58 protein-coding genes and 2 tRNA genes (1 of these 60 cut by a window edge) are annotated in these 55921 nt (G+C 61.5%); 18 read left to right on the plus strand and 42 right to left on the minus strand.

The genetic code is table 11. The features are described 5' to 3' along the window. Positions 1–2: 2 nt before the first annotated feature. The 4 genes from RBA95_RS04410 to RBA95_RS04425 all read right to left on the minus strand — a co-directional run bounded on the left by RBA95_RS04410 (position 3) and on the right by RBA95_RS04425 (position 3252). Positions 3–74 (minus strand) — tRNA-Glu (locus RBA95_RS04410). Between the two features lie 88 nt (positions 75–162). Next, positions 163–1950 (minus strand): single-stranded-DNA-specific exonuclease RecJ, encoded by a 1788-nt coding sequence (gene recJ / locus RBA95_RS04415; RefSeq protein ID WP_306015603.1) that lies wholly within the window; start codon positions 1948–1950, stop codon positions 163–165. Beyond that, positions 1947–2906 (minus strand): class II fructose-bisphosphatase, encoded by a 960-nt coding sequence (gene glpX, locus RBA95_RS04420; protein WP_306015604.1) that lies wholly within the window; start codon positions 2904–2906, stop codon positions 1947–1949. Before glpX ends, recJ begins: the two co-directional genes overlap by 4 nt. A gap of 40 nt (positions 2907–2946) precedes the next feature. Next, entirely contained in the window at positions 2947–3252 is a 306-nt protein-coding gene (locus tag RBA95_RS04425) for a hypothetical protein (RefSeq protein WP_306015605.1), read from the minus strand. Positions 3253–3348: 96 nt separating this feature from the next. Here RBA95_RS04425 and phaC point away from each other — a divergent pair, with 96 nt between their 5' ends. Continuing rightward, positions 3349–5376 (plus strand): class I poly(R)-hydroxyalkanoic acid synthase, encoded by a 2028-nt coding sequence (phaC, locus tag RBA95_RS04430; RefSeq protein ID WP_371933585.1) that lies wholly within the window; start codon positions 3349–3351, stop codon positions 5374–5376. Here phaC and RBA95_RS04435 read toward each other — a convergent pair. Beyond that, positions 5373–5999, minus strand: a complete 627-nt coding sequence (locus RBA95_RS04435) for a class I SAM-dependent methyltransferase (RefSeq protein ID WP_306015607.1) — start codon at positions 5997–5999, stop codon at positions 5373–5375. The two genes, phaC and RBA95_RS04435, sit on opposite strands and share 4 nt — an antisense overlap. A 103-nt stretch (positions 6000–6102) precedes the next feature. On the opposite strand from RBA95_RS04435, the gene RBA95_RS04440 reads away from it, so the two are divergent. Next, entirely contained in the window at positions 6103–7008 is a 906-nt protein-coding gene (locus RBA95_RS04440; RefSeq protein ID WP_306015608.1) for a LysR family transcriptional regulator, read from the plus strand. Positions 7009–7061: 53 nt separating this feature from the next. Further along, positions 7062–8489: an alkaline phosphatase PhoX gene (locus tag RBA95_RS04445; RefSeq protein ID WP_306015609.1), complete on the plus strand. Its 1428-nt coding sequence runs from the start codon at positions 7062–7064 to the stop codon at positions 8487–8489. A 75-nt stretch (positions 8490–8564) separates the two neighbouring features. On the opposite strand, the gene RBA95_RS04450 is transcribed toward RBA95_RS04445, so the two are convergent. The 3 genes from RBA95_RS04450 to rplM form a co-directional block, all read right to left on the minus strand. Continuing rightward, positions 8565–9395 (minus strand): TauD/TfdA family dioxygenase, encoded by an 831-nt coding sequence (locus tag RBA95_RS04450; RefSeq protein ID WP_306015610.1) that lies wholly within the window; start codon positions 9393–9395, stop codon positions 8565–8567. Between the two features lie 129 nt (positions 9396–9524). After that, positions 9525–10028 carry a 30S ribosomal protein S9 gene (gene rpsI / locus RBA95_RS04455; protein ID WP_371933586.1) on the minus strand — a complete coding sequence of 168 codons (504 nt, stop codon included), beginning with the start codon at positions 10026–10028 and terminating at the stop codon, positions 9525–9527. 5 nt (positions 10029–10033) lie between these two features. Next, the gene (gene rplM / locus RBA95_RS04460) at positions 10034–10498 is read right to left on the minus strand and encodes a 50S ribosomal protein L13 (protein ID WP_306015611.1); all 465 of its coding nucleotides are present in this window, start codon (positions 10496–10498) and stop codon (positions 10034–10036) included. Positions 10499–10761: 263 nt separating this feature from the next. Between rplM and RBA95_RS04465 the strand changes: the two genes are divergently transcribed. Next, positions 10762–11787 carry a hypothetical protein gene (locus tag RBA95_RS04465; protein ID WP_306015612.1) on the plus strand — a complete coding sequence of 342 codons (1026 nt, stop codon included), beginning with the start codon at positions 10762–10764 and terminating at the stop codon, positions 11785–11787. On the opposite strand, the gene RBA95_RS04470 is transcribed toward RBA95_RS04465, so the two are convergent. Next, positions 11784–12866: a COX15/CtaA family protein gene (locus RBA95_RS04470; protein WP_306015613.1), complete on the minus strand. Its 1083-nt coding sequence runs from the start codon at positions 12864–12866 to the stop codon at positions 11784–11786. The two genes, RBA95_RS04465 and RBA95_RS04470, sit on opposite strands and share 4 nt — an antisense overlap. 162 nt (positions 12867–13028) lie before the next feature. On the opposite strand from RBA95_RS04470, the gene RBA95_RS04475 reads away from it, so the two are divergent. Both RBA95_RS04475 and RBA95_RS04480 read left to right on the plus strand, forming a co-directional pair. After that, positions 13029–14210, plus strand: coding sequence for an acyl-CoA dehydrogenase family protein (locus RBA95_RS04475; RefSeq protein WP_371933589.1), 1182 nt, complete (start codon positions 13029–13031; stop codon positions 14208–14210). A gap of 29 nt (positions 14211–14239) precedes the next feature. Next, complete coding sequence (locus RBA95_RS04480) at positions 14240–15364, plus strand: acyl-CoA dehydrogenase family protein (protein WP_306015615.1); 1125 nt, start codon at positions 14240–14242, stop codon at positions 15362–15364. Between the two features lie 60 nt (positions 15365–15424). Here RBA95_RS04480 and RBA95_RS04485 read toward each other — a convergent pair whose 3' ends face one another. The 9 genes from RBA95_RS04485 to RBA95_RS04525 form a co-directional block, all read right to left on the minus strand. Further along, complete coding sequence (locus RBA95_RS04485) at positions 15425–15949, minus strand: MarR family winged helix-turn-helix transcriptional regulator (protein ID WP_306015616.1); 525 nt, start codon at positions 15947–15949, stop codon at positions 15425–15427. A 139-nt stretch (positions 15950–16088) separates the two neighbouring features. After that, positions 16089–17147 carry a serine hydrolase gene (locus RBA95_RS04490; protein ID WP_306015617.1) on the minus strand — a complete coding sequence of 353 codons (1059 nt, stop codon included), beginning with the start codon at positions 17145–17147 and terminating at the stop codon, positions 16089–16091. Between the two features lie 351 nt (positions 17148–17498). Further along, positions 17499–18050, minus strand: a complete 552-nt coding sequence (locus RBA95_RS04495) for a hypothetical protein (protein ID WP_306015618.1) — start codon at positions 18048–18050, stop codon at positions 17499–17501. 499 nt (positions 18051–18549) lie between these two features. Continuing rightward, positions 18550–18627 (minus strand) — tRNA-Pro (locus RBA95_RS04500). Positions 18628–18753: 126 nt separating this feature from the next. Next, complete coding sequence (locus RBA95_RS04505) at positions 18754–19251, minus strand: MerR family transcriptional regulator (protein WP_306015619.1); 498 nt, start codon at positions 19249–19251, stop codon at positions 18754–18756. Between the two features lie 9 nt (positions 19252–19260). Beyond that, positions 19261–19563: an integration host factor subunit alpha gene (locus RBA95_RS04510; RefSeq protein WP_022702219.1), complete on the minus strand. Its 303-nt coding sequence runs from the start codon at positions 19561–19563 to the stop codon at positions 19261–19263. A gap of 91 nt (positions 19564–19654) precedes the next feature. After that, complete coding sequence (locus tag RBA95_RS04515; protein WP_306015620.1) at positions 19655–20623, minus strand: beta-ketoacyl-ACP synthase III; 969 nt, start codon at positions 20621–20623, stop codon at positions 19655–19657. Further along, entirely contained in the window at positions 20620–21678 is a 1059-nt protein-coding gene (gene plsX / locus RBA95_RS04520; RefSeq protein ID WP_306015621.1) for a phosphate acyltransferase PlsX, read from the minus strand. The genes RBA95_RS04515 and plsX overlap by 4 nt, the downstream gene beginning before the upstream one ends. 100 nt (positions 21679–21778) lie before the next feature. Next, positions 21779–22312: a ubiquinol-cytochrome C chaperone family protein gene (locus RBA95_RS04525; RefSeq protein WP_306015622.1), complete on the minus strand. Its 534-nt coding sequence runs from the start codon at positions 22310–22312 to the stop codon at positions 21779–21781. 127 nt (positions 22313–22439) lie between these two features. On the opposite strand from RBA95_RS04525, the gene RBA95_RS04530 reads away from it, so the two are divergent. Next, positions 22440–22937, plus strand: coding sequence for an outer membrane protein assembly factor BamE (locus tag RBA95_RS04530; RefSeq protein ID WP_306015623.1), 498 nt, complete (start codon positions 22440–22442; stop codon positions 22935–22937). 74 nt (positions 22938–23011) lie between these two features. On the opposite strand, the gene RBA95_RS04535 is transcribed toward RBA95_RS04530, so the two are convergent. From RBA95_RS04535 to glyA, 10 genes are all read right to left on the minus strand, one after another. Then, complete coding sequence (locus RBA95_RS04535; protein WP_306015624.1) at positions 23012–25162, minus strand: sodium-translocating pyrophosphatase; 2151 nt, start codon at positions 25160–25162, stop codon at positions 23012–23014. A gap of 164 nt (positions 25163–25326) precedes the next feature. Beyond that, entirely contained in the window at positions 25327–25842 is a 516-nt protein-coding gene (locus RBA95_RS04540) for a hypothetical protein (protein ID WP_306015625.1), read from the minus strand. Between the two features lie 23 nt (positions 25843–25865). Then, positions 25866–26861 carry a thiamine-phosphate kinase gene (gene thiL / locus RBA95_RS04545; protein WP_306015626.1) on the minus strand — a complete coding sequence of 332 codons (996 nt, stop codon included), beginning with the start codon at positions 26859–26861 and terminating at the stop codon, positions 25866–25868. A gap of 4 nt (positions 26862–26865) precedes the next feature. Further along, positions 26866–27342 carry a transcription antitermination factor NusB gene (gene nusB / locus RBA95_RS04550; RefSeq protein ID WP_306015627.1) on the minus strand — a complete coding sequence of 159 codons (477 nt, stop codon included), beginning with the start codon at positions 27340–27342 and terminating at the stop codon, positions 26866–26868. Beyond that, a complete protein-coding gene (locus RBA95_RS04555; protein ID WP_306015628.1) occupies positions 27342–27779 on the minus strand; it encodes a 6,7-dimethyl-8-ribityllumazine synthase in 438 nt (145 codons plus the stop codon). Before RBA95_RS04555 ends, nusB begins: the two co-directional genes overlap by 1 nt. 11 nt (positions 27780–27790) lie before the next feature. Then, on the minus strand, positions 27791–28912 hold the full coding sequence (gene ribB / locus RBA95_RS04560) for a 3,4-dihydroxy-2-butanone-4-phosphate synthase (RefSeq protein WP_306015629.1): 1122 nt from the start codon (positions 28910–28912) through the stop codon (positions 27791–27793). Further along, positions 28909–29541: a riboflavin synthase gene (locus RBA95_RS04565; protein ID WP_306015630.1), complete on the minus strand. Its 633-nt coding sequence runs from the start codon at positions 29539–29541 to the stop codon at positions 28909–28911. Before RBA95_RS04565 ends, ribB begins: the two co-directional genes overlap by 4 nt. 5 nt (positions 29542–29546) lie before the next feature. Then, a complete protein-coding gene (locus tag RBA95_RS04570) occupies positions 29547–30197 on the minus strand; it encodes a RibD family protein (RefSeq protein ID WP_306015631.1) in 651 nt (216 codons plus the stop codon). Then, positions 30194–30673: a transcriptional regulator NrdR gene (nrdR, locus tag RBA95_RS04575; RefSeq protein WP_306015632.1), complete on the minus strand. Its 480-nt coding sequence runs from the start codon at positions 30671–30673 to the stop codon at positions 30194–30196. The genes RBA95_RS04570 and nrdR overlap by 4 nt, the downstream gene beginning before the upstream one ends. 9 nt (positions 30674–30682) lie before the next feature. Further along, positions 30683–31987 carry a serine hydroxymethyltransferase gene (glyA, locus tag RBA95_RS04580; RefSeq protein ID WP_306015633.1) on the minus strand — a complete coding sequence of 435 codons (1305 nt, stop codon included), beginning with the start codon at positions 31985–31987 and terminating at the stop codon, positions 30683–30685. A 249-nt stretch (positions 31988–32236) separates the two neighbouring features. On the opposite strand from glyA, the gene RBA95_RS04585 reads away from it, so the two are divergent. Beyond that, positions 32237–32659 carry a MucR family transcriptional regulator gene (locus RBA95_RS04585; protein ID WP_009800793.1) on the plus strand — a complete coding sequence of 141 codons (423 nt, stop codon included), beginning with the start codon at positions 32237–32239 and terminating at the stop codon, positions 32657–32659. Positions 32660–32677: 18 nt separating this feature from the next. Here the strand turns inward: RBA95_RS04585 and RBA95_RS04590 are convergent, their stop codons facing one another. The 5 genes from RBA95_RS04590 to RBA95_RS04610 all read right to left on the minus strand — a co-directional run bounded on the left by RBA95_RS04590 (position 32678) and on the right by RBA95_RS04610 (position 37535). After that, positions 32678–32923 carry a hypothetical protein gene (locus tag RBA95_RS04590; RefSeq protein ID WP_306015634.1) on the minus strand — a complete coding sequence of 82 codons (246 nt, stop codon included), beginning with the start codon at positions 32921–32923 and terminating at the stop codon, positions 32678–32680. Beyond that, on the minus strand, positions 32923–34137 hold the full coding sequence (hemA, locus tag RBA95_RS04595; RefSeq protein ID WP_306015848.1) for a 5-aminolevulinate synthase: 1215 nt from the start codon (positions 34135–34137) through the stop codon (positions 32923–32925). The genes RBA95_RS04590 and hemA overlap by 1 nt, the downstream gene beginning before the upstream one ends. A 159-nt stretch (positions 34138–34296) precedes the next feature. Beyond that, on the minus strand, positions 34297–35190 hold the full coding sequence (gene mmsB / locus RBA95_RS04600; RefSeq protein ID WP_306015635.1) for a 3-hydroxyisobutyrate dehydrogenase: 894 nt from the start codon (positions 35188–35190) through the stop codon (positions 34297–34299). Between the two features lie 56 nt (positions 35191–35246). Further along, positions 35247–36296, minus strand: a complete 1050-nt coding sequence (locus RBA95_RS04605) for an enoyl-CoA hydratase/isomerase family protein (RefSeq protein WP_306015636.1) — start codon at positions 36294–36296, stop codon at positions 35247–35249. Positions 36297–36398: 102 nt separating this feature from the next. After that, entirely contained in the window at positions 36399–37535 is a 1137-nt protein-coding gene (locus RBA95_RS04610) for an isobutyryl-CoA dehydrogenase (RefSeq protein ID WP_306015637.1), read from the minus strand. Between the two features lie 90 nt (positions 37536–37625). On the opposite strand from RBA95_RS04610, the gene hemB reads away from it, so the two are divergent. From hemB to RBA95_RS04625, 3 genes are all read left to right on the plus strand, one after another. After that, complete coding sequence (hemB, locus tag RBA95_RS04615; protein ID WP_306015638.1) at positions 37626–38612, plus strand: porphobilinogen synthase; 987 nt, start codon at positions 37626–37628, stop codon at positions 38610–38612. Then, positions 38605–39741 carry a PLP-dependent aspartate aminotransferase family protein gene (locus RBA95_RS04620; RefSeq protein WP_306015639.1) on the plus strand — a complete coding sequence of 379 codons (1137 nt, stop codon included), beginning with the start codon at positions 38605–38607 and terminating at the stop codon, positions 39739–39741. Before hemB ends, RBA95_RS04620 begins: the two co-directional genes overlap by 8 nt. 149 nt (positions 39742–39890) lie before the next feature. Next, a complete protein-coding gene (locus RBA95_RS04625; protein WP_306015640.1) occupies positions 39891–40061 on the plus strand; it encodes a hypothetical protein in 171 nt (56 codons plus the stop codon). Here the strand turns inward: RBA95_RS04625 and RBA95_RS04630 are convergent. Genes RBA95_RS04630 through RBA95_RS04650 form a run of 5 tightly spaced genes read right to left on the minus strand, consistent with a single transcriptional unit; the run spans position 40058 to position 43442 of the window. Beyond that, positions 40058–40690, minus strand: a complete 633-nt coding sequence (locus RBA95_RS04630; protein ID WP_306015641.1) for a trimeric intracellular cation channel family protein — start codon at positions 40688–40690, stop codon at positions 40058–40060. The genes RBA95_RS04625 and RBA95_RS04630 overlap by 4 nt on opposite strands. Then, the gene (locus RBA95_RS04635) at positions 40687–41694 is read right to left on the minus strand and encodes a TIGR00341 family protein (RefSeq protein WP_306015642.1); all 1008 of its coding nucleotides are present in this window, start codon (positions 41692–41694) and stop codon (positions 40687–40689) included. Before RBA95_RS04635 ends, RBA95_RS04630 begins: the two co-directional genes overlap by 4 nt. A gap of 5 nt (positions 41695–41699) precedes the next feature. Continuing rightward, the gene (locus tag RBA95_RS04640) at positions 41700–42647 is read right to left on the minus strand and encodes an NAD(P)-dependent oxidoreductase (RefSeq protein WP_306015849.1); all 948 of its coding nucleotides are present in this window, start codon (positions 42645–42647) and stop codon (positions 41700–41702) included. Continuing rightward, complete coding sequence (locus RBA95_RS04645) at positions 42571–42960, minus strand: cupin domain-containing protein (protein ID WP_306015643.1); 390 nt, start codon at positions 42958–42960, stop codon at positions 42571–42573. Before RBA95_RS04645 ends, RBA95_RS04640 begins: the two co-directional genes overlap by 77 nt. An 11-nt stretch (positions 42961–42971) precedes the next feature. Continuing rightward, positions 42972–43442, minus strand: coding sequence for a flavin reductase family protein (locus tag RBA95_RS04650; RefSeq protein ID WP_306015644.1), 471 nt, complete (start codon positions 43440–43442; stop codon positions 42972–42974). Between the two features lie 84 nt (positions 43443–43526). On the opposite strand from RBA95_RS04650, the gene RBA95_RS04655 reads away from it, so the two are divergent. The 7 genes from RBA95_RS04655 to RBA95_RS04685 all read left to right on the plus strand — a co-directional run bounded on the left by RBA95_RS04655 (position 43527) and on the right by RBA95_RS04685 (position 51851). After that, positions 43527–44438: a flagellar motor protein MotB gene (locus RBA95_RS04655; protein ID WP_306015645.1), complete on the plus strand. Its 912-nt coding sequence runs from the start codon at positions 43527–43529 to the stop codon at positions 44436–44438. A 105-nt stretch (positions 44439–44543) separates the two neighbouring features. After that, the gene (locus tag RBA95_RS04660) at positions 44544–46376 is read left to right on the plus strand and encodes an SLC13 family permease (RefSeq protein ID WP_306015646.1); all 1833 of its coding nucleotides are present in this window, start codon (positions 44544–44546) and stop codon (positions 46374–46376) included. A 37-nt stretch (positions 46377–46413) separates the two neighbouring features. Beyond that, the gene (locus RBA95_RS04665) at positions 46414–47160 is read left to right on the plus strand and encodes an arginyltransferase (protein ID WP_306015647.1); all 747 of its coding nucleotides are present in this window, start codon (positions 46414–46416) and stop codon (positions 47158–47160) included. 63 nt (positions 47161–47223) lie between these two features. Next, the gene (locus tag RBA95_RS04670) at positions 47224–48345 is read left to right on the plus strand and encodes a TRAP transporter substrate-binding protein (RefSeq protein ID WP_306015648.1); all 1122 of its coding nucleotides are present in this window, start codon (positions 47224–47226) and stop codon (positions 48343–48345) included. A 3-nt stretch (positions 48346–48348) separates the two neighbouring features. Continuing rightward, on the plus strand, positions 48349–49131 hold the full coding sequence (locus tag RBA95_RS04675) for a TRAP transporter small permease subunit (protein WP_306015649.1): 783 nt from the start codon (positions 48349–48351) through the stop codon (positions 49129–49131). 10 nt (positions 49132–49141) lie between these two features. Then, the gene (locus RBA95_RS04680) at positions 49142–50716 is read left to right on the plus strand and encodes a TRAP transporter large permease subunit (RefSeq protein ID WP_306015650.1); all 1575 of its coding nucleotides are present in this window, start codon (positions 49142–49144) and stop codon (positions 50714–50716) included. Then, on the plus strand, positions 50709–51851 hold the full coding sequence (locus RBA95_RS04685) for an AI-2E family transporter (protein WP_306015651.1): 1143 nt from the start codon (positions 50709–50711) through the stop codon (positions 51849–51851). The genes RBA95_RS04680 and RBA95_RS04685 overlap by 8 nt, the downstream gene beginning before the upstream one ends. Before the next feature lie 5 nt (positions 51852–51856). On the opposite strand, the gene RBA95_RS04690 is transcribed toward RBA95_RS04685, so the two are convergent. The 4 genes from RBA95_RS04690 to recO form a co-directional block, all read right to left on the minus strand. Continuing rightward, positions 51857–52867, minus strand: coding sequence for a M48 family metallopeptidase (locus RBA95_RS04690; protein ID WP_306015652.1), 1011 nt, complete (start codon positions 52865–52867; stop codon positions 51857–51859). A gap of 30 nt (positions 52868–52897) precedes the next feature. Continuing rightward, the gene (locus RBA95_RS04695) at positions 52898–53458 is read right to left on the minus strand and encodes a LemA family protein (protein WP_306015653.1); all 561 of its coding nucleotides are present in this window, start codon (positions 53456–53458) and stop codon (positions 52898–52900) included. A gap of 88 nt (positions 53459–53546) precedes the next feature. Further along, positions 53547–55787 carry a DNA topoisomerase IV subunit A gene (gene parC, locus RBA95_RS04700; protein WP_306015654.1) on the minus strand — a complete coding sequence of 747 codons (2241 nt, stop codon included), beginning with the start codon at positions 55785–55787 and terminating at the stop codon, positions 53547–53549. Between the two features lie 109 nt (positions 55788–55896). After that, positions 55897–55921: the final stretch of a DNA repair protein RecO gene (gene recO, locus RBA95_RS04705; protein ID WP_306015655.1), read on the minus strand. The gene runs 704 nt beyond the window's last position; the window shows 25 of its 729 coding nt (coding positions 705–729); its start codon lies off the right edge, out of view; the stop codon is at positions 55897–55899.

A 55921-nucleotide genomic window follows, 5' to 3' on the forward strand; every position in this document is an offset into this window, starting at 1 on the left:
GGCAGGCCCTAGGGGAATCGAACCCCTCTTTCCAGGTTGAAAACCTGGCGTCCTAACCGATAGACGAAGGGCCCGCATCGGTGTGGAGGCGGTGATATATCTGGACAGGCGGAGCGATGCAAGCGGGTCTGCAAAGGTTTTGCAGCATGCACTGCATCAAACTCAGTCCGCCTTGGCCAGGTCTTCCAGGTGAAGCTCCGCCTTGCGGCCATAGCGGTTGTCTTCGGCGCGCAGCTTGCCCGCCACATGCCAGAGCCCGTCTGGCCCGTTCAACAGCGCCTGCCCCAGGGGCTGGTCCGCGCTTCGAAAGCTGATCCCCGTCAACCGGCCGCCGCCTGGGGACTCAAAAGTGAAACGCACATGATCGGTTCCCACCCGTTGGGCGTAGGTCCGCCTGAGGGAAGAAAATGCGAATCGCGGCTCAGGATTGCCCATGCCATAGGGTTCAGCCGCGGACAGCGCTTCACAGAATTCAAACGACACCGCGGACGGACTGACCACGGCGTCCACCTGATAGGTGCGCGCCTCTTCCGCGTCCCGCCAATCATCCCGAAGTCTTGAGCTCAGATAATCGATGAGCTCGGATATGCGATTGGACTCGATCGTCAGGCCGCACGCCATGGCATGGCCGCCGCCGGCGACCAGAAGCCCCTCTTCCCGGGCCGCAGCCACTGCGCCGCCCAGATTGACGCCCGGGCACGAGCGGCCCGAGCCCTTGCCCAGCCCGGTTTCGGGATCAGTGCCGATGACGATTGTAGGCCGGTTGAACCGCTCCTTGATTCGTCCCGCGACAATGCCGATCACCCCAGGGTGCCAGTGCTCGCCCGAAGCGACGAGTATAGGTGTGTCTTCCGTCAGTTCCTGAGCGGCGATCTGCGCCTGCGCCTGATCAAGGACATCGGTCTCAATGGCGCGGCGTTCAGCGTTCAGGGCATCAAGCGTTTGGGCGATATGCGCCGCCTCGGCCGGGTCCTGCGTCATCATCAGGCGGGCGCCCAGGTCCGATTGGCCCACCCGGCCGCCGGCATTGATGCGCGGTCCCAGCAGGAACCCGGCATGGTAAGGCGAAGCTGGTCCTTGCACCCCCGCCGCAGCGGCCAGCGCCGCCATGCCGGGCCGTGACCAGTGGCTCATCACCTTGAGCCCCTGGGCGACAATGGCGCGATTGACCCCGGTCAGGGAGACCACGTCGCAAATCGTGCCGAGGGCGGCGAGGTCGGCGAAATCGAGTACATTCGGTTCCGCACGATCCTTGAAGGCGCTGCGTTTGCGCCCTTCCCGGTTCAACGCCGCCAGCAGCACAAAGGTCACGCCGGCCGCCGCCAGATGTCCGCAGCCGGATTCATCGCCGGGCTGATTGGGGTTGACCAACGCATCGGCGGGCGGGATCTCGCCATCCATCAGGTGGTGATCAATCACCACCACTGGCAGGCCCATCTCGTGCGCCGCGGTCAGCGGTCCGACGGAGGCCGCGCCGCAATCGAGTGTGATGACCAGGCGTGCGCCCTGATCCTTGAGATGTTTCAGCGCAGGAGCGTTCGGGCCATAGCCCTCCTCGATCCGGTCAGGCACGTAGATGATGGGGTCTGCGCCAAGCGCACGCAGCCAGCCGCCCAGCTGGGCGGCGGATGTGGCCCCGTCCACATCGTAATCGGCGAAGAGCGCGATACGGTCACCCGCTTCAACCGCATCCCAGATGCGACGCGCAGCTTCATCCATCCCCTTCAGTGTGGATGGATCGGGAAAACTGTCGCGCAGTTTCGGGGCCAGGAAGGCGGGCGCGGCATCCGCGGTCAGGCCGCGCGCCGCCATGAGACGGGCCAGGGCGTCAGATGTACCCGTCGCCCGGCAAATCGCCTGAACCGCAGCATCGTCCGCAGATTTCAGCCGCCATTGACGTCCGCCGAGTGACTGGCGAACGCCGAAAAGCGGCTCGTCCGCCGCACTCAAGACTGATGCGGACGCCGGGTGGTGATGACGCGGCGCAGCCCTGATGCGGAAGAGAAGACCAGTGACTGGGTCTCGACATAGCCCGGACCGAAGGTGACGCCGGACACCATGTCGCCATTCGTCACGCCCGTAGCGATGAAGAGGCAGTCCTGAGAGGCCAGCTCGGTCAGGGTGTATTTGCGATCAAGATCGGCGATGCCGACCCGCTTGGCGCGTTCGCGCTCGTCATCCGTGCGGAAATGCAGACGCCCCTGCATCTGACCGCCCAGACAACGCAGGGCCGAAGCGCTGAGGACGCCTTCAGGCGCGCCGCCACGGCCGATATAGATGTCGGCTTCGCCATCGGGATCCGCCGCATTGATGCAGCCCGCCACGTCGCCATCGGTGATGAAGTTCACACGCGCGCCCGTGGAGCGGATGGACTCGATGATGTCTTCATGGCGTTCGCGGTCGAGCACGCAGGCCGTCATGTCGGACGGATCAACGCCCTTGGCCTTGGCCATCGCCTTGATGTTGTCCGCCGGGCTGGCGTCCAGATCGATCACGCCTTCAGGATAGCCTGCGCCGATAGCGATCTTGTCCATATAAGTGTCCGGCGCGTGCAACAGGCCGCCGCGCGGCGCCAGCGACAGAACGGCCAGCGCGTTCGCCATGCCCTTTGCGGTCAGGCTGGTGCCTTCAAGCGGGTCCAGCGCGATATCGATCTCCGGCCCCTCGCCCGTGCCGACTTCTTCGCCGATATACAGCATCGGCGCTTCATCGCGCTCGCCTTCACCGATCACGATGCGGCCCTTCATGGGGGTGGCGTTCAGCCCGGTGCGCATGGCGTCAACGGCGGCCTGGTCAGCAGCAATCTTGTCGCCTCGCCCGACAAGGGCGGAAGCGGCGATGGCCGCCTTTTCAGCAGCATTCAGCGCGTCAGTGACAAGGCGATCGAGGGCGAAACCGTCGGACATGGAGCGTCTTCCTTCAGGCAGTCAGGATACAATCAGAGCGTTATTGAGGCCGTTGCGCACGTTCGCGCTGTTCAGCAGCGTATTGTTCGGAATTGGGATCGGGGCCGCGCAAGGCGTCGCCCTCATCCAGTACTTCGCGTCCGGTCGCAACCACCTGAGCTTCCTGCTGACGAAGCGTCTCGCGCTCTTGCTGGGGCAGACGCAGGGTCTGCACATAGACGGGCGCCTCCTGTGGCGGCTGAGCCGCCAAGGCGTCATCTGTCCAGCGCGATTCCTGGCTGGCCGGAGCCATCATGCAGCCCGCCAACAGCAGCGGCGTCACGAACAGAAATGTTTTTTGCAGCATCTTGGCCTTCCAGCGACCTTCTGACCGTTGGACGCGGTCGAGGCTTTCTATACGCTTTGTCCCGTGGCTGTCACCCACTGTAAGGAGTCCGGGCGAATGACGACACGCAAATCCTCTTCTTCGTCTTCGAGCGGTTCATCTAGGACGCCGAAAAAGACCGCGACTCCCAAGGCCGCCAAGCGGAAAACCGCGCCCAAAACCACAGCTTCGAAAGCGAGCGGTCGCAAGCCCTCCAGCCGGGAAACAGCAGACAAGATGGAGACCGCCGCCAAGGCGGATCCGCAAACCCAGGCCGCATCAGGACCTGAGTCGCCCTATGATTTTCCCATGGGCGGCCTGTCTGATGAAAACCTGCAGCATCTCGAGGAGATGTCGCGTCGCGTGCTCCAGGCCTCGATCAAGGGGCAAAAGCTGATGAACGACGCCATGAAGCGTTCGCTCGAGGGCGATCCGTCCATGGCGCCGCAGATTGATCCGCTTCACGCCAATCCGGAAATGCTCCAGGCCTGGGAACACATCCTGTCTGATCCCGAAGCGATCATGCAGGCCCAGGCGGATCTGTATTCGGGCTATCTCGACCTGTGGGCGAACGCCACACGCCGGATGATGAGCGGGGAAAAGCCCAAGCCCGTCATCGAGCCCGATCCGTCCGACAAACGCTGGAAGTCAGACGCCTGGACCGAGCATCCGCTCTTTGACGCCATGAAGCAGTCCTATCTGCTCAATCAGCGTTTCCTGATGGGGCTCGTGGACGGCATCAAAGGCGTTGATGAGGCGACCAAGCACAAGGTCCACTTCCTGACCCAGCAGATGGTGGACGCCCTCGCGCCCACCAATTTTGCTTTGACCAATCCCGATGTGCTCGAGGAAACCTTCAAGACTCGGGGTGAAAACCTCTCTCGCGGCCTGATGCGCCTGGTGGAGGATCTCGAGCGCGGAGATGGCCGTCTTGCCCTGAGCCAGACCGACATGTCCGGCTTTGAAGTGGGCAAGGACATCGCCACCACGCCCGGCGAGGTCATTTACCGCAACCGTGTCATGGAGCTGATCCAGTACGCGCCGGCCACCGAGCAGGTGCGCAAACGTCCGCTGCTGATCGCCCCGCCCTGGATCAACAAGTTCTACATTCTCGACCTGCGCCCTCAGGGCTCGATGATCCGCTGGCTGACCGAGCAGGGCTTCACGGTCTTCCTGATTTCCTGGGTCAATCCCGACGCTTCTCTGAAGGATGCGACGTTCGAGGATTATATCCGGGAGGGTCTGTATGAGGCCCTTGATGTGGTTGAAGAGGTCACCGGCGAGCATCAGGTCGACACGGTCGGTTACTGCATTGGCGGGACCATGCTGGGCTCCGCTCTCGCCCTGATGGCGGCCGAAGACGATGACCGCATCGCGTCCGCCACCTTCTTCGCCGCCCAGCATGACTTCAAGCTGGCGGGCGATCTCCTCGTGTTCGTCGATGAGGAATGGATCGGCGAGATTTCCCGGCTGATGGATTCCCAGGGCGGCGTGCTGGACGGGCGAACCATGTCCGACACCTTCAACATGCTGCGTTCAAACGATCTGGTCTGGTCCTTCGTTATCAAGAACTACCTTCTGGGCAAGGAGCCCCAGGCGTTCGATCTGTTGTACTGGAACGCCGACCAGACCCGGATGCCCAAGACGCTCCACCTGTTCTATCTGAACGCGTTCTACCGCCAGAACCTGTTGTCGGAGGGCAAGATGGAGCTGGGCGGGCATGTGCTGGACATGAAGGATGTGACCATTCCCATCTTCATGCAGGCCAGCCAGAAGGACCACATCGCGCCCGCCGACAGCGTCTATCGCTCCGCCCGACTGTTCGGTGGCCCTGTGGAATACATGATGGCGGGATCGGGCCATATCGCCGGCGTCGTCAACCATCCCGACGCCAACAAGTACCAGCACTGGACCAATGACGCCCTGCCCGAAACCCGGAATGACTGGATGGAGGGGGCGACGGAAAACCCCGGCTCCTGGTGGCCGCACTGGCGCGACTGGCTGATGAGCCTGAGCGATGAAACCGTGCCCGCGCGTCAACCGGGCGGCGGCGTCCGTGAACCGCTCTGCCCGGCGCCCGGCGAATACGTCAAGGTCCGCAGCTAGTCAGACGCCTTGCGCGCAATCAGGAAGACCGTCGGCGATTTGGACGGTTTGAACCGGTATTCGATTATAAAACCGCTGGCGCGCAGCTCCTCGGTGAGGCGCGTCTCCTTGAAAATCTGAAAATCCGGCCAACCCCGGAACAGACGCATGACCGGCTTGATCAGACCGAGAAACGCCATGCCATCGCCCAGACAGGCCGTGCTGGTGACAAACGCGCCGCCCGGTTTGAGCAGATCATGGGACTGCTGAATCGTGCTCTGACGGTCCGGTACGAGATGCAACACGTTCAGACCCAGCACGACATCAAAGCTGCCATTGGGTTCATTCAGGTCCGCCACATCGCAGGCGGCGAAGCGGATATTGTCAACGCCCGCTTCCGCGGCGCGCTCGCGGGCGATCTTGATCATCTCGTCAGACAGATCCGTCGCCACCAGTTCCTTCACGTAAGGGGCGTGCAAGACCGCCGTCGCACCGGTCCCGCATCCGTATTCCAGCACCCGGCTGTCCGGTGTGAAACAGGTCCGGGTCTTTTCTAGCTTGTGCTCATAGCTTGCCTGATCGGCGATCGGATCCTGCGCGTATTTGCGTGCGATGCGATCCCAGAAGGCTTTGTCCTGCGACATGTAAGGTCCTGACCGTCTTGTTTTATTGCTTGTCCCTGATCGATACCCCCTGCCCCGCTCTTTGAATATTGTTGAAATAAGCGCATCTGCTATACGGAAATGCATGAAACTGTCTGCACGCGATCTCGACTGGAATCAGGTCCGCGCCTTCCTCGTCACCGCGCAAGAGGGCTCGTTTTCAGCCGCGTCTCGTGCTCTCGGGCAAACCCAGCCCACTCTCTCAAGACAGGTCAGCGCGCTGGAAACACAGCTGGGCGTAACGTTGTTCGAGCGCGGCACGCGCACCATGGCGCTGACCGAGGCGGGTGAGGCCCTGCTCGCCCCCGCGAAAGCCATGCTCGATGGTGCTCTGGACCTGTCACTGGCCGCGGAAGGGCGTTCAACGTCCATGAAGGGCCAGGTGACCATCACTGCGACCAGCCTGTTCGCCATGAGCTATCTGCCGCCGATAATCGAGGAACTGCGGACCCGCGCGCCCGAGCTCACCCTGGAAGTGATTGCATCCAACTCCTTGCAGGACTTGCGGCGGCGAGAGGCGGATATCGCGATCCGCCATGTGCGACCTTCAGAAGATGAGCTGATTGGCAAATTGATCGGTGAGCATACGGCCGGACTGTACGCCTCGCCCACCTATGTGGCGCGCAAGAGCGCGCCGTCTGGGCCTGAAGATATTCAGTCCCATGATTTTCTCGGCTTTGAGGCTATCGATCAGGCGCTGGCCTTCTATCGCGAGGTGGGGTTGGCGGTGACACCGGACCAGATTCGCGTCATCAGCGGCTATGGCGAAGTACTGGTCGCACTCGTCCATCAGGGCTTGGGCATATGCATCTTGCCCGATGGAGCGTTCTGTGACGGGCTGGAACCGGTTCTCCCCTCGCAGATACGCATCGATTTCCCGGTCTGGTTGGTCACCCATCGCGAGCTGCAGACCAACCCACGCATTCGCCTTGTCTTTGATGTTCTGGCCGAGGCGTTGAAAGCGCGACCGAGTGATAAGCCAATGTCATAATTCTGGCCTAGGATGCTGTAGATGTTACTTCATAACAAGCGTTCGGATATCCCATGACACTCTCCCGTCGCAGCTTTCTGAGCAACGCCGCCGCCATCAGCGCCGCTTTCAGCGCATTGCCGCTTCTGAGCGCGCGCGCACAAGCTCGGAACGCCGGCTATATCAATCAGGTTGAGGGCTATGGCCCGCTTGAAGCCGATCCGGACGCGCTGTTCGACCTGCCTGCCGGCTTTGATTATGTCACCCTGTCAGAAACCGGCGCGCCCATGGATGACGGGCTGATAGTACCGGGCGATCATGACGGCATGGCCTGCTTTCCCGGTCTGGAGGACGGGCAGGTAATCCTGGTGCGCAACCATGAAATGTCGCCGGACGAAACCGAAGCGTCTGCTTTTGGCCCGGATGCGGAAAGGTTGTCGGCAATCGATGCAGGCAAGCTCTATGACCATGCAGATGGCGGGGTGACCCATCTGGGCGGTACGACGACGATCCATGTGGACCTCGCTACGCGTCGTGTCGTGCGCCAATTCCTCTCTCTGGGCGGCACCGAGCGTAATTGCGCGGGCGGACCCACGCCCTGGGGCAGCTGGATCACCTGTGAAGAAAGCCTCACCCAGGCCGGTCCCGGCTATGGCGCTCACGATCATGGCTATGCGTTTGAAGTGCCGTCGCAGGCGACCGAACTCGTCCGCGCCGAGCCTCTGACCGCCATGGGCCGTTTCAATCGCGAGGCCTGCGCCACGGATCCGCGCACTTCGATTGTCTACCAGACCGAAGATGACCGCCCCTCCCTCTTCACCCGCTTCATTCCCAATGCGCCAGGCGAGCTGCGTGCAGGTGGACGCCTACAGGCGCTGAAGGTCATCGGGCAACCGGGCCTGAATACGCATAACTGGGATGCCCACGCACAGACTGTCGGGGTGGGTGAAACCCTGGCGGTGGAGTGGATCGACGTCGTGGATGCTCACAACCCCAACAATGACCTCGCCAGCCGTATGGTGGACGCCGGAGCTGCAAACTTCACCCGCGGTGAAGGCATGTGGTTCGGTGACAATGAAGTCTTCTTCTGCTGCACCGATGGGGGACCTGAGCATATTGGCCAGATCTGGCGTTATCGCCCCTCACCGCTTGAGGGTCAGGACGGTGAAACCGCTCAGCCGGGCGAGCTGACCTTGCTCGTCCAGACGACGGACGAACGCGTGCTGGAAAAGTGCGACAACATCACGGTGGCGCCCTGGGGCGATCTTGTGGTGGTTGAGGATGGCGATAACGAGCAATTCATCCGCGGCGTCACCCCCGATGGCCGCGTCTATACGATCGGCCGCAACGCCGCGTCGGATGACGAGGGTGAGTACAGCGAAATCACAGGTCCCTGTTTCTCGCCGGACGGTTCAACCCTGTTCTTCAATGTGCAGAACGGCCCGGGCCGCACCTTCGCCGTCAAGGGACCGTGGGAGACCCGGTCCCTGACAGACGTTTGAACGGCAGGACGCAGCTCTTTCTGAGCTTTCAAATCGGGTGACGCCGTCATGGCGTCGCCCGTCAGTCTCTGAGCCTCAGTAGAGCGTGATGCGATGCAGCTCGCGGCGATGACCTTCATAGCCGCCGGTCGCCTTGTGAACGACGCTGCGATTGTCCCACATCACCAGCATGTCCTTTTGCCATTTCTGGGCGAAGACAAACTCAGGCCTCGATTGCCATTCGTTGAGCTCCAGGATCAGTTTGATCGCCTCCTGGTCCTCCACGCCCTCAAACCCGATCCAATACCCGATCCCGCTCAGAAATCCGCGTCGGCCGGTCTCGGGGTGCGCAGGCGCGAGCGGGTGCGTGAAGCGCACATGTTCAGCCTCGGCGGATGGGCGGATATCCATCGCGCCGTTCTTGCTGACATCGCCGTAAGCGCCCTTGAGCGAATAGCCCATCACCGGGGAATGGATCGCCTGAAGATCTGCAAACCGGGCGCGCATCTCATCGGGCATGGCCTCGAACGCCAGATGCTGGTTCGAAAACAGGGTGTCACCGCCGATGGGGGGAATATCGAGACCGTAAAGCACCGTGCCCTTGGGGGGATGCTCCAGAAAGCTCCAGTCCGAATGCCAGTGCTCAGCAAAGATCGGGTTGGTGTCTGATGCTTCGCGCTTCACGGCCGCAATATGTGTTCGACCGGGAATGGGATTGAAATACGGATCCTCACCGAACTGGCCGAACTGTTGGGAGAAAGCTTCCAGCTGGTCGTCGTCCAGTTTCTGATGGGGAAAGGCGAGCACGTGATGGTCCAGCCAGGCCGCATTGATCTCGGCAATCTCTCTGTCCGATAGCGGTTTGGACAGGTCCACGCCGCGCACCTCTGCGCCACAGGGCCCGCCGCTGGGCGTCACCTCAATCATGATCATCTCCTCCCTTATGTGTTTTGGGAGATCAGAGCATGGGCGCACCCATCTTGAAAGCGCGGCGCCAACGAAAAAGGGCGGCTCGACTGAGCCGCCCTTTGACGTAATCGGATCGGAAAGATCGTCTTAACGCTTCGAGAACTGGAAGCTACGACGGGCTTTCTTGCGGCCGTATTTCTTACGCTCGACCACACGAGAGTCGCGGGTGAGGAAGCCGCCAGCCTTGAGCACGCCACGCAGGGACGGCTCGAAATAGGTCAGCGCACGGGAGATGCCGTGACGGACCGCGCCGGCCTGGCCGGACAAACCGCCGCCCTTGACGGTGCAGTACACGTCAAACGCATCAACACGCTCGGTGGCTTCAAACGGCTGGGCGATCATCATGCGCAGAACCGGACGAGCGAAATACACTTCCTGGTCGCGACCATTGACGATGATCTTGCCGGAGCCCGGCTTGATCCAGACGCGTGCGGTGGCGTCCTTACGACGACCAGTCGCATAGGCGCGGCCAAACTCGTCGAGTTTCGGCTCAGCCAGAACTTGTTCTTCCGGAGCTTCCGGAACGATTTCAGAGCCTGCGTCCTGCAGTGCGGACTTCAGGTCTTCCAGGGAACGAGCTTCATCAGCCATGTTCATTAGCCCCGCGCGTTCTTGGTGTTCATGGACTTGAAGTCGACGACTTCAGGGTTCTGCGCTTCATGCGGATGCTCCGCGCCAGCATACACGCGCAGTTTGGAGAACTGCGAACGTGCGAGCGGGCTTTCTTTCGGAAGCATGCGCTTGACGGCCATCTCGACCACGCGCTCGGGGAAACGGCCTTCCAGCACTTTGCGCGGAGAGGTTTCCTTGATGCCGCCCGGGTGACCGGTGTGACGATAGTAGCGCTTGTCCTGGTACTTGCGGCCCGTGAACACCACCTTGTCGGCGTTGATGACCACGACGTGGTCGCCCGTGTCGACGTGCGGGGTGTAATCAGGGCGGTGCTTGCCGCGGAGACGCGTGGCGATGTACGCAGCCAGGCGGCCAACAATGGCCCCTTCGGCGTCAATCACGACCCACTTTTTCTCGACGTCCGCGGGCTTGGCGGTAAAGGTCTTCATCGCTCTGCCTTGGTGTCCGTTTTGACGCGTCAGGGCCCATCCCTGCCGCGAAGGTGGGCGGCTTCTACGCGCGCCAGACAGTCACGTCAACACCTGTAGTGAAATTAGCTGTTTTTCAGTGGGTTAGAAATACGGTATCAAGTTACCGCATGCGCTGGAGCATGTTGAAATCGCTAGGCTGCACCCGTTGTGTGACGCCATGGCGGATTACATATAATGTGCGCTGACACGCGTTTTCGCCCTGTTCTGAGCCGAGGCTGACCATGACCGCACGCCGTACCCGTCTTCTTCTTTCCGCTGCGCTTTCCGGCGGCCTGCTCTGGATGGCCGGATGTGAAGCGCCTGCGCCTGAAGGCGAAGATAATGATGTGACGGTTGAAACCCGAAACGCCATGGTCACCGGCGCCTTCCAGACAGCGAGCCGGTCTGAATCCCTTATTTTCCTGCCGGATGAAGAAGCGCCCTGGACAGGCTTGCTGGCCGCCTCGTTGACAGGCGGCGGCTTTGATATCTTCAACATTGACGGTCAGACGATCATCAGCGCGGCAGGCCCGGAACTGCGCGGCCTTGCGGGCGTATCAAATTTCGCTCTGCGCGGTGAAACCTTTCCCCTGCTCTTCGGCGTGGATGACACGGGCCAGCTGCGCGGCTTCGTTGTGGTGAGCGAGACCGAAGAAGTCATCGAGCTGCCGCTTGAAAGCGAAACCGCCCTGCCCGCCTCCGCCGGTGTTTGCCTCTATGATCAGGGCATCGGCTATGTCGAGCTGGCTCTCTTGAGTGAAGAGTCAGAAGCCCGGATCGTCCGGGTGCGCGATGCAGGCGGCTCTGGCCTGACGCTGGAACAGCGCGATGTGCGCGCCCTGCCCTTCCCGGCACGTTCATGTTCAGGCGCGGATGAGGACCTTCTGGTCGCCGGCCCGACCGCGGGACTTGCCCGGATTGCGCCGGATGGCGCCCAGACGGCGTTCGCCGCCGGCCTGTCGGTTGCTGACGTGTCCTATACTGAATTGCTCGGCCGTCCGGTGGCGCTGGTCGCCTCGGCCCAGACCGGACTCGTCTCGGTCTATGATGCGCGCACGCTGGACCTGATTGTGGATGTGCAGTTTGAAGACGGCTTGAACGCCCCCGCCTTTGAACGGCCGACCGCATTGGCGGTCACCGAGGCCAATTACGGCGGCATGGCGTTCTCAAGCGGTATCGTGGCTGTCTATGACGCTGCGGATTCCAGCATCAAGCTGGTCGCTCGCGAAGTCCTGTCGCGCACTGTGGTGAGCGGAGACGAAGCCTAGGCTTCCGTCTCCGGCTTCGGCTCCACGACAACCGCGCCTCGCGCAGTCACCCAGGCCAGCGCGCCGCTGGTCAGGAACAGCACGATGCCACCGGTCTGGTGCATCAGCGACCATGACAGAGGCGCCACCTGGATCAGCGTGATGATCCCCAGGGCCACCTGAACCACCAACGCCGCCCCCACAATGACGCCCAGGCGCTTGAGCTCGATGGCCGGGCTCTTGATGACGCGCCAGCATAGCCACAATCCGCCCACGAAAAGGATGTAGGCGAACCAGCGGTGCTGGAACTGGACGGCCGGGCGGCTTTCAAAGATCGCCTGCCAGAAGGGCATGCCGCTCAGATAGTCATCGGGAACCAGCTGTCCGTAAAACCCTGGCCAGGTGTTGAAGATGCGCCCCGCATCCAGGCCGGCGACGAAAGCGCCAAGCGCGATCTGGAACAGCACAGCGCCCCAGAAGATCGCTGCGGGTCTGAACAATCGGGATCGGGTCAGGGCCTGCGCCTCGCCGTAGCGCAATTCGAGCGCGGTCCAGAGCGTCAGCCCCAAAATCAAGAAGGCCATGCTGAGATGGGTGGCGAGCCGGTACTGGCTGACGTCCAGCCGGTCCACGAGCCCGGAAGACACCATCCACCAGCCGATCGCGCCCTGGAGACCACCCAGGGCGAACAGAACCCACAGCCGAGGCAGCAAGCGCTGCGGGGCCTGCTTGGTGAACAGGAAGAACATGAAAGGCGCGAAATAGACCAGGCCCAGCGTCCGTCCCAGCTGACGGTGCCCCCACTCCCACCAGTAGATGAACTGGAACTCGGCCATGGACATGCCGCGGTTCTGTTCCTGGTATTCGGGGATCTGGCGATACTTCTCGAGCTCGATCTCCCAGCCGGCGTCTGTGAGCGGCGGGATGGCCCCGGTCACGGGACGCCATTCGGTGATGGACAGACCTGAATCGGTCAGACGCGTCGCCCCGCCGACAATGATCATGGCGCAGACGAACAGCCCCACCACGACCAGCCACCAGAACATGCCGCGATGCGTGTCAGCGGCGGTGAAGGGCTTGGGCAGAGCGTGCGCAGTCATCTTGGATCCTGATCGAACAAGGCGTCTGTCTAGCTACATATCGGACGCGCGGCCCGGGGCAAGATGCCGGTGCGGCGTTGCGTCAGTGCTGCAGGCGCAAAACAGGGCTGGCCAGAAACTCCTTAGCGCCTTACCTTTCTGGAAAACGCTAGGGAGGAGCGCATCATGTCGCTTGATAATTTCCGTAAGGAAACAAAAGATTGGCTCGAGGCCAACTGTCCTCAGAGCATGCGTAAGCCGATCCAGTCCGAGGCCGATATCTGCTGGGGCGGACGCAATTGGACCTTCGCCAGTGAAGACCAGAAAATCTGGCTGGAACGCATGGCCGAGCGCGGCTGGACCGTGCCGACCTGGCCCAAGGAATATGGCGGCGGCGGCCTGAGCAAGGATGAAGCCTTTGTCCTCAAAGAGGAAATGAAGGCAATCAATGCCCGCTCACCGCTCGACAGCTTCGGCATCTGGATGCTCGGCCCGGCCTTGCTGAAATACGGCACCCATGAACAGAAACTGGAATTCCTGCCGCCGATCGCACGCGGTGAAATTCGCTGGTGCCAGGGCTATTCCGAACCGGGCGCAGGCTCCGACCTCGTCTCCCTGCGCACCAAGGGCGTGCTGGACGGCGATCACTACACGGTCAACGGCCAGAAGGTCTGGACGTCCTATGCCGACAAGTCCGACTGGATCTTTGCACTGGTTCGCACCGAGCCGGATGCGCCTAAATACAACGGCATCTCCTTCCTGCTCATCGACATGGATCAGCCGGGCGTCAGCACCAAGCCGATCAAGCTGATTTCGGGCAAGTCGCCGTTCTGCGAGACCTTCTTTGATGACGCGAAAGCCAAGGTCAAAGATCGCGTCGGCGATGCCGGTCAAGGCTGGGAGATTGCGAAATACCTGCTGAGCCACGAACGTGCCGGCATCGTGTCCGAAGCCGCCTTTGGCGGACTCAATCCGGTCAGCGCGGCGCACCAGTCCGGCGAAGTCGATGCCGACGGCAAGATGTCCGATCCCATCCTGCGCGGCGACGTGGCGCGCCTGACCATTGATGGTCTGGCGTTCGACGCCACCATGCGTCGGGTAAAGGAAGAGGCAGACCATGGCGAAGGCGTGGGCGCCCGAGCGTCCCTGCTCAAATACATGGGCACCGAGCTGAACAAGCGTCGCAACGAGCTGAACATGTCCGCACTCGGATATGACGGCCTGCTGTGGGAAGGCGAGAAGGAAAGCGATGGCGAGGTCGCCCGCTCTTGGCTGCGCTCGCGCGCCAACTCCATCGAGGGCGGCACCAGCGAGATCAACCTCAATATCGTCGCCAAGCGCGTTCTGAACCTGCCGGGCGCCTAGGCGCACCTTAGAACTCAAGGACTTTATCGATGAGCTTTGTTCTCAACGAAGACGAGCAGATGCTGCGCGATTCCGCGCGCGCCTTCCTCAACGAATCCGCCCCGGTCACCGCTCTGCGCACCTTGCGCGACGAAAAGAGTCCGACCGGCTTCTCATCTGAGCTGTGGTCTTCCTTTGCGGAAATGGGCTGGTCCGGCGTTCTCGTGAGCGAGGACCATGGCGGCGTGGATATGGGCTATGCGGCCGCGGGCCTGGTGCTGGAGGAAATGGGCCGCACCCTCGCCTCCTCGCCCTTCCTGTCCACCTCGGTTCTGGCGGCCACCGCCTTCAATCTGGCGGGCACGGACGCACAGAAATCCAAATGGCTTCCCAAGATCGCCGCTGGCGAGACCGTGATCGCCATTGCGCTCGATGAGAGGGCCCGACACAACCCCGACCATATCGAGACCCGCGCGAAGAAAGACGGCAACGGTTTTGTCCTGTCGGGCAAGAAGCGCTTCGTGAATGAAGGCGCGGGCGCGGATCTTCTGATCGTGGTCGCACGCATGGATGATGACCAGCTCGGCTTCTTCATGGTTGATCCGAAAGCTGATGGCGTTAGCCGTGAAGACCGCCGGACTGTGGACAGTCACGTGCCCGCCGACTTCAGCTTTGATGACGTGAAGCTGGATGGCGACGCCTTCCTGTCTGGCGCGGATGATTCAGACGCCGCCTATCGCCGCCTTCTGGACGCCGGTCGCGCCTGTCAGGCGGCCGAATCCCTCGGCGTGGCGGAACAGGCGTTTGATGACACCATCGCCTATATTTCCGAACGTGAGCAGTTCGGCGTGCCGATCTCGAGCTTCCAGGGGCTGCAGCACCGCGCCGCCCATTTGCTGGGTGAGCTGGAGCTGGCGCGTTCACTGGTGCGTCGTGCGCTGACCACGCTGGACACCCAGCCCAGCCAGGCTCCGCTCTGGTGCGTGGCGGCGAAAGCCAAGGCGACCCAGGTGTCTCGTCTGGCGGCCGCCGAAGGCATCCAGATGCACGGCGGGGTCGGCATGACCGACGAGTACGATATCGGCCTGTATTACAAGCGCGCACAGGCGGCTGGCGAATTCCTGGGCGACGACGCCTTCAACGCCGGCGAAGTGGCGCGCATGAGCGGCTACTAGGCGCGCCTCACAGCTGATTGAAACAGGGCGGGATCGCGATGCGGTCCCGCCCTTTTCTCATCAGCTGGCGTCCTGTTCGCCCTCACCGCCGCCCTCAGGCTGACCATACTCATAAAGATGCTTCATCTCGCCCGCAGCGAGGATTGGTGATGCGTCAATATCCTTGGCGTCCATCAGTTCGGCGACTCGCTGCACCGAAGCGATCAGCATGTGTTGCTCCCAGCTGGGCAGTTCACGAAAGGCGCGCAAGAAGCCGGCCTGGAACAGTTCCGGGGCCGCGCGCGCCTTCTCAAGGCCTAGAGAGGTCAGCCCTACGAGCACGACACGGCGGTCGCTTTCGGACCGGCGCCGCTCGACGAATTTCTGCGCCTCAAGTCGGTCCAGAATGGACGTGACGGTGGCCTGGCTTAGCGAAACCACCCGGGCGATGGCGCTGGGCGCCAGCTCGCCGCGCTGTCGCAACGACTGCAGGACCACCAGCTGCGGCGCGGTCAGGCCGGAGCTCTTAACAAGACGTTTGGAGTGAATATCAATGGCCCGCGTAATACGACGCAGGGCGATCAGAATTTCATCGTAATCAGACATCGAACCCATCATGAGCATGCGCGAACGCGAAAGCACCCAATTGGCTTACCATGAGTTTGATCGAAAAGGGAAATGAGACGGATTAATCCGCAAATCCCTCCTCACTTTGCAGACGCGCCAGACGGCTAAACTTTTTGCGTCAGTTGTCATCGCGCAACTGCGCAATAATCGCGTTTGAAGCGCCATTCAGGTCCGCCTGGGCGGTCGAAGTGACAGAAGGGGTCACCATGAAAATGCCCAATCCCGCTTCGGGATAAATGGAAATCCAAGCGGAGGTCCCGAACGTGCCGCCGCCATGATAAAGCTGACCGACAGTATCGAGATTGAAGGTGTTCCAAATGAAGGCGCGCCCAAGTCCGTCAGGCTCGCCTACCAGCAGTGTGACAGCGTCCCGCGCCAGCGGCTCCCCACTGGTCAAATAATAGCGCATATATCGGCCCATATCTGGAGCCGTGGACTTCAACCCGCCCGCCGCATTGAAATACGTGGATGCATCCGGCGCAGGCTCGCCATTGGATTGCCGCCCGACTTGCCAGCGAGTGTGCTGTTCTGGAGTGAGCGCGCTATAGGTTTGCGTCTGGCCAGTGCGGGGAAAGACCCGTTCGGTCAGGAGCTGACCGTACGATGTCTCGTAGACACGCTCTAGGATCACGCCAAGTAGACGCACAGCTGCATTGGAATATCGGTATTGCTCACCAGGGACTGAGAGAAGCTCCATGGACTGCAAGCGATTCATTAGGTCTGTCTGGTCATGGTCCAGAAAACAGACGAGCAGCGCGTCGGGGGTCAGATCAGGGGCGTCGCACGCGAGATCCTGAGGCATGCCGGAGACATGGGTCGTAAGATGTCGGATCGTGGCGTGCTCGCCGTTCTTCGAGAATAGCCCTGGGTCCAGTTCCGGTACATACTGCGCCACAGGATCATCCAGGGCGAGCAGCCCATCAGAGACAGCCAGCGCCAACAGCAGGCCGGTATGTGTCTTGGTCAGGGAACCGATATCATACAGCGTGTCATCATCGGGATGCGCGCCATTGGACAGCTGTCCGAAGTGATACGTTGCAATGTCGCCCCGCTCAACAATCGCCACGGATACAGAATCAAATCCGGTCTGCGCCATCATGGCCTCGACTTCTTCGCGGACGATCTCGGCCTGATTTTCAGATTGTGCTTCTGTCAGTGAGGCGGTGCTCAGTATCACCAGGAGCGCGAGCGCTATGGCCTGCGTTAGAAATCGCATCCGTCTCTTCCTCTGCCCATCGTTTTGATCCCTGCTCAAACGAGCAGAATTTCAAACGCGGATATCAGAAGACGACGCACTGATCTTCTCACAGTGTCGTCATCTGTTACGTGAACTTGCGGAAGACAAATCAGAAGTCTTTGAAAGGGGAAATGGTCGGAACGGCGAGATTCGAACTCGCGACCCCTGGTCCCCCAGTTCAGGAACAATTCAATAATTACAATAACTTAGCTACAAACCTTTCAGCTTATGTGTCGTTATGTATCAATAGCTTAACGAGACCATGCAAACCGAAAGAGGCTGTCCAACTGCTCAGATAAGCTTCAATGCTCGAAGGCCCAAAAAGATGATACCACTAGCAGTTACAGCTAAGCCCACGATCATAAATCCAATACCCGCAAGAGAAGGTATAACCCCTATGGGAGCTTGTGGTCTGGTAATCAGTGGATAAGAAATCCCATCCTCGCTAGATACACTAACGAGAGGAGCCGATGGGCCTGTGTACATAATGTTTAGAATCGTATAATTTTTTGATTTAATTTTATCAATTTTTATTCGGCAAATACCATCCGACAACAACTCTTCTTTATGTGATACATGAGGAGAAAAGGTATAATTTAGAGGTTTATATTGTAGGTTTATCTCTACATCTTCATAGTTCTTCTTTGATTCATTTAAGACAACGCAAGAGAATACATTAAAAGTATTAATTTGCTCGGGACTGTTTTTGAAATTAAATGTCGCCGTGCTTGTTAGAAATACCTTTAGCTTCAGCCTGTTTTTATATGCATTAACGAGTGCAGTCGCGAGCACCCCGAGGATGATATTGATCACGCTTAGCAAGACAGCTGAAACTAATGACATCGCAAGTCCTCATTCAAGAATCATGATGACAGTAGCTAACAAAAGTTGAGGCACGCAATCTGATTAATGCCAGGTAAAATGAGTCCTCCCCGCGCAGTGCGCCCAGAAAGAGTGTCAGCGTTGCTCATAGCCGTAGAAACGGCTGGGTTTCAGGTGCATTCAGTTGAAATACGCAATGACGGCTCGGTTGCCCTCGTTTTTCAGCCTGAAACAACAGAGCGAGAAGTCGTTCAGCGGGAAAGCGCTGCAGAATATGCCATGCGTCAACGCAGGGCACGAAAAGCACGCGAAGCTAAAGAGAAATGATTCGTTGGCGCTTGTAGTGCACTGGTCACGGTTTGCAGTTTTGACCAGGGCACAAAATTTTAAGTGATTGATTCAATGCAGCAAAAGTAGCCGACAGGCACCAAGGTTCTGGAATCTGCCGCTAAATTGCAAACCGGTTTGCAAATTTCAAGCGAGCATGAAACTGCCAAGGCTTTGTAATAAAAGAAGGAAATGGTCGGAACGGCGAGATTCGAACTCGCGACCCCTGGTCCCCCAGACCAGTGCGCTAACCGGGCTGCGCCACGTTCCGACGTTTCACTCCCTGAACAGGTCCCGGCGTTCAGAGAGGAAAGACGTATAAAAGGCTGTTCGCTGTCAGGCAACCATTCAGAGCCGTGTGTCGCAGCCCGTTTGCAGCCTGAACCACAGTTCGCAATCAGGCGGATTTCTGCAGGACGCCGGTGAGCCGTTCGCGCGCCTGTTCCAGGCGTGTGAGCGCCCGTTTCGCCAGGTCGATCTGGCTCGCGCTAAGCATCGTCGCTGGGGTAGACGTCACCGTCTGAGCGGCCTGAACTTGATCAGGGGGTGCGGTCGAGTCCTGCGGTTCAGATTCGGCTTTTGTCGGCTTGAGATCCTGTGCGGGATCCGGGCTCGGGGTCTGGGCATCCGCGAGGGCGGCGACTACAGCGACGCCATGCTCCCGCAAATATTTCTGCGCGCCTTTGATGGTGTAACCGTCATCGTAAAGAAGGCGACGCAAGCCCTTGAGCAACAGGACATCCTGGCGGCGGTACATGCGTCGGCCGCCAGCCCGTTTGACCGGTTTGAGTTGAGCGAACTTGCTTTCCCAGAATCGCAAGACATGGGGCGGGAGCCCGGCCTCTTCCCCGGCTTCTGATATGGTCCGGTAGGCGTCTGGCGATTTGTCGCTCATGAGGGGGTCCTATTTGGACAGGGCGGCGTCCACCCGATCCTTGAGCACTTGCGAGGGTTTGAACACCAGCACGCGGCGCGGCTCGATCGGCACTTCCTCGCCCGTTTTGGGGTTGCGTCCCACACGACCAGTCTTGTCGCGCAGCAAGAACGATCCGAAGGAAGAGAGTTTGACTGATTCTCCGCCGACAAGCTTGTCGGAGATCATGTCCAGAACGGCTTCAACCAACTCCGCGCTTTCGTGTCGGGACAAGCCGACTTCGCGATGGACGGCATCTGACAAATCGGCGCGCGTGACGGTCTTCGAACCCATATTGGCCCCCGTTTTAATGTCTGCGTTGAAGACGTTACGTCTTAAACGCCGTCATGGTCAACGTTAACCATAGGTCGGACAATGAACGCACTTAATAGCGCGCTAACGCCGCGCCCCAGGTGAAGCCGCCGCCAAGCGCTTCCATCAACACCGTATCGCCGCGTTTGATGCGGCCATCCTGGACCGCCGCGTCGAAGGCCAACGGAATGGAAGCGGCGGACGTATTGCCATGGTCCGCCACGGTGGACACCACCTGATCCACTGAAATACCGAGCTTTTTCGCAACACCGAGCAGGATGCGCTGGTTGGCCTGGTGCGGCACCACCCAGTCAATGTCGGCGATCTCCACGCCCGTCTGCTCGCACAACGTCGTCATGGCGCCGGAAATCTTGGTGACCGCGTGCCGGAACACCTGATTGCCCTGCATGCGCAAATGGCCAACGGTCTTGGTCCGGGACGGCCCGCCATCCACATACAGCAGGTCACAGAACTCACCATCAGATTGCAGATGGGTCTTGAGCACGCCCTTGAACTCTTCAGGGTCGCCCTCCTCGGCCGTCAGCAGCATGGCGCCGGCCCCATCACCGAACAGCACGCAGGTCGTCCGGTCGGTCCAGTCGAGAATGCGCGAGAAGGTTTCCGCGCCGATCACAAGCGCGCATTTGGCCTGGCCGGTGCGGATATAGCTGTCCGCCGTGGCGAGCGCGTAGAGAAAGCCCGAACACACCGCGTGAACATCAAAGGCGAAGCCTTTCTTGATGCCCAACTTGTGCTGAACGATCGTCGCTGTGGCGGGAAAGGTCAGATCCGGCGTCGCGGTGGCGACAATGATCAGGTCCACATCATCCAGCGCCATGCCTGAGTGCTTGACCGCCTTGCGCGCCGCCTCGACCCCAAGATCGGAGGTATATTCGCCGTCCGCCGCTATATGGCGCTTGGTGATGCCGGTGCGCTCGCGAATCCATTCGTCGCTGGTTTCAACAATCGCCTCCATGCCCTTATTGGTTAGGACTTTGTCAGGCAGGTGCGAGCCGATCCCGGCGATGCGTGAATAGGTCAAGCGGTTTCCCCCTCGGAAACATCGTCATACTCGAGCGCCGACAGGCGTTCGAGATTCAGTTCGATCTCTGACAGAAAGCGGCTGTCCGCCATCTCAAGCGCGATTCTGAGCGATGTCGCGAAGCCCTGAGCGTCCGTGCCGCCATGGCTTTTGACGACAACGCCGTTCAGGCCCAGGAACACGCCGCCATTTACATTGCGCGGATCCATCTTGGCGCGCAGCTGCCCCAGAGCGCCCAGGCTGAGAAGGCCCGTCGCCAGCTTGGCGATGAAGGAGCTCGTCAGCGCTTCGCGCAGCCAACCGCCCACAAGACGCGCCGTGCCCTCGGCGGTCTTCAGCGCCACATTGCCAGTGAACCCATCGGTCACGACGACATTGGTGGTGCCGGCGGAAATATCATCGCCCTCAATGAAGCCCTGATAATCAAGGTCCAGCTCGGCTTCGCGGATCAGCGCATCCGCATCGCGAATGGTCTGGTCACCCTTGAGCTCTTCCTGGCCCACATTCAGAAGACCGACAGTGGGATGCTTCACGCCATGAACGGCGCGATGAAAGGCTTCACCCAACACAGCGAATTCAACGAGTTGGGACGGAGAGCAATCCACATTGGCGCCCACATCGAGCACAGTGGAGAACCCCTGCGGCGCAGGCCAGCTGGCGGCGATGGCGGGGCGGTGCACGCCCTTCTTCATGCGCAGGATGACCTTGGAAATGGCCATCAGCGCGCCGGTATTGCCCGCCGAGACCGCCACATGGGCCTCGCCTTCCTTGACCGACAGCACCGCATTCCACATCGACGATCCGCGCGCCCGGCGCACGGCTTCGGACGGCTTGGCGGACATGTCCACTTCACTGTCGGAATGACGAATCTCGCACGCATCCGCCAGCCCGTCATGGGCTTTGACCAGAGGCGCGATCTGCGCCTCATCGCCATGCAGGATCAGCTTCACCGCGCGTTTGCGGCCTTTGAGAAAATGCGCGACGCCGTCAACGACGATCTTCGGCGCATCATCGCCGCCCATGGCGTCGATGGATAGGACCAACGGTGAGGTCATAGACAATCCGTCTTAAATCAACACACGCGCCAGCATGCAGCCAGCGGCGCGCGAACCTTACTCATTGACCTTGTCATTGCAAGCAAAGCCCTCCGCTCCCTCACAGGGGAGCATAGCGGGGCGGTTCGCCCTGAAGAAGAGCCTCGATGGGTTGCGCCTTGAGCATCTCGGCGCTCTTTAGCGCGTAGCGGGCCAGGCGTTCACAGACGCTGGCGCTGAGCGGGCTTTCCTCGAACAGGTTGCGTTCAATGGCTTCAGCCAGCGCCTCCTGATCGCCTTCATTCAGCGGATCCTCGTAGGCCTTGGCGCGGCCATAGAAGGCTTCGCCCATCACCTTGATCTTCTTGCCCACGCTGAGATCGCCGGTCGCCATTTCACGCAGGGCGGCATCCATGTCGTCGAACATGACGTCGAAGACCAGCTGGGACAGGTCCCGTCCCGCCTCATCACCTTCGCGCAGACGACGCATCAGTAGCACGGCGTGCAGAACGATCATGTCAAACCGCCCGTCAACGCTGTCCTCAACGCCTTCAGGCCCGTAAAACTCAGGCGTTCGGGCTGCTCGCACCAGGGAGTCGTAAAGCTGACGCGCAATCTCCTTGCGCGGGTCTTTCTTAAACAGTCGGCTGAACATGTATTAACAGGCTCCCCTCACTGAGCGCTTGCAGCTATGGTTCCATCCGGTTACGTCAGGCAGATAGTCTTGCGCAAGCCGACTGACCACTGACGTTCGCGTCGCCGTTGCCTACCAAGGAGCCCTCATGCGCCTCAGCCGTGCGATTATCACCGCCACCGTCCTGGTCAGCGCCGGACTGGTCTCGGCCTGCAATCCGACCCTGCGCAGCCATGGCTTCCGCTATCCTGACGGGGAAGTGCCCGAGCTGACGGTGGGCGTGGACAGCCAGTCCACGGTTCTGGCGGCACTGGGCAATCCCTCCACCCGCGGCGCGTTCGAACAAGACACCTGGTATTATATCTCGGCGACGCGCGAATATCTCGCCTATCTGCGTCCCGACACCCGTGAGCGCCGCATCATCGCCGTCCGCTTTGACGATGAAGGCCTGGTCAGCGCCGTGGACGAATACGGCATGGAAGATGGTCGCGTCGTCGCCTTTGTCGACCGCGAGACACCGACCCGCGGCCGTGAACTGACCATTCTGGAACAGCTTCTGGGCAATGTGGGCCGCTTGCCCAGCGAACAGTTCGGCGGCGAACAGAATCTGCCCGGCGGCGCTGGCGGTCCGCGCCCCAACGGCTAGACTTCGAACCTTGGCGAACACAAAAAAACCCCCGACGCAATCGCCGGGGGTTTTTCTTTGTCGCTGTGACGGGGCTACATCCCCGCCAGCACCGCCAGCATGAGTAAGGCCACGATATTGGTGATCTTGATCATCGGGTTCACGGCCGGACCGGCCGTGTCCTTGTAGGGATCGCCCACCGTATCGCCGGTGACGGCAGCCTTGTGAGCGTCAGAGCCCTTCCCGCCATGATGGCCGTCCTCGATATACTTCTTGGCGTTGTCCCAGGCCCCGCCGCCGGCGGTCATGGAGATCGCCACATAAAGGCCGGTGACAATCACGCCCAAAAGCATGGCGCCCACGCTGGCCAGCGCTTCGGCCCGGCCCGCAATCAGGTTCACAACACCGAACAGGACAATTGGGCTGAGGACGGGCAACAAGGACGGAATGATCATTTCCCGGATCGCGGCCTTGGTCAGAAGGTCCACAGCCCGGCCATAATCGGGCTTCACCTCGCCCTTCAGGATGCCCGGGCTTTCGCGGAATTGACGACGCACTTCCTCGACCACGGCCTGCGCGGCCCGGCCCACGGCGGTCATGGACATGCCACCGAACAGGAAGGGCAAGAGCCCGCCAAACAACAGCCCGACCACCACATAGGGGTTAGACAGTGAGAAATTCACCGTCAGCCCGGCGAAGAAGGGATAGGTCTCCGGATTGGAGGCGAAATAGGCCAGATCCTCGGTATAGGCGGCGAACAGCACGAGCGCGCCCAGCCCTGCCGAGCCGATGGCGTAGCCCTTCGTGACGGCCTTGGTGGTATTACCCACCGCATCAAGCTGGTCGGTGGTGTCGCGCACCGCGCCTTCCAGCCCCGCCATTTCGGCGATCCCGCCGGCATTGTCGGTGACCGGGCCGAACGCATCGAGCGCAACCACCATCCCCGCGAGCGCCAGCATGGTCGTCACCGCGATGGCGATGCCGAACAAGCCGGCCAGATTGAAGGTCAGCATGATCGCGCCAATAATGACGAGCGCCGGCAAGGCCGTGGCCTCCATGGAGACGGCCAGCCCCTGGATGACATTCGCGCCGTGACCCGACTCAGAGGCCTTCGCCACCGATTTCACCGGCCCGTAGTCGACGCCTGTATAGAACTCGGTGATCCAGACGATCAGGCCGGTGACCACAAGGCCCGTCAGGCCGCAATAGAACAGGGACAAAGCGCTGATCTCACGCCCCATGGCGGTCAGCACCGTGGCGTCGAACCCCAATACGAAGTGCGTCGCGACGGCCAGACCTAGCGCAGACAGGATCGCGGTGGCGAAGAAGCCCTTGTACAGCGCCCCCATCACATTGGTGGAGCCTTTTCCTAGACGTACGAAAAAGGCGCCCAGAATGGATGCGACCATGCAGACCCCGCCGATCGCCAGCGGATAAATCATCATGGAATCGAGCGTGATCGCGCCCATGGCGTCGCGGAAATAGATCGAGGCCAGCACCATGGTGGCCACAATGGTCACGGCGTAAGTTTCAAACAGGTCCGCCGCCATGCCCGCGCAATCGCCGACATTGTCGCCCACATTGTCTGCAATCGTAGCGGCGTTCCGCGGATCATCCTCGGGGATGCCGGCTTCCACCTTGCCGACCATGTCGCCGCCGACATCCGCGCCCTTGGTGAAGATGCCGCCGCCCAGTCGCGCGAAGATCGAGATGAGGGACGCGCCAAATCCGAGCGCCACGAGACCGTCAATGATTTCGCGGGGTTGTTCAGCAGCGTTGAAAGACGCGCCCTGAGTGAGGAAGAGATAGTAACCGGTGACCGCCAACAGCGCCAAACCCGCCACGAGCATGCCTGTGATCGCCCCGGCCCGGAACGCCATCGACAATCCGGCCTGAAGCGAGTCCATCGCCGCCTGCGTCGTACGCACATTCGCGCGCACCGAAACCAGCATGCCGATGAACCCGGCAGCGCCGGACAGGACCGCGCCGATCAGGAAGCCGATGGCCACAACGGGCCCCAGCAAAACGCCCACCAGAATCAAAATCGCCGCCCCTACGGCGGCGATCGTCATATACTGGCGTTTGAGATAGGCGTTCGCGCCTTCCTGGATAGCGCTGGCGATTTCCTGCATGCGCTCCGATCCTGCACTGGCAGACAGAATGGAGCGGATCTGAAAGGCCCCGTAGAGCACCGCCAGGCCGCCACAGGCCAGCGAGATCCAGAGCCAGATAGTCACTGATTGCATGACACCCTCCCCGAGCGTCTAAGTACTGTTTTCACAGCCGCTTCAGAGACATGGGAAAGCCCCAATGACCGGCGGCTTTTGCTTTGACAGCTAAAAGCCTAGTCACGCTTTTCAGAGGGATGCAACAGTAAAGAGAAATGCTGCGGTGCAGCTATATTGCCGGATCAGTTCATGGGCCGGACGTCAGAGCCCAAAAGATCGAGACGCTCGATCTGGGCTGGGTCGACCACATCACCCAGGGCCGCCAGCAAGACTTCGCGAGTATTCTCGCGATCGATCTCGCCCGCTTCATTGATGTGGAACGGATGACGGTGCGCCGAACGCACCATGACATCCACCATGAAGTGCAAGCGTTCGATGAAGCGGGTCTGGCTCACGCCGCGCGCCAGGCAAATCCGTGGCGTCACAAAGGCATAGCCATACAGATAATGGCTCGATTCAATAGGCACCACGATGGACGGCACATCCACATTCCGAGGACAGGTCTCGTCTTCGCCGAACTCGGCCATCAGCGCCTGGGTTGCTTCCTCAACGGAGTTGTAAAGCGGCAGATCGGTGGACGCCACGTCACCGGGCTTAGCGGATCCACCGCCACCTCCACCGCCTCCACCGCCGCCTGCGAAGGCGGGAGCGGACAGGAGCAGTGCGCTGCACAATGCGTATGCGAAAAAGCGAATCATGACTCCTCCCTACAGGAGAAGCCTCAAAAATGCGTAAATCCAAAAGACGACGGCGAGAGCGTGCAATCACCAGCCTGCACCACAAGCGCGCCTTCAGATGCGCCCGACGACTCGACCTTTCCCAGACGGCTGACCGGTACGCCGGTCGCCTGAGCTGATGTGATGAAAGTCGAGACCTGTTCTTCAGGCAGGGTCAGCAGGAGCTCGTAATCATCACCGGAAGACGCCAGTTCCAGCAAAGCCGCAACTCGGTCAGCCTGGTCAGCGAGCCATCGCTCCGCCGCCTGTGATCGGGGCATGTCGTCCAGATCGAGGGTAAGCGTGACGCCGGAGGCCTGTGCAATATGGCGCGCATCCGACAAGAGGCCGTCTGAAATATCGATTGCCGCATGCGCCTGGGAACGCACCAATGGCGCCAGATCGCAACGTGGATCCGGCAAGGTGAAGCGACGCTTCAGATAGGCCTTGTCTTGTGAGTTGGGGGCATACTTCCCCTGATGCATCTTCAGCCCCAGTCCGGCATCCCCGATCGTGCCCGTAACCAGCACGACATCCCCCGGTTGCGCGGCGCTGCGGCGCACCGATTGTCCCTTGGGCAGGGTTCCGAACGCCGTGATCGAAATCATCCAGGGACCGTCTGACGCGGTCGTATCCCCACCCGCCAGATGGACGCCGTACGCGTTCTGATCGAGCGCAAGACCGTCTGCAAAGCCCGCCATGCGCGCCTCACGTCCGGTTTCAGGCCAGACGACACAGGCGAGATAGGCATAAGGGTCCGCGCCCATGGCGGCGAGATCGGACAGATTGACGCGCAACGCCTTACGCGCCGCCAGAGCCGGGTCCTCATCGACGGGAAAGTGACGCCCTTCGATCAGCGTATCGGCCGTTATGGCCCATTCGCATCCGTCCGGAGGCGAAAGCACGGCGCCATCATCAGTCAGGTTCGCCGCACCCGGCAGGCCGGCGCTGAGCGGGACGAGCCGGGAGCGGATATATTCGAACTCGCCCTGCCCGCTCATCAGATCAGGCGTCGCGCACCTGCTTGGCGAGCGCATCCAGCGTCGCGTTCACGAAACCAGGCTCGGAGTCTTCAAAGAAGGCGTGCGCCACATCGACATATTCATTGATGACGACCGCAGGCGGCACGTCCTGACGCGCAATCAGTTCATAACCGCCCGCCCGCAGAATGGCGCGCACGGTCGCGTCCAGGCGTGACAGTTTCCAGCCTTCCTTGAGAACACCGCTGACATGCTTGTCCACATCGGCCTGGATGGAAACGATGCCGGTGACGAGGTCTTCGAAGAATTCCTCATCGGTTTCGACATAGTCGCCGGGTTCTTCCTCATAGCCAAAGCGATGATCGCGGAATTCCTTGACCACGGCTTTCGCGCCCGAGCCTGAGGTCTCCATCTGATAGAGCGCCTGAACAGCGCTCAACCGCGCGGAGCGGCGCAGACGAGCCCGGCGATCAGAGGCGGCTTCCTGGCTGGGATCGCTCATCAGGCCGCCCCGAATTTGCGCTTGAGATCCAGAAGGGCCAGCGCCGCATTCGCTGCATCGCCGCCCTTGTTCTTCTCGTCGACATTGGCGCGAACGCGCGCCTGCTTGATGTTCTCGACCGTCAGGATGCCATTGCCGACCGGAACCCCGTTCAGGCTCAGATCCATCAGGCCGCGCGCGGATTCCCCGCACACATAATCAAAATGGCTGGTTTCACCGCGGATCACGCAACCAAGCGCCACATAGGCGTCATAGGGAGACTTGCCCTGTTGAGCGAGCGCGATGGCCGCCGGGATCTCTAGCGCGCCCGGCACTTCCACGACATCGACGCTGACGCCAGCCGCCTCACACGCGCCCGTGGCGCCGGCCACAAGCTGTTCGGTGATGTCTTCATAAAACGGGGCTGCGATCAGCAGCACACGGGTTTCAGCGCTCACTCGCGCCTCCTTCAATCAAATTCGCGTTGCTCGACGACTTCAAGGCCGTAGCCGTCCAGCCCCACAATGTTTTGCGGCGTGGTGGACAAGAGGGTCATCTTGCGCACGCCCAGATCCAGTAATATTTGCGCGCCCAGACCATATTCCCGCAAACGACGCTCTTCGCGCGTATCCGGCGGATCAGACGGCGCGGCACCAAAGCGCTCGGTGATGGCGGCGCGATTGGTCTCGCGAATAAACACCATTACAGCCGGGCCGTCATGTGCGGCGAGCGCTTTCACGCCCTTATCCACCAGCCCCGTGCGTCCGCCAAGCGCGCCAAGCACGTCATCGGCGAAGCTGACCTTGTGCATCCGCACCAGGGTCGGCGCTTCGCCCTTGATTTCGCCTTTGCTCAAAGCGACATGCTCGACATTGTCCACCAGCGACCGGAAGACAGTCAATTTGAACGGACCGCCCGCCTCGGTCGTCACCTGGGTGTCCATGCGCCGCTCGACGAAGCGGTCGTGCTGGCGGCGATAAGCGATCAGATCGGCGATCGCGCCGATCTTCATATCGTGTTCCCTGGCGAACTCGATGAGGTCGGGCAGACGGGCCATAGTCCCGTCATCCTTCATGATTTCACAGATCACGCCCGCAGGGTTCACGCCAGCCAGCCGCGCAATATCGACGGCGGCTTCGGTATGCCCGGCACGGACGAGAACGCCGCCATCGCGTGCGACGAGCGGGAAAACATGACCCGGCGACACCACATCCTCGGATCCCTTGGACGGATCAATGGCGGTGGCGACCGTCAGGGCCCGGTCATGGGCGGAAATGCCGGTGGAGATGCCTTCGCGCGCCTCGATCGACACCGTGAAATTGGTCGAGTGTCGCGACTGGTTACGCTGGCTCATGAAGGGCAGCTGCAAGGTCTTGGCGCGATCCTGGGTCATTGAAAGGCAGATCAGGCCCCGACCATACCGCGCCATGAAATTGATCACGTCCGGCGTCGCGAACTGGGCGGGGATGATCAGATCGCCCTCATTCTCGCGATCCTCGGCATCCACCAGAATGAACATCCGGCCGTTGCGGGCTTCCTCGATGATTTCTTCCACCGGGGACAGCGCAGATTGGGGGGCGGCTTCGCTCACGACTGGACCTCTTTGTTTGTGGGCGCGGCTTCACGCGCCTGCATGAGACGGGCGGCGTAGCGCGCCATCACGTCCACCTCAAGGTTGACGCGCGCTCCAGCCTGCAATGTTCCCAAAGTTGTGACCTCGGCGGTATGCGGGATGATCATGAGTTCGAATTCATCACCATCGACCCGATTCACTGTCAAAGACACGCCGTCCACGGTGATCGAGCCCTTGTAAGCGATAAAGGCGCTCAGGTCGGATGGCGCCTGGACGATGAAACGGATCCAGCCGTCTTCATCGGTGCGCGCCGCAACGCGCCCCACCCCGTCCACATGACCCTGAACGATATGACCGCCCAGCTCGTCACCGACTTTCAGGGCGCGTTCGAGATTGACCGCGTCCCCTTCGGACCAACCGCCCAGTGTGGTCTTGGACAGGGTTTCGGGAGACACGTCGAGATCGTATTCCGCGCCTTCGGCCGTCTTGCGACACTCCACGACCGTCAGGCAGACCCCGGCATGCGCGATGGAGGCGCCAAGCGCGATCGTATCGGCATCATAGGGACTTGAGACGGTCATGCGGCGAACATCGCCGTCTTTGACAGACACGATCCGCCCCAGGGCGGAGACGAGGCCGGTGAACATCGGGATTATCCCTTCTGGTAGGTTTCCCAGAGATCCGCACCGCACGTGCGGACTGATATGCGGTTGAATGTGGGCGCGAGACCAAGTTCCTCAAGGCCAAGCCCTGCAATACAGGCTCGTCCTTCCGCGCCTATGAGCTTGGGCGCGCGAAACCATTCGATCCGGGTCACGCAGCCCGAGCGGATGGCGGCGCCTGCGATCTCGGCTCCGGCCTCGATCATGACGCTCTCAATCCCCTTGCTCGCCAGAGTCTGCATGACTGAAGAAAAGGACACGCGGCCCTCATCATCCGCTTCGGTCTCAAACAGTTCCACATTCTCGAGATCCGAACGCGCCCCGCCCGTGTGAAACACCCAGACCGCGTCGCCCGTCAGGATTTCCGAGAACACCGGCAGGCGCAGCTGGCTGTCCAGAACAATGCGTTGGGGCTGACGGGCGGCAGGCGAGCCCTCGGGACGCGCCGTCATTTGCGGATCATCGGCCAGCACAGTGCCGATCCCGGTCAGGAGCGCGTCATGCGCCGCGCGCATGCGGTGCACCTCGGCACGCGCCTCCGGGCCTGTGATCCACTGGGACTGACCGTTCGCCAGCGCAATGCGGCCATCAAGACTGGTGGCGAGTTTCAAGGTGACGCGCATCGGGGCGGACGCCGTCATTGCTCCGGGTCCAGATCATCCTCATGGCCCAGCTTCTCGCCCTTGATGAACTCGGAGAAGTCGTCGACCTCCTGAAAGTCCTTGTAGACCGAGGCGTAGCGCACATAGGCGACGGTATCGAGATTGCGGAGCCCGTCCATGACCAGCTCGCCAATGACGCTGGCGGGCGCATCCGGATCGCCCCGGCTCTCCAGACGACGCACAATGCCCGAGATCATCTGCTCGACACGCTCGCGTTCTATGGCGCGCTTTTGCGTCGCCAGCAGAACGGATCGAGCCAGCTTGTCCCGGTCAAAGGCTTCGCGTTTGCCATCTGACTTGAGCACATGCAGATCGCGCAGCTGCACCCGTTCAAACGTGGTGAAGCGGGCGCCGCACGCCGGACATTGCCGACGGCGGCGGATCGCCTGGCTGTCTTCAGCCGGGCGGGAATCCTTCACCTGGGAATCAGGGTTGGCGCAAAACGGACACCGCATGGCGCAACTTTAGCCGAGAGCCGGATAGATGGGGAAGCGTTCACACAGGCCGATCACTTCATCACGCACCCGGGCTTCCACCGCGGCATCACCTTCCTTGTTGACTGCCAGCGCATCAAGCACTTCGGCCATCATCTCGCCGACCCGGCGGAACTCGTCCGCGCCAAAGCCGCGAGTCGTGCCCGCCGGGGCGCCGACGCGCAGACCGGAGGTGACCGTGGGCTTCTCCGGATCAAACGGCACGCCGTTCTTGTTGCAGGTCATGTGAGCGCGTTCGAGCGCGGCTTCGGAAATATCGCCGGTCAGCTGTTTGGGGCGCAGGTCGACCAGCGCCAGATGGCTGTCGGTACCGCCGGATACGATGTCGTAGCCGGCATCGGAGAGCGCACTCGCCATGGCGCGGCAGTTCTCGATGACAGATGCGGCATAGGCCTTGAATTCGGGGCGCAGCGCTTCGCCAAAGGCCACGGCCTTGCCCGCAATGACGTGCATGAGCGGACCGCCCTGCATGCCCGGAAAAACGGCCGAATTGAACTTCTTGCCGAGGTCGGCGTCGCGGCTGATGATCATGCCGCCGCGCGGACCGCGCAGGGTCTTGTGCGTGGTCGTGGTGCACACATCGGCCAGCGGCACCGGGTTCGGATAGGCCCCGCCCGCCACAAGACCGGCAAAGTGCGCCATGTCGACCAGAAGGTAAGCGCCCACTTCGTCGGCGATATCCCGGAAGGCCTGGAAATCGATCTCGCGTGGATAGGCGGAACCGCCCGCGATGATCATTTGCGGCTGGAGCTCTTTGGCCTGTTCGCGCAGCTTGTCATAGTCGATGAGCGCATTGTCCTCGCGCACGCCATAAGCATGGGCTTCAAACCATTTGCCCGACAGGTTCGGTCGCGCGCCATGGGTCAGGTGCCCGCCCGCGGACAGATCAAGACCCAGAATCTTGTCGCCCGGCTTGAGGAGCGCCAGGAACACCGCCTGGTTGGCCTGACTGCCGGAATTGGGCTGCACATTGGCATAGGCGGCGCCGAACAATTGCTTGGCGCGATCAATCGCAAGCTCTTCAGCGATGTCGACAAACTCGCAACCGCCATAATAACGACGCCCCGGATAACCCTCGGCGTACTTGTTCGTCAGGGGCGAGCCCTGCGCTTCCAGAACGGCGCGCGAGACGATGTTCTCGGACGCGATCAGTTCGATCTGCGTCTGCTGACGATGAATTTCCTTGCTGATCGCAGACGCCAGTTGCGGATCGGCGTCAGCCAGCGATTGAGAAAAGAAAGACGTATGTTGGGCGGTAGATTGCGCGTCAGCCATCTCGCACTCCGTATAGAGGATCTTGTAAGCTACATACGGCCCGGCGACAGCCCGGACAAGGCGCTAAGCTCGGTTTATTCCACACATTTGCATCAACAAACTTTGCGGCGAAACGATTGCAACCTCAAAAATGCTATAAGTGCTGCAGATTTTTTAGCTTCAATACTTGTATAGCGAATACACCTTCATTAAACACAGTATATCTCGTTTTCAGCCGCCAACGCTATAAAGTTGCGCAAGGATCAGAATATGACTGAAGAGACTCTGCTACCCGTCGACAATGAAGAACTGATGCGGATGACCACGGACATCGTTGCATCTTTTCTCACGCACAATTCTGTGCCGGCGGAAAGCGTTCCGGACATGATCAAGTCGGTTTACGCCACCATGAAAGAGATTTCCGGCGAACCGGCCAAGCCCGAGCCCAAGGCCAAGCCTGCGGTTCCGGTCTCCCGTTCGGTCAGCGATGATTACATCGTTTGCCTGGAAGACGGCAAGAAACTGAAAATGCTCAAGCGCTATCTGCGCTCGCAGTACGACATGTCCCCCGAAGACTATCGTCGCAAATGGGGCCTGCCGGCCGACTATCCGATGGTGGCGCCGAACTATTCCAAGCGCCGCTCGGAATTCGCCAAGGAAATCGGCCTGGGCCGTGGCGCACGCAAGAAATAAGCGCCACGCCGCCCTCGCCTAAACAATTACGCCCCGGCCGCCTGGTCGGGGCGTTTTTGATTCGTCATGATGCCCGTCCTGGATCAGTCGGCGCATGAGCTTGCGCGCGGCCAGGCGTTGCAGGTCATTCTGTGACGTCTTGATCGGGCCGAACACCACCACTTCCGTGCCGGTGGCGACATCCACAGCCGCCACACGCACAGAATCGCCCACAGTGACGAATTCGAAAATGAACTCACGATCCTGGGATGGATCGTCGGCCATTACGCGACCTTCAGGCCGACATGCTTGGCGTAGACGGTCTTCACCGCATCCAGCAGCTCATCCATCATGGAATCATCGTGCAGCGGCGTCGGCGTAAGGCGCATCCGCTCGGTGCCCTTGGGCACGGTCGGATAGTTGATCGGCTGAACATAGATCCCGTGAACATCCAGCAATTCATCCGTCATGCGCTTGCACAGCACCGGATCGCCCACATGGACCGGGACGATATGGGTGATGGAATCCAGCACCGGAATGTCGGCTTCACGGAAGCGCGCCTTCAGGGTCGCGGCGCGCTCCTGATGTTGTTCGCGCAAATGATAGGCGCTCTTGAGATATTCCACGCTGGCGCGCGCGCCCGCCGCCAGAGCCGGAGCCAGTGACGTCGTGAAGATGAAGCCCGGCGCCCAGGAGCGGATCGCGTCAACGATCACTTCGTCGGCGGCGATATACCCGCCCATCACGCCAAAGGCCTTGCCCAGCGTACCTTCGATAATATCGAAACGCTCCATCAGGCCGTCGCGTTCGGCTACGCCGGCGCCGCGCAGGCCGTAAAGGCCCACCGCATGCACTTCATCAAGATAGGTCAGGGCGTTGTATTTGTCGGCGAGATCACAGACGGCTTCCAGCGGACCGATATCGCCATCCATGGAATACACCGATTCAAGCGCGATCAGCTTCGGAGCATCCTTGGGCGCGGCCTTGAGTAGTTCTTCCAGATGCGCCACGTCATTGTGACGCCAGACATGCTTCTCGCATTTGGCGCCTTTGACGCCCTCGATCATCGAGGCGTGGTTCAGCTCGTCCGAGAAGATGATCAGACCCGGCAGAATCTTGCCCAGAGTCGCCAGCGTCGCCTGGTTGGCGATGTAGCCAGAGGTGAAGAGCAGCGCGCTCTCTTTCTGGTGAAGGTCGGCCAGGCTCGCTTCGAGCTCCACATGATAGTGGGTCGTGCCGGAGATGTTGCGCGTGCCGCCTGCGCCTGCGCCAACATCCTCGATCGCCTGCTTCATGGCGCCGGTCACGCACGGGCTCTGACCCATGCCCAGATAGTCATTGGAGCACCACACCACCACATCGCGGGTATCGCCGTCATCGGAACGCAGGCGAGCGCGCGGAAACTGGCCCTTCACCCGACGCAGATTGGCGAAAACACGATAACGGCCTTCAGCGCGGACGCGCGCGACGGAGGCTTTGAAAGCGCTGCGGTAATCCATGTTCGTTGCACTCGCGCCCATGGCGCCAGCGGCTCTCCCTAGAGGTCAGCATGTCATCTGCACAATGACATATGATTCTGAGCTTGTCTTAGCAGGGGTCAGGGACCAAAGGTCGCATTTAGTCTTTGACAACGCTTCGCAAACTCAGAATCTGATCCGTTACTTCATCTCTCCGGCCAGCCATTTGATGACGCCGGAGAAGTCCATGGCCTCACCGCCCTGGTCGACGAATGCGTCATAAATGGTTTGCGCCTTCTCGCCCATCGGGATGTTCACACCGGCCGATTTCGATGTCTGCATGGCAAGGTTTAAGTCTTTGAGCATCATCGGCGCGGCGAAACCGGGCACGTAATCGCGGTTCGACGGCGCAGCCGGCACCGGTCCGGGCACAGGGCAGTAACTGGTCAGCGACCAGCTCTGGCCAGACGCCTGGGAGGCGATGTCGTAAAAATTCTGCGGATCAAGACCCAGCTTGAGCGCGAGATTCATCGCCTCGCAGGTCCCGATCATGTGGATGCCCAGCAGCATGTTGTTGCAGATCTTGGCGGCCTGGCCGGCTCCGGCGTCGCCAGCCCGGATCACGGCCTTGCCCATATTCGACAGGATCGGCTCGGCCTTTGCGAACGCCTCCTCGGGACCACCCACCATGAAGGTCAGCGTCCCGCCTTCAGCGGCTGCAACACCGCCGGATACGGGCGCATCCACAAAGGCGAACCCGGCCGCGGACGCCTTGTCCGCCACCGCCCGCGCACTGTCCACATCGATGGTCGAACAGTCGATCAGGATCGCATCCGGTTTGGCGAGCTCGAGAACGCCGCCATCATCAAGATAGACGCCGCGCACATGCTGACCCGCAGGCAACATGGTCACGACGACATCCGCATCCGTGACCGCGTTCCGCAGATCTGTTGCGGGCGTCGCGCCCTTCTGCTCGAGAAGCGCGACCGCATCCTTGTTCAGATCAAAGGCGCGAACCGTATGGCCCGCCTTGATCAGGTTGGCCGCCATGCCCGAGCCCATATTCCCGAGGCCGATAAATGCAATAACCGCCATGCGGTCCTCCCTTGTAATATCAGGGCGAGCGGTTGGTCCGCCCTGCCCGGCCGCTCCTAATCGAGGAACGTCATTTCCTTGTCTGCATCGAGCGGCTCGAAATAGGCGCCCAACTCGGCGTCCGAGATCGCTGGGCCCCAGTTCGGCGCGTTATCCTTGTCGATGATCACGGCGCGCACCCCTTCATAAAAGTCCGAGCCGTCCTTGAGGAAACGGACGGAGACGCGAAGGTCCTGCACCATGACGTCCCGCAGGGACAGATCCGCACCCTTGCGCAGGGCCTGCAAGGTCACTTTCACCGCTGTCGGGGATTTGCCGGACAGGATTTTCAGGACCGCCTTGGACCAGGCGTCGTCCGCAGTTTCAAGCCGATTGCGAATGACGTCGGCGTCATCGCCTTCAAATGCCGCATCGATCAGCGGTTGGACCATGCCCAGATCAGACTGGCCCGCATCCCCGGAGAAGCGTTCGATGATGGCGTCGACCTTCTCGCCTTCATCATCGAGCGTTTCGGTTTCCAGCGCCTCGATCAGCGCCGCATTATTCTCTGACGGCACGTAATGGGTCGCAACGCCGGCCGCGATGCAATCGGCCGTCTTCAGGCGCGCGCCCGTCAGACCCATCCACACGCCCAGCTCGCCATTAAGACGCGGCAGGAAGTACGCCCCGCCCACATCGGGATGAAAACCGATGCCGGTTTCGGGCATGGCGAACACGGTGCGATCGCCCGCCACGCGGAATTCGCCATGAATCGACACGCCGACGCCGCCGCCCATGGTGATGCCGTCGATCAGCGCCACGTAGGGTTTGGGATATTCCGCAATCAGCGTGTTGAGCTGGTACTCATCGCGCCAGAAGGTCCAGGCGCGGTCATCGCCCGCCTTGCCGCTTTCCGCCAGCATGCGAATGTCGCCGCCCGCGCAGAATCCTTTTTCACCGGCGCCATCCACAACCACGGCCTTGACCGTATCGTCCGAACGCCAGCTCTGCAGCGCCTCGACCATGGCGGTGACCATCTCCTGATTGAGCGCATTGAGCGCCTTGGGCCGGTTCAGCGTGATGCGGCCGACCGAGCCGGCTTTGCGGATAATGACGTCTTCAGTCATGAGAGGTCCTCTCTGGACGGAAATCAGCTCATAGCCGCGCCCGGTCCGGCGGGGCCAATTGAAAAAGTTTCTAGACGCAATAGAGCGCGTCGACCACGCGACCTAGCGCAGCAGGTCCTTGGCGATGATCACACGCATGATCTCGTTGGTGCCTTCCAGAATCTGGTGGACCCGCAGATCACGCACGATGCGCTCCAGCGGATAATCCTTCAGATACCCATAGCCGCCATGGATCTGCAGCGCATCATTGGCGATCTTGAAGCCCATATCCGTCGAGAAACGCTTGGCCATGGCGCAATGCATGGCGGCGGACGGATCATTGCGGTCCACGCTGTCGGCCGCGCGCAGCAGCATCATGCGAGACGCATCGAGCTCGGTGACCATGTCGGCGAGCTTGAACTGGGTGGCCTGGAAGTCCGCGATATTGCGGCCGAACTGGCTGCGCTCCTTGGCGTATTCGGTCGCCAGGTGCACCGCTTCAGCCGCCCCACCCAGCGAGCAGGCGCCAATATTGATGCGGCCGCCATTGAGCCCCTTCATGGCGAACCCGAAGCCCTGTCCCTCTTCGCCGATGCGGTTCTCGACCGGCACGCGGCAATCTTCAAAGGTGACCACGCGCGTGGGTTGGGAATTCCAGCCCATCTTGCGCTCATTCGCGCCGAAGCTCAGGCCCGGCGTGTCCTTCTCCACGATGATGGTGGAAATACCCTTGGGGCCGTCCTCGCCGGTGCGGCACATCACGGCGTAAAGATCGCTCGTGCCCGCGCCGGAGATAAAGGCCTTGGAGCCGTTCAGCACGTAATGATCGCCGTCCCGCACAGCCTTGGTGCGCAGATTGGCGGCGTCAGAACCGGCGCCCGGCTCAGTCAGACAATAGGACGCGATCTTGTCCATCCGGGTCATTTCGGGCAGCCAGCGCTGGCGCTGTTCATCATTGCCCCAGCTGTCGATCATCCAGCTGACCATGTTGTGGATGGAGATGAAGGCGGCCGTCGATACGCAACCGCGCGAGAGTTGTTCAAAGATCAGGGCCGCATCAACCCGGCTCATGGCCGATCCGCCCACATCCTCACGGGTGTAGATGCCGGCGAAACCCATTTCCGCCGCCTCGCGCAGCACGTCGACGGGGAAGTGCTTGTCTTCATCCCATTGCGCCGCATTTGGCTTGAGACGATCGTCGGCGAACTTGCGGGCTGCGTCCTGAATCAGCGCCTGCTCTTCTGACAGCTCGAAATGCACGGGGAAACCTCCTAAACAGACCGGGTTGGACCGGCTCCGACCGCGAAAAACGCGATGTGTTCTGATTTGCTGCAAGCGAGATAGACCAAGATGGCCGCTTTTCCCACCACCCGTATGCGCCGAATGCGCGCTCATGACTGGTCTCGCCGCCTGATGCGCGAGAATGCGCTGACGCCGAATGACCTGATCTGGACGCTGGTGGTGTCTGACAAGGCGGATCCGACCGAGCCGGTTCCCTCCATGCCCGGCGTGGAGCGGCTGAGCGTGAAGGCGGCCGCCGACGCCGCCCGCAGGGCCCGCGATCTAGGCATTCCCGCCATTGCGATCTTTCCCAACATCGACCCGTCCCTGAAGGATGAAAACGGTCGAGAGGCGGACAATCCCGACGGTCTGGTGGCGCAAGCCATCAAGGCCATGAAGGACGCCGCTCCGGAAGTGGGAATCATTTGCGATGTGGCGCTCGACCCCTTCACCGACCATGGCCATGACGGGCTGATCGAGGATGGCGTGATCCTCAACGATGCGACAGTGGAGCGCCTGTGCAGCCAGGCGCTGATGCAGGCCGCCGTAGGCGCGGATGTCGTTGCGCCGTCAGACATGATGGACGGCCGGATCGGATCGATTCGCGAGGCGCTGGATGCCGAGGGCCTCCAGGACACGATGATCATGTCCTATGCCGCCAAGTACGCTTCGGCCTTTTATGGTCCTTATCGCGACGCCATTGGCAGCGCCACCGCGCTTCAGGGCGACAAGAAGACCTATCAGATGGATCCCGCCAATACCGATGAGGCGATCCGCGAAGTGGCGCTGGATATCGATGAAGGCGCGGACATGGTCATGGTCAAGCCCGGCCTGCCCTATCTCGACATTGTCGCCCGCCTCAAAGCGACCTTTGAAATGCCGACCTATGCCTTCCAGGTGTCGGGCGAATACGCGATGATCCAGGCCGCCGCGCAGAACGGCTGGATTGATGGCGAGCGCGCCATGCTGGAAAGCCTTCTAGCGTTCAAGCGCGCCGGCGCTGACGGAATCCTGACCTATTTTGCTCCCAAGGCGGCGGAACTGCTCAATGACTAAACGTCCTGAAACCCTCGCCGCCCAGGCGCTGCACCAGACCGACCACGAGACCGGCGCCGTGATCCCGCCGATCCATCCGGCGACCACCTATATGCGCGATGAAAACAACGCGCTTGTGGGCGACATGGATTATCGCCGCCCCAAGGGGCCAACCGAAGTCCAGGCGGCCAGGGTGCTGGCGAGGCTCGAGAACGCCGCTGACGCCCGCCTCTTCAGCTCGGGACTGGCGGCCATCAGCGCCGTGCTCGATACGTTGGAAATCGGCGCGCATGTGGTGGCTCAAACCGAGATGTATTACGGAGCGAAGAAGCTCCTGCATCATCTGGCCGCCAAAGGCCTCATCTCATTGAGCTTCTTTGATCCTCACGACATGGCCGGCCTTGAAAAGGCGGTTCACAAAGGCCGGACCGAACTGGTCTGGATTGAAACCCCGGCCAATCCGAGCTGGGCCGTGGTGGATATCGCACGCGCCGCCGAGATTGCGCATGCCGCCGGCGCCATTCTGGGCGTAGACAGCACCTGCGCCCCGCCCTGCACTACGCGCGCGCTGGATCTGGGCGCCGATCTCGTCATGCATTCGGCCACCAAATATCTCAATGGACACTCCGATGTCCTGATGGGCGCTGTGGCCACGAAAACGAGTGATGAGCGCTGGGAAAAGCTGTGCACCGGCCATGGTCTGTCCGGCGCCGTGCCGGGCGCCTTTGACAGCTGGCTGATGATGCGGGGGCTGAGGACCCTGTTCGTTCGGTTTGAGCGTCAGAGCGAGAACGCATTGAAAGTGGCCCAGGCGCTGAGCCAGCACGATGCGGTCAGTCACGTGCTCTATCCGGGACTGAACAGCCATCCCGGGCACGCCATTGCGGCCCGCCAGATGACGAACGGTTTTGGCGGCCTGCTGTCCATTCGCCTGAAGGGCGGCGCCGACGCGGCGCGCAAGCTGTGCGCCTCAACGGAAGTTTTTCTGCAGGCCACATCCATCGGCGGCGTCGAAAGCCTGATCGAACATCGCAAGCCAATTGAGGGGCCTAGCAGCCCCACTCCGGATGACCTTGTCCGATTGTCCTGTGGAATCGAGGCGGCGGATGATCTGATTGAGGACCTGATGCTTGCTCTGAAGCGGCTTTGATATACTCTGTAAGGCGAATTCGCTTTGCGAGGACCACAATGTATAGGTGTCCGAATTGTCAGACGCCTCTGGAAGTGTCCGCACTTTTAAGCCTGAGCAGTCTCAAACCCGCACGATGCAACGCCTGTGGCCAGCGTTACCGATGGTATGTGTCTGGGCCCATGGTGATGCTGATGCTGGTCCTGATCGTGTCGAGCCTGCTTGGTCTGGCCCTTTCGGTGCAGCAGGTGGGTGTCATGGCCCTAGTCCTTGGCGGCCTGGCCGTAATTGGAGCGACCGCCTATCTGGCCGTGTGCGCTTTGCGACCCGTGGTTCGTTAATCCACACGACCGATCGGCGGGATCGACCATTTGAAGATGATGGCGCAGCCTCGCAGGATGAAAGCTGCGAGCGCGGCGCCGACCGCCGCCGGCCCGGTCGGGATGTCCAAGGACACGGCGCCCACATAGACCGAAGCTCCGAACAGGGCCGCCAGCGCGTAGACATCAGCCCGCAGGATCAGCGGTACGTCATTGACCATGATATCGCGTAACAGACCGCCAAAGGCTGCGCTCATCACCCCGGTCACGAGCGCGATCGTCCAGTGTGCGCCTTCAGCCAGTCCGGCCTGAGCCCCCAGAACGCAAAACACCGCCAGGCCCGCGCCATCCGCCCAGACCAGGGCGCGAAGCCGTGCGCCCTCTTCCCCGCGCACCAGCTCCGAGCCGTAATAGCCGATGACCCCGCCTGCGAGCGCCAGCAACAGATAGTGCGGCGCCTCGATCCAATAGACGGGCAGACGCCCCAGCAGCATGTCCCGCAAGGTGCCGCCGCCCATTCCCGCGACAGCGCCCACAACCGCCGCGCCGAAGGGATCGAGATGCTTGCGCGCCGCCAGAATGCCGCCCGACAGGGCGAAGACGACGATGCCGATATAATCGAGCGTGGAGAAAACCAGGGCGACATTCATAGCTGCACGCCCTCACCGCCGGTTGCGGCGTAATGCGCCGCCAGCGCGGACAGGATAACGATCATGGTGATCCACACGCCGGCATTCACATAGACCGAACGCTTGGCGGAGCGGCGCTCCAGCCAGGTGCGCGGCCGGACGCCCTTGAAATAATACACCATCAGCGCGCTCAGATTGACGGCCACCACATTGATGGACAACAGCAAGGTGGCGCGCCCCGCCAGCTGCCATTCCCCGCTGCCTGCCAGCAATCCGGCGGCGGACGCCGGCGGCAGCAGCGCGACCGCCACCATCACGCCCACAAGCGCCGCTGGCAGACCCGTCGCGATGGACAAGGCCGCCGCCGCTCCTGCGGCCAGGGCCAGAGCCGCAGAGTCCGGGCCGACCACGGTCCGGCTCATCAACTCATCAGAATAAAGGTTGGGCTCATAGACCAGGCCGACGGCAAAGCTGAGCGCCAGACCAAAGGCCAGGCCGGTGACGGCGGTCTTGGCCGCCTTGGCCATCAAGGGCAGATCGCCGAGCGCAGAGCCAAAGGAAAACGCCAGGATCGGCCCGAGAAGCGGCGCGATCACCATGGCCCCGATGACGGCCGCCACATTGTCTGCGGACAGACCGAAAACGACCACCACGGTGGACAAGGCGGTCAGCATCAGGAAGTCGGAATTGATCTCCGCGCCTTTGGCGATGTCCTGATACATTTCCTCACGCAGGGCCAGGCGACGTTTCGTTCGCGTTTCCTCGTCCGGGTTCTCATCCAGGCGCGGCACGCTGGCTTCGATGGGAATGACCACCAGTCGCCAGTTCTGCTCGCCTTCCAGGATCGCCTGAACCGCATCAATCGCCTTTTGCCCGTCCCCATCCCGAAAGGTCAGCCTCAACAGGCGCTTGCCCTGAGCATCAGGCTCGGTCAGACGATGATCCAGCGGATCGGTCTTCAAGGTCGCCTTGAGAATGGGCTGAACTTTGTCGCCATCTGGAAAGGTGACTTCAATCAGGCGCATGACCGTCAGGTCCGATCGGCGTTTTCAAGCCGGGCGATCAGGCTGGACGTGTCCCAGCGACCACCGCCCATGGCTTCTATCTCTGCATAGAACTGATCCACCAGAGCCGCAGCAGGAAGACGCGAACCATTGGCGCGCGCCTCTTCCAGCGCAATGCGAAGATCCTTACGCATCCAGTTGACAGCAAAGCCGAAATCGAATTCGCCGTTGACCATGGTCTGCCAGCGATTTTCCATCTGCCAGCTCTGGGCCGCCCCCTTGGAGACAGCCGAGATCACCGTTTCAGGATCCAGACCCGCGCGCTTGGCGAAGTGTAGGCCTTCGGCCAGCCCCTGGACCACCCCGGCGATGCAGATCTGATTGACCATCTTGGTCAGCTGTCCGGCGCCGGCCGGACCCGCATGCACCATGGCCTTAGCGTAGCAGTCCATGATCGGCTCAGCGCGCGCGAACACATCCGGCTCCCCGCCGCACATGATGGATAGCTGTCCGTTTTCCGCTCCCGCCTGTCCGCCGGATACGGGCGCATCCAGAAAGCCGATCTTCATCGCCTGCGCCGCCTCAGCCAGCTGGCGCGCCAGCTCGGCGGAGGCGGTGGTGTGGTCGACCAGAACAGCGCCTGATTTCATGGCCGGCAGCGCCAGGTCGGCGACCACTCTTACATCCGGATCATCGCCCAGGCACATGAAGACGCAATCGGCGCCGTACACCGCGTCCTCGACCGCATCACAGGCCTCGCCTTCGTGGCGGTGAGCCCAATCGGCCGCCTTGGCGGCAGTGCGGTTCCAGACCCGGACCTCATGCCCGGCCTGGCTGAGATGACCCGCCATGGGAAAGCCCATGACGCCGAGCCCCAGAAAAGCAACAACCGCCATGTTACGCTCCTTCAAGGCCGGTCCCGGCCAGCTGTTCGTCCAGACTCCGGGTCTTGTCCGCCAAGACGTCGCCCGTATGTTTCGTCTCGACGGGCTCGACCAGCATAACCCAGCACTCTTCCTGCGCCACGGGATTGTGCCTTACCCCCTTGGGCACGACATGCATGTCGCCTTCGTTCAGGGTCACGGCGCGACCTTCATATTGCATTTCAAGCTGGCCTTTGACGATGAAGAACAACTCGTCTTCCTCCGCATGGTCATGCCAGACAAATTCGCCTTTCAGTTTGGCGAGCTTGACGTATTGATCATTGACCCGGGCGATTATGCGCGGCGACCAGTATTCGCTGATCTGATCCAACTCGGCGTTCAAACGCCGGACATCTGTGATCATCGCCGCTTCCTTCAGATCTGGGCGTAGCCTGAGCGTACGAACACCAGGGCATCCGCATCACGCGGGCGATCCGCATTCAGCACCTCGCCCACAATAATCTCATGATCACCACCTGGCATCACGGCGTGACGCTTGCACTCAAATCGCGCAATCGCGTCCTTGAGCAGTGGCGCGCCATTGCCGGCCGGCGTCCACTGCCCGCCGCTGGCCTCAAGATCATCATTGCGCGCACAGGCCGCTGACAGGTCGGCCTGATCGGCTGCGAGAATGTTCACGGCAAAATCCTCGGCCCCCAGGAAGCGGTCATAACGATGGCTGTCCTTGGCGAGAGACCACAGGATCAGGGGTGGATCGAGGGAAACGGATGAGAACGAATTGATCGTCATCGCCCGCGCAGAGCCTTCATCCATAATGGTGATCAGCGCCACACCGGTCGGGAACCGGCCCAGGCAATCACGAAACTCGCGCTCGAAAAGTGACAAATTTCACTCCTGATTCGTTTTGACAACGCAGCTTTAACCCTGATGCGCCAAGGTGTCCGCCAGAAAAGCCGAAGGTGGGTGGATATGAGTTCGGATCAACCGATCGTCATCAAGAAAGTCAAGAAGGGCGGCGGCCATGGTCACCATGGCGGCGCCTGGAAGGTCGCCTATGCCGACTTCGTGACGGCAATGATGGCGTTCTTCCTCATGATGTGGCTGATCAATAACACAGAACCCGAACAACGTCAGGGCATTGCGGACTATTTCGCACCGGCCAGCGTCAGCCGGACGACCTCCGGCTCGGGCGGTGTGCTGGGCGGCACGAGCTTTGGTGATGACGGCGCCCGCGGCTCTGGTTCATCCTCCATTGTGGAACGTCTCGCCCCGCGGTCTGAACAGGATGTTTCCCGCGAACAGGAAGCTGATCAGGCCTCAGGCGCTCAGGGCGGCGAACCTGAAGCCTCCTCTGACTCGCTCGCCAGCGCTCTGGCGCGCCGCGAGGCCGCCCAGTTCGCCAGCGCAGAGCAATCGCTGCGTCAGGCGCTGCAGGACATGCCTGAACTGGCCGAGCTGTCGCGTCACGTCCTCATCGAGGAAACCCCCGAAGGCCTGCGCATTCAGCTGATCGATCAGGAAGGCCGCCCGATGTTCGAGCCGGGCGCGATCGAACCCAACAGCCGCGCGCGCGTTCTCTTGCGCACAATCTCTGAAATCGTCCTGCGCCTGCCCAACCGGATCACCATTTCGGGCCATACGGACGCCAGCCCGGCCCCTGTCGGCGGCGTGTCCAACTGGGAATTGTCGTCTGCCCGCGCCAACGCGGCCCTGAACATCATGAGCGATGCCGGCATTCCCGATCACCGGATTGCTGAAGTGCGCGGCAAGGCGGGCGCGGAACCGCTGTTCCCGGATGATCCGTATCTGCCCGGCAACCGGCGTCTGTCGATCACCCTTCTGCGCGAAGCGCCCGCCATTCCGCCTGGGCACTCGCTTTAAGTCCAAGTTTTCGCGCCCGGATGCAGCGCTTGGCACTCGCATCCGGGCGCAAAGACGTTAACCTGACGCTTTGGCGCGAATCCGCGTGCGAGAAAAGTGGCAGGCATGGACGATCTTTCCATTCTTTCGGACTGGAGAATGTGGGCGGTCCTGCTCGGCGTATGCGGAGCAATCGTCTTTTATTGCTGGGAAAAGTTCGCTCTCGAGCTCGTCTCGGTGGTGATCCTGTGCAGCGCTCTGGTCTTCTTCGAGTTCTTCGGCTCAGCCGATGCTCCCACAGCGGCGGATTTGCTGGCGGGATTCGCCAATCCCGCGCTCTTGACCATCATGGCTTTGCTCGTAGTCGGTCAGGGCATTTTTCATACCGGCGCCCTGGACGGCCCCACGCGCACCTTGCTGTCGATGTTCGACGTGCGCCCCAAGCTCACCATCATCACCCTGTTCGCCCTGGTGTTCGGCGTCTCCGCCTTCATCAACAACACGCCCGTCGTGGTGATGTTCATCCCCATTCTGGGCGCTGTGGCGGCGCGCATGGGCGGTTCGGCCTCGATCTTCATGATGCCCTTGAGCTTTGTGTGCATCTTCGCGGGCATGACGACGCTGATCGGCTCCTCCACAAACCTGCTCGTGGCGGACAGCCTGCTCGCCACCACCGGTGAACGGCTGGGCTTCTTCGAGCCGGGCCGGATCGGCATCATCCTGTCCGCCGTGGGCATGCTCTACATCGCCTTTGTCCTGCCCAAGCTCTTGCCCGAACGCGAAGAGGCCGAGGACGAAAAGAGCGGCTCTCCGGCCAAGCAATATATCGCTCAGATCGAAGTGACCGCTGGCCACCCCATGATCGGGGCGAAACCGGTGGCGGGCATGTTCACAGAGCTCGGCGACATCACCGTGCGCATGGTTCAGCGCGGCGAAGACGCCTTCCTGCCGCCCTTTGACGATATCGAGCTCAAACAGGGCGATCTCATCATCATCGCCGCCACCCGCAAGAAGCTGACGGAATTGCTGTCCAGCCGCGCCGAGTTCGTCGAGGGCGTGTTGCGCTCCGCCGGGCCTGCGGACCTGCCCACACGCGGCGAACGTCTGGCACTCACCGAAGCGGTGGTTTCACCCGGTTCACGCCTGATCGGCCGCACCGTTCGCCAGATCGGCTTTCGTCACTCTGTCGGCGCGATCGTGCTGGGCGTGCAGCGGCGCTCGCGCATGATCCGCGCCAAGCTGGGGGAAATCCGTCTCGAGGCCGGCGACGTTCTGCTGCTCTTCGGCGGCGCGGACGCCATGCGCCGCCTGCGTCTGGACCGCGATGTCCTGTTGATGGACTGGGCGACATCCGACTTGCCCGACATTCGCAAGGCGTCGATCGCCCGCCTGATCCTGGCCGGCGTGATCCTGACCGCCTCCACCGGCATTCTGCCGATTGTGGCGGCGTCACTGATTGGCGCAGCGGCGATGATCGGCACGGGCTGTCTGAATGTGCGCCAGGCGGCGCGGGCCTTTGACCTGAAGCTCTATCTGTTGATCGGTTCCGCGTTCGCGCTGGGCACCGCCATGGAGGCGACGGGCGGCGCGACCGTGCTGGCCATGGGCGTGGTCCATGTGTTCTCGCCTCTGGGCACGACGGCGTTGATCTCGGCGCTGTTCTTCCTGGTGATGGTGCTGACCAATGTCTTGTCCAACAACGCCACGGCGATCCTCTTCACGCCGATCGCCGTCACCGCCGCCAACTCGGTTGGCGCAGATCCGCATCTGTTCGCCCTGACCGTGTTGTTCGCCGCGAACACCTGTTTCGCCACACCAATCGGATACCAGACCAATCTCCTGGTGATGGGCCCGGGCAAATACCGGTTCGCCGACTTCTTCCGCGCTGGCGCTCCGCTCGCGGTCTTGATCTGGCTGACCTTCACCGTTTTGGTGGCCATCAGTTTCACGCTGACCTAGCTCAGGTTAGACTGTATCGACTCATGACCTGCAGAGGATGTCCGTGACCCGCCCGTTCGCCACCCGTCAATTGCCGTTCTTCCTGACGGCGCCGACGCCCTGCCCCTATCTTGAGGGCCGGATGGAGCGGAAGATCTTCACGCGTGTGGAGCGGGACCAGACCGCGCACCTGAACAATATCCTGACCCATGCCGGGTTCCGGCGCTCCCAATCCATACTCTACCGCCCGGCCTGCGAGCTGTGTTCGGCGTGCAAATCCGCACGGATCCCCGTCGCGGACTTCACCCCGTCGCGCACCCAGAAACGCGTTCTCAAACGCAATGCCGGGCTGTTGCGATTGCCGCGTCCCGCCGAAGCCATGCCCGAGCAATTCGCGCTGCTGAGCCGATATCTGAATACGCGCCACGGTGATGGCGATATGGCCGGAATGGATTTCTTCGACTACGCCTCGATGGTGGAGGATGGCGCCGAACAGACCGAAATGGTCGAATATCGCGACGCTGCGGGCCAGCTGATCGCCTGCGTCCTCGTGGACCGGCTGATTGACGGCTTTTCGCTGGTCTACAGTTTCTTCGCGCCCGAACACGCCCGGGACAGTCTCGGAGCGTATATCATCCTGGACCATATCGAACGGGCGAAGGCGGAAAACCTGCCCTTCGTCTATCTTGGATACTGGGTGCAAGGCAGTCCGAAAATGGACTACAAGGCGCAGTACAAACCGCTTGAAGTGCTTGAACCTGAAGGCTGGCGCACCTTGCAGCCGCCCGGGGACGCGCAAAACTGATCTGACGCAACAACACCGGATGAAGCCCTGAGCCATAATCAGGCCATCCAAGGGGGAGGACACATGGATCGTCGTACATTTCTGTCCGGCGCGGCGGTGGTCGCCGCTGGCGCCGCATCAGCTTGCTCACAAGAAAACGGCGCTCAAAGCGCCCCCGCCGCCCCGGCGGTGAACCGCAACCGCACGCGGCGCCTGCGCATGGTGACGACCTGGCCCACCGGCTTTCCGGGCCTGGGGTCCGCCGCGGAACGCACCGCACAATTCATCACCGAGATGACAGGCGGCGCGCTGGAAGTCGAAGTCTATGGCGCTGGCGAAATCGTGGGCGCTTTCGAAGTCTTCGACGCGGTCTCCAATGGCGTCGCTGACATGTATCATGGCGCGGAATATTACTGGCAGGGTCGCTCGCCCGCTTTCAACTTCTACTGCGCCGTGCCCATGGGCATGACCGCCCATGAAATCATGGCGTGGGTGGAATATGGCGGCGGTCAGGAATTGTGGGAGGAATTGTCCGGCGAATTCGGGCTGATCGCTTTCCAGGCCGGCAATTCGGGCCACCAGATGGGCGGCTGGTTCAAGCGTGAAGTGAACACGCTCGAGGATTTCCGCGGCTTGCGCATGCGTATTCCGGGTCTTGGCGGTTCGGTGCTTCGCGAGTTGGGCGGCGCTGCCGTGGCGCTGTCGGGCGGGGAAATCTATCAATCCCTGCAATCGGGCGCGATCGACGCCACCGAGTGGGTCGGACCGTGGAACGATCTGGCCTTCGGCTTCTATCGTGAAGCGCCCTATTACTATGGTCCCGGCTTCCATGAGCCGGGCTCGGCGCTGGCCGTGGGTCTCAATCGCGGCGTCTGGGACTCCCTGCCCGCAGACCAGCAAGCCATTGTGCGCGCCGCAGCACGCGCGGCGAACAACCAGTCACTGGCCGAGTTCACCTATCAGAACGGTCTCGCCCTGCGCACCCTGACCGGCGAACACGGCGTGCAGCTGCGTCAGTTCTCCGAAGACATCTGGCGTGAAGTGGGCCGTATCTCCGAGGCCGTGGTGGCGGATACCGCAAATGCAGACCCGCTCAGCCGTCGCGTCTATGAGAGCTATCGCGACGCGCGCCGACTGGGCCGTGACTGGGCCAATGTGTCCGAAGCCCCGTACTATCAGAACCGCGAACTCGTGCTTGGTCGCTAGATCATGACTCGCGCCGATCAATTGCTCATCGCCGTGATCGCCCTCACGGCGCTTCTGCTCGGTTTGGACGCCGTTACCGGAGGCGCTGTCGGCGACGTCGTGGATGCACATCTGCGTAGCTTCGCCGCCCTGGCGGGAACCGTGCTGGGCTGGGTGGGTTTGGCGCTCAGCCCCCTGCTCCTGCTCGCACCGCTTTGTGCGCTCTATGGGCGTTTCAAGGGCTTGCCGGCCCCGCTATCCAGGCTTCTGCGCCGCCTGATCGATCTGTTTGACGCGATCTCGCTGACCGTGGGCGACATGGTGCGGTGGGCGGCGCTGGGGCTGGTGCTGGTCACCGGCCTGATCGTGGTGCAGCGCTACGTGTTCGGCGTGTCGATCACCAAGCTGCAGGAAAGCGTGATCTATCTGCACGCCCTGCTGTTCCTGCTGTCCAGCGCAGCGACGCTCTATCATGGCGGTCATGTGCGCGTGGACATCGTGTATTCCAAACTGTCTGCCCGCGGCAAAGCCTGGACGGATCTTCTGGGCGTCTATCTGGCGCTGATCCCCATGTGCTGGTTGATCCTCATGACATCCGAAAGCTATGTCGGCGGCGCCTGGCGCATTCTCGAGCGCTCCCGCGAAAGCGACGGCCTGCCGCTGGTCTTCTTGCTGAAGACCGCCATTCCCGTGTTTGCCGTGATGATGATTGCCCAGGGTTTCGCCATGGCGTCGCGCGCCGCGCTGACCCTGTCCGGTGAAACCCCGCCGCCAGCAGGCGATGATGAAGCTGAACATGAACTTTAGGGTCTAATCCGTGGATACTCTTATCTTTCTCTTGCCCTTTGCCATGTTCGTTGCAGCGTTCGCCGCCTTGCTCCGCGGGTTTCCCGTGGCGTTCACGCTGGCGGGTGTGGGCCTGGCCTTCGCCCTGATCGGCCTGGCGATGGGACTGTTCGACCCGTTCCACCTGCGTGCGTTTCCCCAGCGTATCTACGGCAATATCATGGAGATGGACAAAGCCATCCTGGTCGCTGTTCCGCTGTTCGTCTTCATGGGCGTCATGCTGGAAAAGTCCCGCATCGCTGAACAATTGCTCGACGCCATGGGCTCGCTCTTCGGAACCTTGCGCGGCGGACTGGGCATTTCGGTCGTGATTGTGGGCGCGCTCCTCGCCGCCTCCACCGGCATTGTCGGCGCAACGGTCGTGACCATGGGGCTTTTGTCGCTGCCCACCATGCTCAAGCGCGGCTATTCGCCAGCACTGGCTTCGGGCTCGATCGCCGCAGCCGGCACACTGGGCCAGATCATACCCCCCTCCATCGTGCTCGTGCTGCTGGGCGACCAGCTGTCATCAGCCTATGCCGAGGCGCAGCGCGCCCAGGGCATCTTCTCGCCCGACATCGTCTCGGTCGGGGATCTGTTTGCAGGCGCGCTCGTCCCCGGCCTGCTGCTGGTTGCGGTCTATGTGCTCTACCAGATCGGGGTCGCCATCCTGCGCCCCACCGCCTCGCCCGCCATTCCCAAAGAGGAAATGCATGCGGACTGGGGCAAGCTGCTCAACGCCCTGATCCCCCCGCTCATCCTGATCATCGCGGTGCTGGGCTCCATACTGGGCGGCCTCGCCACGCCGACCGAAGCCGCCGGCGTTGGCGCGCTGGGCGCAATCTTGTTGGCGGGCTACCGCAATAGCGGCGCAAGCACAAATCCGGTGTTCGGCAAGTCACTGGTCCTCGTCAGCGCGCTCGCCCTGTTCGCCTTGCTCCTTTCGCCCCTGCTCTTTGACCTTCGCGCCGGAGCGACGACGCTCCAGACGGGGATGGCCTACGCCCTCTCCATCATCGCCGCCCTGGGCGTGCTCATGGCCTGTATCCGTCTGTTCCGCACGGGCGTGCTCGACGCGGTCATGCGGTCCACCGCGCAGATCTCGGCCATGGTGTTCGTCATCCTGATCGGGGCCAGCCTGTTCGCGTTGGTCTTCCGGGAGCTCGGCGGTGACGACACGGTGCGCACCGCGCTTGAATCCGCACCCGGCGGCGCAACCGGCGCGCTGATCGTCGTGATGATCGTGATGTTCCTTCTGGGCTTCTTCCTCGACTTCATCGAGATCACCTTCGTCGTGGTCCCGATCGTCGCGCCCGTATTGTTCATGATGGGCGTGGACCCGGTCTGGCTGGGCGTGATGATGGCGCTGAACCTGCAGACCAGCTTCCTGACGCCGCCCTTCGGCTTCGCCCTGTTCTATCTGCGCGGCGTCGCTCCGCCTGAGGTGTCCTCAGCCGCGATCTATCGGGGGGCGGCGCCATTCGTCATAATCCAGCTTCTGATGATCGCCATGGTCGCGGCCTTGCCGTGGCTGGCGACGGCGCTGCCTGGACTGCTTTATGACTGATGACACCGAGACAGACGACGCATCGAACAACAGCAATTTCTCCGCCCTGATGTCGGACCGGCAAGCCCTGCAGCGTGTCTTCATCGTGCTGCTGGCGCTGGGCATATCGATCATCTTCATCTGGATGATCCGCGGATTTCTCAGCCCGCTCTTCATGGCGGCGGTCTTTGCGATGTTCCTCAACCCGGTGCATCGTTTTCTCAAGCCCATCACCTTCGGATCATCCTCGGCGGCGGCGGGCGTGGTGCTGGTGCTCGCCGTGGTCGGCGTGCTCATTCCTCTGACCGCCATTCTCGCCATCGTCGCCGATCAGGCGGTCCAGGTGACGGGCGCTGTCGCGCCCTGGCTGCAAGACCAGATTCGCGGCATGCGCGAGGGCGGCATGGACGCCTTCCCCCAATGGCTGCCATTTCGCGACAGCCTCGCCCCCTACCAGCAGGAAATCACCAATCAGGCCGGCCAGTTCGCGTCCAATATCGGCGGCTGGGTCGTGGACGGCTTGCGCAAGGCCACATCGGGCACCTTCGGCGCCTTTCTGGATCTGGTGGTGCTGTTGTTCGCGTTGTTCTTCTTCCTCACCCGTGGCCCCCAGCTCGCCAGTCATGGCCTCAAGCTGATGCCCATGCCGAGCGATGATCGCGAGCTGCTGGTCGAGCGCGCCATATCGACCATTCGCGCGACGGTGAAAGGGACCTTCGTCATCGCCATCATCCAGGGCGCGATGACGGGCGTCGCGCTGGCCATTGCAGGCGTGCCCGGCGCGCTGTTCCTGGCCACCCTGACGGCCGTCCTGTCGGTCATTCCAGGCATTGGCCCGCCCCTGGTCTGGGGACCGGCGGGCCTGTGGCTGATCGCCAGCGGCAATTACTGGGCGGGCGGTCTCCTGATCGCCTGGGGCGCCATCGTTGTCGGGCTGACCGACAATCTCCTGCGGCCCAGCCTCGTGGGCAAGGACGCCAAACTGCCCGATCTGATGATCCTGATTTCAACGCTCGGCGGGCTGACCCTGTTCGGGGCGATTGGCCTCATTGTCGGGCCGATGATCGCCGCGCTCTTCTCCTCGATCTGGTATCTGTATGCCCAGTCCTATGCACCGCTCCTGAGCGAGGACCATCCCGAAGAGCTCAAGGACTAGCGCAATCAGATTTGCGGGATCGAGGTCTCGCGCAAAGGGCGCTGCCCGCCTGCATAGTCGACCAGCGCGGCGATGCGTTTTTCGATGGGCGGGTGCGTGGCGAACAGGCCCGCAAAACTGGCCTTGGTCTCATTGTCGATGAACATCTGACGGACTTCCTTGGGCGCGTCCTTCATTTCGCTATGACCGGAGATCTTCTCCAGCGCCGAGATCATCGCGTCCGGGTTCTTGGTCAGCTCCACCGCACCGGCATCGGCCATGAATTCGCGCGACCGGGACATGGCGAACCGGATGAGAATGGCCAGTCCATAGGCGACCGCAACGATCAGCCCCGCCACAAGCAGGATGACGCCCGCATTGCCCGAGCGTCCCCGCCGGGCCCCGCCCGCCCGCGACAGGGAGCCGTAGAACAGGCTGCGCGCCGCGATCTCCACGGTGAAGGAAATGATCCCGACAAAGATCACGGCAATCACCAGAAGGCGTACATCTCGATTGATCACATGGCTCAGTTCATGGGCCAGAACCGCTTCCAGCTCGTCACGATTCAGCCGCTCCATCAGGCCGCGCGTCACCGTAATGACAGCTTTCTTCTCGCTCAGCCCTGATGCATAGGCGTTCAGCGCGCTTGTCTCGATGACCCTCAGGGACGGCATCGGCATGCCGCGCGAAATGGTGAGATTTTCCAGAAGATTATAAAGCTCGGGCTCATCGATTCGGCTGACCGATTTCGCGCCCGTGGACGCGTCGATAATGGCCTGATGGCTGAACCAGGCAATGGCGAACCAGATCGCCACACCGATCATCACGAAGGGAAAGGCGCTCAGCGTCCAGTCAAGCGCCGCCATCGCCGTGCTCTGAGCCGCCCCGCCCTTGGAGGTCGCTGTACCCGGATCCGCCAGGATCAGAGCGGCCGCAAAGACCAGCGCCAGCACAAGGACCGGAAAACCGGCCAGCAGCAGGATGGATTTGAGATTATTGTTCCAGATATGGGTGCGCAGGCCCGTGGCGGCGATCATCATGCGCCTCCCTCAGACCTGCGCATCGCCCTAGAACTTCACGGACGGCGCGGCGTTCACGGCAGCGCGTTCATTGGCGGCGACTTCAAAGAAGTCCGCCTCGTTGAACCCGAAGGAATTGGCCAGCAGGACCGCCGGGAATTGCTCGCGGGCGGTGTTGTACTCGCTGACCGCATTGTTGAAGAAGCGGCGGGCGGCCGCGATCTTGTTCTCAAGATCGGCGAGTTCGTTCTGCAGCGACAGGAAATTCTCGTTCGCCTTCAGGTCGGGATAGCTCTCGGACAGGGCGAACAGCTGGCGCAGCGCGCCGGACAGTACGTTTTCAGCTTGCGCAAGATCCTTGACCGAGCTGGCGTCCACCGCCTGTTGGCGGGCCTTCACCACGCTTTCCAGGGTCTCTTTCTCGTGGCTGGCATAGCCCTTCACGGTCTCAACAAGATTGGGGACGAGATCGTGGCGCTGCTTGAGCTGCACATCAATATCGCCCCAGGCCTGACGGGTGGTCTGCCGCAGCGCCACCAGACGGTTGTAGACCATCATGACGAAGAGGCCGATCAGGACGATCACACCGAAAACAATCAGCAATTCCATGTAACGCTCCTTGATGGCGCTGAGGGGACACCGGTTAAAGCCTTACTCTGATTGGGGGAGAAGGCCAAGTTATGGTTTGGTCAAACCCCTAACGCCCACCAAACGTCTTTGAGGAAAAGCCGCGCGGGGCCAGCTTGCCGGCCTGGGCGCGCTTGCCTTCGTAATAGCGCCAGTCTTCCACGAGATGACGACGGCCCGCCGGATCAACGCGTACAAGCCCCTCTTCGGCGCTGAAGACGGTGATGTCAGCGACTTCGCCGGCCTTGCCGCCCAGCAGGCGCACGCCCTTGCCGCGCACCATTTCAGGGATCTCATCGGCGGCGAAGACGAGAAGCTTCTTGTTCTCGCCCAGCACCGCAATACGGTCGCCCTCCAGCGCCAGGGCCATCATGGCCTTGTGCCCGTCGATCACATTGAGCACTTGCCGGCCGGCGCGCTTGATGGCGGGCAATTCCTTTTCCGCCACCACAAAGCCATGGCCGGAGGTGGAGGCCAGAAGCAGCTTGCGGTCCGCCTTGTATTTGAACAGGGCCACGGGCTCGGCGCTCTCATCCATATCGATCAGCAGGCGCACCGGTTCGCCAAAGCCACGCCCGCCCGGCAGCTTGGACGCGTCCAGCGTGTACACCCGGCCATCGGTGGTGAGCATCAGGATCTTGTCGGTCGTCTCGGCCTTCAACGAGAAGGCGGTCTCGTCGCCGTCCTTGTGCTTGATGCCCGTGACGTCGTCGGTATGCCCCTTGAGCGCGCGAATCCAGCCCATGCGTGAGAGCACGATGGTGATCGGTTCGCGCGGGATCAGCGCTTCTTCGACCATGTCCGCGAGATCGGCCGCCGGCGCGTCGGCGAAACTGGTGCGGCGCTTGCCCAACTCGGTGTTCGGCCCGAAGCGCTTCTTCACGTCCGCGACTTCGCTATCGACCTTTTTCCACTGCAGGGTCTCATCGCCGATCAGAGCGGTCAGCTCGTCGCGCTCGGCTTCCAGGCGCGCCTGCTCGTCCCGGATCTCCATTTCCTCGAGCTTGCGCAGGCTGCGCAGGCGCATATTGAGGATGGCTTCGGCCTGACGATCGGTCAGGGAGAAGGTCTTGATCAGCTCGTCCTTGGGATGATCCTCGAACCGGATGATCCGGATCACCTCATCCAGATTGAGATAGGCGACCATGAAGCCTGACAAGACTTCCAGCCGGTCTTTCACATGCTCCAGACGCGTCGTCGCGCGGCGCACCACCACTTCACGGCGGTGATCGAGCCAGATTTGCAGCGCTTCCTTCAGGCCCACCACGCGCGGAGCCCCGGTGGGGTCGAGCACGTTCAAGTTCAGCGCAAACCGGATCTCGAGATCGGTCAGCTTGAACACGGACTCCATCAGGAGCGCGGGATCAATGGTGCGTGATTTGGGTTCCAGGATCAGGCGCACATCCTCGGCGCTCTCATCCATGACATCCGCCAGCAGCGGCAGCTTCTTCTGATCGAGCAGCGCGGCGATGCGTTCGATCAGCTTGGCTTTCTGAACGAGATATGGAATCTCGGTGACCACGACCTGCCACTGGCCGCGGCCCAGCTCCTCGACTTCCCAGCGGGCGCGCAGGCGGAAACCGCCCCGCCCCGTTTCATAGGCGTCGAGAATGTTCTCGCGCGTTTCCACGCACACCCCGCCCGTGGGGAAGTCCGGGCCCTGCACATAGTTGAGCAGGGTTTCGGTGGCCGCGCCCGGCGTCTTGATCAGATGGCGCGCGGCATCGCACAGCTCGGCCGCATTATGGGGCGGGATATTGGTCGCCATGCCCACCGCGATGCCCGCCGAACCATTGGCCAAGAGGTTCGGAAAGGCGGCGGGCAGAACCAGCGGCTCCTTGTCCTCGCCATCATAAGTCTCGCGGAAATCGACCGTGCCTTCGTCATAATCCTGCAAGATCAGGGTTGCGGCTTCGGTCAGGCGCGCTTCGGTGTATCGCATGGCCGCCGCGCCATCGCCGTCCACATTGCCGAAATTGCCCTGGCCTTCCACGAGCGGATAGCGCGAGGCGAAATCCTGTGCGAGACGCACCAGCGCTTCATACACCGCCTGATCACCATGGGGGTGGAAGCGGCCGATCACGTCACCCACCACACGAGCGCATTTCTTGAACGCGGTGTCGGGTGACAATTTCAGGAGCCGCATGGCGTACAGAAGACGGCGGTGAACCGGCTTCAGGCCGTCACGCGCATCCGGCAGCGCCCGCTGGGTGATGGTGGACAGGGCATAGGCGAGATAGCGCGAGGAGAGCGCATCATTGAAGCTCTCATCGAAAATACGGCCGCCATCGCCGGGAAATTGCTCGCCCATCCAGATCCCCTCAGGTCATCCAAGTGATTCGATCACACCCCAGTATGGAGCGGATCGTCCTGTCAGGGCAGGTCCGGACGCAGGCTTTTCAACAGTTGCGCCGAGCGCATCACAGGCGTCCGTCAGCCTCCAAC

Origin of the sequence: Oceanicaulis sp. MMSF_3324 (genome assembly GCF_030733545.1) — a bacterium.
In the GTDB taxonomy this organism is placed as follows: domain Bacteria; phylum Pseudomonadota; class Alphaproteobacteria; order Caulobacterales; family Maricaulaceae; genus Oceanicaulis.

What these genes read in the sequence shown, in the direction of transcription:
- glpX (WP_306015604.1), bottom strand. Translation starts at nt 2,906, where the DNA reads ATGTCCGACGGTTTCGCCCTCGATCGCCTTGTCACTGACGCGCTGAAT.
- RBA95_RS04425 (WP_306015605.1), bottom strand. Translation starts at nt 3,252, where the DNA reads ATGCTGCAAAAAACATTTCTGTTCGTGACGCCGCTGCTGTTGGCGGGC.
- phaC (WP_371933585.1), top strand. Translation starts at nt 3,349, where the DNA reads ATGACGACACGCAAATCCTCTTCTTCGTCTTCGAGCGGTTCATCTAGG.
- RBA95_RS04435 (WP_306015607.1), bottom strand. Translation starts at nt 5,999, where the DNA reads ATGTCGCAGGACAAAGCCTTCTGGGATCGCATCGCACGCAAATACGCG.
- RBA95_RS04440 (WP_306015608.1), top strand. Translation starts at nt 6,103, where the DNA reads ATGAAACTGTCTGCACGCGATCTCGACTGGAATCAGGTCCGCGCCTTC.
- RBA95_RS04445 (WP_306015609.1), top strand. Translation starts at nt 7,062, where the DNA reads ATGACACTCTCCCGTCGCAGCTTTCTGAGCAACGCCGCCGCCATCAGC.
- RBA95_RS04450 (WP_306015610.1), bottom strand. Translation starts at nt 9,395, where the DNA reads ATGATTGAGGTGACGCCCAGCGGCGGGCCCTGTGGCGCAGAGGTGCGC.
- rpsI (WP_371933586.1), bottom strand. Translation starts at nt 10,028, where the DNA reads ATGGCTGATGAAGCTCGTTCCCTGGAAGACCTGAAGTCCGCACTGCAG.
- rplM (WP_306015611.1), bottom strand. Translation starts at nt 10,498, where the DNA reads ATGAAGACCTTTACCGCCAAGCCCGCGGACGTCGAGAAAAAGTGGGTC.
- RBA95_RS04465 (WP_306015612.1), top strand. Translation starts at nt 10,762, where the DNA reads ATGACCGCACGCCGTACCCGTCTTCTTCTTTCCGCTGCGCTTTCCGGC.
- RBA95_RS04470 (WP_306015613.1), bottom strand. Translation starts at nt 12,866, where the DNA reads ATGACTGCGCACGCTCTGCCCAAGCCCTTCACCGCCGCTGACACGCAT.
- RBA95_RS04480 (WP_306015615.1), top strand. Translation starts at nt 14,240, where the DNA reads ATGAGCTTTGTTCTCAACGAAGACGAGCAGATGCTGCGCGATTCCGCG.
- RBA95_RS04485 (WP_306015616.1), bottom strand. Translation starts at nt 15,949, where the DNA reads ATGTCTGATTACGATGAAATTCTGATCGCCCTGCGTCGTATTACGCGG.
- RBA95_RS04495 (WP_306015618.1), bottom strand. Translation starts at nt 18,050, where the DNA reads ATGTCATTAGTTTCAGCTGTCTTGCTAAGCGTGATCAATATCATCCTC.
- RBA95_RS04505 (WP_306015619.1), bottom strand. Translation starts at nt 19,251, where the DNA reads ATGAGCGACAAATCGCCAGACGCCTACCGGACCATATCAGAAGCCGGG.
- RBA95_RS04510 (WP_022702219.1), bottom strand. Translation starts at nt 19,563, where the DNA reads ATGGGTTCGAAGACCGTCACGCGCGCCGATTTGTCAGATGCCGTCCAT.
- plsX (WP_306015621.1), bottom strand. Translation starts at nt 21,678, where the DNA reads ATGACCTCACCGTTGGTCCTATCCATCGACGCCATGGGCGGCGATGAT.
- RBA95_RS04525 (WP_306015622.1), bottom strand. Translation starts at nt 22,312, where the DNA reads ATGTTCAGCCGACTGTTTAAGAAAGACCCGCGCAAGGAGATTGCGCGT.
- RBA95_RS04530 (WP_306015623.1), top strand. Translation starts at nt 22,440, where the DNA reads ATGCGCCTCAGCCGTGCGATTATCACCGCCACCGTCCTGGTCAGCGCC.
- RBA95_RS04535 (WP_306015624.1), bottom strand. Translation starts at nt 25,162, where the DNA reads ATGCAATCAGTGACTATCTGGCTCTGGATCTCGCTGGCCTGTGGCGGC.
- RBA95_RS04540 (WP_306015625.1), bottom strand. Translation starts at nt 25,842, where the DNA reads ATGATTCGCTTTTTCGCATACGCATTGTGCAGCGCACTGCTCCTGTCC.
- thiL (WP_306015626.1), bottom strand. Translation starts at nt 26,861, where the DNA reads ATGAGCGGGCAGGGCGAGTTCGAATATATCCGCTCCCGGCTCGTCCCG.
- nusB (WP_306015627.1), bottom strand. Translation starts at nt 27,342, where the DNA reads ATGAGCGATCCCAGCCAGGAAGCCGCCTCTGATCGCCGGGCTCGTCTG.
- RBA95_RS04565 (WP_306015630.1), bottom strand. Translation starts at nt 29,541, where the DNA reads ATGTTCACCGGCCTCGTCTCCGCCCTGGGGCGGATCGTGTCTGTCAAA.
- RBA95_RS04570 (WP_306015631.1), bottom strand. Translation starts at nt 30,197, where the DNA reads ATGACGGCGTCCGCCCCGATGCGCGTCACCTTGAAACTCGCCACCAGT.
- nrdR (WP_306015632.1), bottom strand. Translation starts at nt 30,673, where the DNA reads ATGCGGTGTCCGTTTTGCGCCAACCCTGATTCCCAGGTGAAGGATTCC.
- glyA (WP_306015633.1), bottom strand. Translation starts at nt 31,987, where the DNA reads ATGGCTGACGCGCAATCTACCGCCCAACATACGTCTTTCTTTTCTCAA.
- RBA95_RS04585 (WP_009800793.1), top strand. Translation starts at nt 32,237, where the DNA reads ATGACTGAAGAGACTCTGCTACCCGTCGACAATGAAGAACTGATGCGG.
- RBA95_RS04590 (WP_306015634.1), bottom strand. Translation starts at nt 32,923, where the DNA reads ATGGCCGACGATCCATCCCAGGATCGTGAGTTCATTTTCGAATTCGTC.
- hemA (WP_306015848.1), bottom strand. Translation starts at nt 34,137, where the DNA reads ATGGATTACCGCAGCGCTTTCAAAGCCTCCGTCGCGCGCGTCCGCGCT.
- mmsB (WP_306015635.1), bottom strand. Translation starts at nt 35,190, where the DNA reads ATGGCGGTTATTGCATTTATCGGCCTCGGGAATATGGGCTCGGGCATG.
- RBA95_RS04605 (WP_306015636.1), bottom strand. Translation starts at nt 36,296, where the DNA reads ATGACTGAAGACGTCATTATCCGCAAAGCCGGCTCGGTCGGCCGCATC.
- hemB (WP_306015638.1), top strand. Translation starts at nt 37,626, where the DNA reads ATGGCCGCTTTTCCCACCACCCGTATGCGCCGAATGCGCGCTCATGAC.
- RBA95_RS04620 (WP_306015639.1), top strand. Translation starts at nt 38,605, where the DNA reads ATGACTAAACGTCCTGAAACCCTCGCCGCCCAGGCGCTGCACCAGACC.
- RBA95_RS04630 (WP_306015641.1), bottom strand. Translation starts at nt 40,690, where the DNA reads ATGAATGTCGCCCTGGTTTTCTCCACGCTCGATTATATCGGCATCGTC.
- RBA95_RS04635 (WP_306015642.1), bottom strand. Translation starts at nt 41,694, where the DNA reads ATGCGCCTGATTGAAGTCACCTTTCCAGATGGCGACAAAGTTCAGCCC.
- RBA95_RS04645 (WP_306015643.1), bottom strand. Translation starts at nt 42,960, where the DNA reads ATGATCACAGATGTCCGGCGTTTGAACGCCGAGTTGGATCAGATCAGC.
- RBA95_RS04655 (WP_306015645.1), top strand. Translation starts at nt 43,527, where the DNA reads ATGAGTTCGGATCAACCGATCGTCATCAAGAAAGTCAAGAAGGGCGGC.
- RBA95_RS04660 (WP_306015646.1), top strand. Translation starts at nt 44,544, where the DNA reads ATGGACGATCTTTCCATTCTTTCGGACTGGAGAATGTGGGCGGTCCTG.
- RBA95_RS04665 (WP_306015647.1), top strand. Translation starts at nt 46,414, where the DNA reads ATGTCCGTGACCCGCCCGTTCGCCACCCGTCAATTGCCGTTCTTCCTG.
- RBA95_RS04670 (WP_306015648.1), top strand. Translation starts at nt 47,224, where the DNA reads ATGGATCGTCGTACATTTCTGTCCGGCGCGGCGGTGGTCGCCGCTGGC.
- RBA95_RS04675 (WP_306015649.1), top strand. Translation starts at nt 48,349, where the DNA reads ATGACTCGCGCCGATCAATTGCTCATCGCCGTGATCGCCCTCACGGCG.
- RBA95_RS04685 (WP_306015651.1), top strand. Translation starts at nt 50,709, where the DNA reads ATGACTGATGACACCGAGACAGACGACGCATCGAACAACAGCAATTTC.
- RBA95_RS04690 (WP_306015652.1), bottom strand. Translation starts at nt 52,867, where the DNA reads ATGATCGCCGCCACGGGCCTGCGCACCCATATCTGGAACAATAATCTC.
- RBA95_RS04695 (WP_306015653.1), bottom strand. Translation starts at nt 53,458, where the DNA reads ATGGAATTGCTGATTGTTTTCGGTGTGATCGTCCTGATCGGCCTCTTC.
- parC (WP_306015654.1), bottom strand. Translation starts at nt 55,787, where the DNA reads ATGGGCGAGCAATTTCCCGGCGATGGCGGCCGTATTTTCGATGAGAGC.